Source organism: Micromonospora sp. NPDC005215, from assembly GCF_040607915.1.
GTDB lineage: Bacteria > Actinomycetota > Actinomycetes > Mycobacteriales > Micromonosporaceae > Micromonospora.
In genome coordinates this window covers 56669-112570 of record NZ_JBEXHQ010000014.1, presented here as the reverse complement: position 1 = coordinate 112570, position 55902 = coordinate 56669, and the positions used below count along the sequence as shown (strand labels likewise).

Sequence of the window (55902 nt, the reverse complement as noted above, 5' to 3'; positions counted from 1 at the left end):
GCAGATCGAGGTCGCCTTCGACATCGACGCCAACGGCATCGTCAACGTGCACGCCAAGGACCTGGGCACCGGCAAGGAACAGAAGATGACGATCACCGGCGGCTCCTCGCTGCCGAAGGACGACATCGAGCGGATGCGCCGGGACGCCGAGGAGCACGCCGAGGAGGACAAGCGCCGCCGCGACGACGCCGAGACCCGCAACGTGGCCGAGGCGCTTCAGTGGCAGACCGAGAAGTTCCTCGCCGAGAGCGGCGACAAGCTGCCCAGTGAGAACCGGGAGCAGCTCAACGAGGCGCTCGGCGAGCTGCGCGGCGCCCTCGGCGGTCAGGACATCGAGAAGATCAAGTCCGCGCACGAGCGACTCGCGCAGGTCTCTCAGCAGGCCGGTTCGCTGCTCTACTCGCAGCAGGCCGAGCAGGGTCAGCAGCCAGGTGGCGAGGCCGGCCCGGGTGCGACCGGCGCACAGCCTGGCCCGCAGTCCGGCGGCGCCGACGACGTGGTCGACGCGGAAATCGTGGACGAGGACGGCAAGAAGTGACCGTCGGCCTCCGACACGTGTCCACGGCGAAGGGGATGAGGTAGCCGCATGACGCAGAAGCCACGAGCCGCCGACCCGGGCGACACCGGGTCGACGCCGGGTGGCTCCGCGCCCACGGAGCCGACCACCGGCGACGGGGAGCGGGTCGTCATCCGCAACAAGCGCAAGCTCGTCGACACGGCGGAGCCGGAGGGCACCGCCGCTGACGCGGAGACCGGTGTGCCGGCCGAGGGCCTGGTCGAGGACGCCGAGGTCGTGGTCGACGAGGTCGAGGTCGAGGTCAACTCCACCGACGGTCCGGAGCCGTCCGGTCCGCCGGTGGTGGACGCCCCGGCACAGCCGGTGGACGGCACCGGCACGGGCACCTCGCTCGGTGCCGAGCTGGAGGCGCTCCGGGCCGAGTTGGACGAGCGGACCCGGGACGTGCAGCGGGTGTCGGCGGAGTACGCCAACTACCGCAAGCGGGTCGACCGCGACCGCAACCTGGTGCAGGAGCAGGCGACCGGCTCGGTGCTGGCCGCGCTGCTGCCGATCCTCGACGACCTGGACCGGGCTCGGGAACACGGCGACCTGGTCGGACCGTTCGGCACGGTGGCGGAACAACTCACCACCGCGCTGGGCAAGTTCGGCCTGAACGCCTTCGGCGAGCAGGGCGACCCGTTCGACCCGACCCGCCACGAGGCGGTCGCGCACCAGACCTCGGCCGAGGTCACCGAGCCGACCTGCGTACAGGTCATGCGGCGCGGCTACCAGCTCGGTGAGCGGCTGCTGCGCCCCGCGCTGGTCGCGGTCGCGGACCCGGAATAGTGCGAAGCAGTGACCGGGCCGTCTCGCCCACCGCCACGCGGTGGGCGAGGCGGCCGGGCCGCGACGGTCGGAAGGGGGTGGACAGGTGAGTTCCAAGGACTGGATCGAGAAGGACTTCTACGCCGTGCTCGGCGTGGACAAGGCCGCCTCCGCCGATGACATCAAGAAGGCGTACCGCAAGGTGGCCCGGGAGTCGCACCCGGACCACAACCCGGGTGACGCCAAGGCGGAGGAGCGGTTCAAGGCCGCGTCCGAGGCGTACAACGTGCTGTCCGACGCCGGCCGCCGTCGCGAGTACGACGAGATGCGCTCGCTGTTCGGCTCGGGCGCGTTCCGGCGCAACGCCCGCGGCGCGGGTCAGCCGGGCGGCATGCCGTTCGACGTCTCCGACATGTTCGGCGGCGGCGGAGGCGGCGACCGCCGCTTCGGAGGCACCGGCTTCCAGGATCTGTTCAGCTCGATCTTCACCGGCGGTCAGGGTGGTGGGCAGGCGGCACCACGCGGTCCGGGCCGTGGCCGGGACGTGGAGACCGAGGTGGCACTGGACTTCGGCGACGCGGTGCGCGGGGTGACGCTGCCCCTGACGCTGCGCGCGCCGGGCGTCTGCGAGACCTGCCAGGGCAACGGGGCCAAGCCCGGCACCCAGCCGCAGACCTGCCTGGTCTGCCACGGTGCCGGCGTGACCACCCGCAACCAGGGGTCGTTCAGCTTCTCCGAGCCGTGCCGCAACTGCCAGGGCGTCGGCACTGTGGTCGAGGAGAAGTGCCCCGAGTGCCACGGCAGCGGCGGTGTCACAAAGACACGCACCATGAACGTGCGCTTCCCGGCCGGCGTGGCCGACGGTCAGCGCATCCGGCTGACCGGGCGCGGTGAGCCGGGCGAGCGCGGCGGCCCGGCTGGTGACCTGTTCGTGCACGTCAAGGTTCGGCCGGACGAGTTGTTTGGGCGTACCGGTGACGACCTGACGCTGAGCGTGCCGATCACCTTCGCGGAGGCCGTGCTCGGCACGGACCTGCGGGTGCCCACGCTCGACGGCGCGGTGACCCTGCGGGTCCCGCCGGGGACGCCCAGCGGGCGGGTGCTGCGCGCTCGGGGCAAGGGTGTGGTTCGCCGCGACGGGCAGGCCGGCGACCTGCTTGTCACCTTGGACGTGGTGGTGCCGGCCCGGTTGTCCGACGAAGCGCGCACAGCGCTGGAGGCGTTCGCCGAGCAGAGCCCGCCAGCCGCCCGCGAACATCTCGAGGCGCGGGTGCGTCGGGTCAGTTAGTCCGGTGGAAGGGACGCGGAGGTGAGCGGGATGTCGGGCGAGTTCCTCGGTTCGGGTGACAGTGCCTACGAGGCCAAGGTGCTGATGATCTCGGTTGCGGCTCGGATGGCGGGGATGCATCCACAGACCCTGCGCCAGTACGACCGACTGGGGCTGGTGCAGCCTGGTCGGGCCGCTGGCGGCGGGCGTCGGTACAGCGTCCGCGACGTGGTGCTGCTGCGCGAGGTGCAGCGGCTCAGCCAGGACGACGGAATTAACCTGGCCGGCGTCAAGCGGATCATCGGGCTGGAGCGGCTGCTGGAGCAGGCGCAGCAGCGGGTGGCCCGACTGGAGGCGGAGCTGGACGCCGCGTATCGACGGGTGGCCGAGCTGGAATCACTCGCCCGTTTTCCGGGACGGGACCTGGTGCCGACCAATCGGACATCCACCGCCCTGGTGGTCTGGCGACCCCGCCGTAATCCCGATCGTTGACCTGCCGCTCACCCCGCGCTGTCTTCTCGGCCCGGACCGCACCGGATTCCCCGGCGCGGTCCGGGCCGCTTCGGTTAGCCTGTTGATACGGGTCCAATCGGCTTATTTCGGACCTGTCCGCGTGACGAGGGGGAGCGATGGCGGAGCCGGCGAAGAAGGTGGCCCAACAGACCGAGGACCGGTTGGAAGACCTGGCCGAAACCGTCCGCAAGAAGTTCGACAAGGTGACCGACGGGACCTACCGGGACCGGGTCGTCGGGGGTCGGTTAGCCGAACAGGGCGACCACGGCGGCGACAAGAGCCGAGCCGAAACCGAACGCGAGCAGGACTGACCGGTGACCGACGTGCGGGCCGGGACCCACGGGGGGTCCCGGCCCGTTCGTTGTCACGAGTGCGGGCCGGGACACGGTGCCGCCAGGCGGGGGTCCCGGCCCGTTCGCCGTTACCGAGTGCGGGCCGGAAGGCGGTGCCGCCAGGGCGGGGGTCCCGGCCCGTTCGTTGTCCGGTTCAGCTGAGGCGGCGGTTCTCGCGGACCAGGCCGCCCTCGCACCAGTCCCGGTAGACGAAGAGATCCGGGCGGGCCAGCAGCACTCGTCCGTTGTGCGCCCAGATCTTCATCAGCTCGTCGCCGTCGCGCTCGGCCTGCTCGACGAGCTTACGGAAGCGGCGCTTGGGGTGGGCGCGGAAGTTCGTCCGGATGCCGTCGGCCGCGTAGATGTAGAGGCAGTGCAGGGCGAAACGCCGGGCCGGGCAGGTCGAGTCCATCGCCAACTCGAAGAGTGTCAGCACCAGCCGGTCGCCGGACACCAACAGGTCCCAGTCGGGTGGCATCGAAGCCAACGGCACCGAATCGGGCTTGTACGCCCAAGCTCGCAACTCCGCCGGACTCGGATCGACGGGGTTCGCGAAGCCGTGGAAGGTCGACTCCTGCACGCTCACCGGCCAACCTTCCGCTCTCGCCCGCGTGTGGCAACGCTGCCTACGGACCCTGGCTGCTGGGGCGAAACGGTAACCCGCCGTCGGGTGCTGCGGTAGTACCCGGGGGGAGCAATTCCGCAACCGTTGGCATGGGCGGGTTCACGGCATGGCCGCGTCTTCCCGTCGACCCTCGGGCGCGGCGGCTTTCTTCCGACTCCGACAGGACATCCGACCTCGCCGACGCCGCCGATGATGCTCCTATGACAATCCACGTTCGACGGTTCCAGCGCGGCGCCGAGGCCGATTTCGTCACGGGGCTGGAATGGCTTTTCGCCCCTCCCGGTCGCCGTCCCGCAGATTGGGACCGCGACCGCGCCGTCGAGCGCACCGCGCAGATACTCGCCCACGAAAACGTCGCGCTCTTCGAAGCTCGATCGCAGGAGAACCAGTTGGTCGGCGTGGCCAGCGTCTACGTGGACATCCTCTCGGTGCGCTTCGGCCGTCGGGCTTCGATCGAAGATCTCGCCGTGCACCCCGAGTGGCGCTCCCGGGGGGTCGGCTCCAGCCTGCTGGCGGCTGCCAGGGAGTGGGCGCACGAACGGGGTGCCGACTACGTCTTCCTGGAGTCCGGCCTCGCCCGAACCGAGGCGCACCGCTTCTACCTCCGCGAGGGTGCGACCCACGCGGCCGCGGCGTTCAGGTGGAGCTCAGGGCAGTGAGTCGACGACGGGGGTCGTCTCCCGCCGCTGGGCCGCCGCGCGGTTACGCAGCCACCGCTTGAACCACGGGAAGTCCGGCAGCCGGGCGAGGATCGGCCCGGTCACCACTGTGATCAGGACGTACGTCGCGGCCAGCGCCGCCAACTGCGGCTCGACGCTCCCGGCAGCCACCGCGAGCCCGGCGATGACGATGGAGAACTCACCGCGAGGTACGAGTGCCAGGCCGGCCCGCCATCGACCGGGTTCCGCGATGCCGACCCGGCGGGCCGCGAGGTAGCCGGTGAGCGTCTTCGTCGCCATCGTGACCACTGCCAACGCGAGCGCCGGCAGCAGCACCGGTGGGATGTCCCGTGGGTCGGTGACCAGGCCGAAGAAGACGAAGAACACCGCGGCGAACAGGTCCCGCAGCGGGGAGAGCAACTCGGTCGCGTGGTGCGCCACCGGACCGGAGAGCGCGATGCCGACCAGGAACGCGCCGACCGCCGCCGACACCTGGAGCTTCGCCGCGATACCGGCGACGAGGAGGGTCAGACCGAGTACGCCGAGCAGCAGCGCCTCCGGATCCTTCGCCGACAGGGCGGACGAGATGAGGTGGCCGTACCTGATGGCGACCACCAGCACGAGCAGCACCGTGCCCACCGCGACGGTGAGCGCGATGCTGCCGCCGAGCAGACCGGCACCCTGCAGCACGGCGGTGACCAGCGGCAGGTAGAGCGCCATCGCCAGGTCCTCGATCACCAGGACCGAGAGGATCACCGGCGTTTCCCGGTTACCGAGTCGTCCCAGGTCGGCGAGCACCTTGGCGATCACCCCGGAGGAGGAGACCCAGGTGATGCCGCCGAGCACCAGGGCGGCAACCCAGTCCCAGCCGAGCAGCAGGGCGAACGCCGCACCGGGCAGTGCGTTGAGGAGGCCGTCGATCAGCCCGGCCGGGGCCGCCGAGCGGAGGTTGCCCACCAGCTCGTTGGCCGAGTATTCCAGGCCGAGCATCACCAGCAGCAGGATGACGCCGATCTCGGCGCCAACGGCGAAGAACTCCTCGCTGGCGGCGAGCGGAAGCAACCCGCCGTGCCCGAACGCGAGCCCGGCCAGCAGGTAGAGGGGGATCGGTGAGAGGCCTACGCGGCGGCTGAGTCGGCCCAGGACACCGAGCAGCAGCAGCAGCGCGCCGACTTCGACGAGCAGTGTGGTGGAGTCGTGCATCCGCCTCAGCCGTCCGGGTCACTGTCGGCGAGGATGGCGGACACGCCGTCGAGACCCCTGCGGGTCCCAACGACGACCACCACATCGCCGGCCGCGAAGCGGAAGGAGGGGAGTGGCGAGACGATCACTTCGCCTTCGCGCAGCACCGCCACGATGGAGGCGCTGGTGCGGGTACGCGCCTTGGTGTCGCCGAGCTTCCGGTTGACGTACGGCGAGCCGGCCGTGATGGCGATCTGCTCGGTGAGCAGACCGGCGGCCTGCTCGCGCAGCCCGGAGAGCTGGCCGAGCATCAGCGACGCGCCGAGGATGTCGGCCAGAGCCTCAGCCTCGTCGTCGGTCAACGGGATGTCCGCCTGGCAGGAGTCGGGATCGTCCGGGTCGTAGAGGACGAGATCACGGCGGCCATTGCGGTGGGAGACGACGCCGAGGCGCCGTCCGGACTCCGTCACCAGATCGTGACGTACCCCGATCCCGGGTAGGGCGGTCTGCTCGACACGTACTCGCACACGCCAAGGCTACCGCTTGGTTAACAAAGCGCAGATCTCGGACGGCTCGCACCCATGGACCGGCCGTACCACCTTGATCGACTCGGTTTCCCTGAAGTTGGGGTATCCGAGGTGGTAGGACACCCCGACTTCACGGAGACCGAGTCGATCTCTAGGGCTTCTCCGCCACGAATACGCCGACACCTTCCAAGGTCTCGGTCAGACCGGTCGCACGGAGAATCATCATGGCCTTGCCGACCACGGTGTCCGACACGCTGTACTCGTTGCAGAGTTGCGACCGGCTCGGCAGTTTCGTGCCGGGTGGCCACTCGCCTGATTCGATCTTGTCCCGCAGCTCGTCTGCGAGCACCTGGTACTGCTGCTTGGGCATACACACTCCCCGGATGGCACGCCCATTCGATCACGCGACCACGTGCAACCTCAAGCAGTTGCAGGTCGGTCATTGACCCACAACCGCTACCGATTGTAGGTTCCATGTGAACGCTTCCGGATGGCACTGGGGCGCTCAGCAGGCCGGGGCGAGCCTCCCCCGTGGTTCGTCCCGGTCCTGTTACCAGCAACCGCACCCGCGAGGAGAGGACTACCCCTGATGCCTCACCTGGTGCAGTGGCGATGACCGGGCGGTACGTCATCCACCTGCCGATCTCCGCGCCGGATCTGGCGCGCGCCAAGATGTTGGGCCGTACCGCCGGTCGGTCGTTGGCCTTCCTGGCCCGGATCGACCTCGGCGGGATCACCGTGTCCACCGAGGACAACCAGGGCGTACGGCACTGGGTGTTCTGTGACCGTCGGCTGGACGGTGGCCGTCGCTGTGTGCTGCGCGCCGATCACGAGACGCCCTGTGCCGCCCGCCTGCCCCGGCCAATCGGACAATAAGGTCGTGGTCGAGGCTGATCGACTCGGTTTCCATGAAGTCGGGGTGTCCCCGAGCTGGGACACCCCGACTTGCAGGAAGCCGAGTGGATCAAACGAGTCAGCGGAGGCTGGCGAAGAACTCGCGAATGTCGGCGACCAGGACGTCGGTGGCCTGGTGGGCGGCGTAGTGACCGCCGACGTCACCGCGACCCTCGACGTCCGTCTGGTAGGCCGTCCACCGGACGATGTTCGCGTGGTCCCGCTCGGCAAAGCGACGGATGGACTGGAAGTCGCCCGGGAACATGGCCAGCGCGGTCGGTGCGGTGGTCGGCTCGGCTGGTGGCTGTCCGGCGTGGGCGTCCTCCCAGTAGAACCGGATCGCCGAGGCAGCCGTGCCGGTGAACCAGTAGAGGGCCACGTTGGCCAGGATGAAGTCGGTGTCCAGGCTCTCGTCGAGGAGCTGGGCGTTCCAGGCGAGCAGCCCGACCGGAGAGTCGGCAAGCGCGTACGCCAGGGTCTGCGGCTGCTGGCTGTGCACCTGGTTGAAGGAGAACTTGTTCTCGTAGAACCACTGGAGGTGCGCAAGCGCCGCCTGATCCGCCTCGGACAGGCCGGCGAACTCGGCCGGGTCGCCGGAGGGGAAGGAGAAGAGTTGGGTGACGTGCACGCCGAGGACGTGTTCCCGGTCGATTCGGCCCAGCTCCGGCGCGACCATCGAGCCGGCGTCGTTGCCGACCGCGCCGTAGCTGTCGTACCCCAGGCGGTTCATCAGCTCGGCCCAGGCACGGGCGGTGCGGAAGCGGTTCCAGCCGGCGCTGCGGGTGGGTCCGGAGAACCCGAAGCCGGGTAGCGACGGGATGACCAGGTGGAAGGCCGGTGCGGCCGGGTCGTTGGGCTCGGTGAGCGGGGCGATCACGTCCAGGTATTCCAGTACCGAGCCGGGCCAGCCGTGGGTGAGCACCAGGGCGGTGGCGTCCGGCCGGGACGACCGGACGTGCAGGAAGTGGATCTGCTCGCCGTCGATCTCGGTGACGAACTGCGGGTGGGCGTTCAGTCGGGCCTCGACGGCCCGCCAGTCGAACCCGTCGCGCCACCGTTGGGCGAGAGCCCGCACCCGATCGGTGCTCATCCCGTAGGCGTCGCCAGTGCCGGGCAGCTCGGCGGGCCAGTTCGTGCGGCCGAGCCGGGCGGCCAGGTCGTCGAGGTCGGTCTGCGGGACCTCGACGTGGAACGGGCGGATCGCGGTGCCGGTCATCTCGGGACTCCTTTGGAACGGAATGTTTCGTTCTGCAATCAGAGTAGCAGACCGGAATGATCCGTTCCACTGGTATGCTGAGGTCATGTCGACGCCCCCCGGAAAGACGGCCCCCGGCAAGACGCTGGCCGGCCGTCGCGCCCAGGCCGCCCGCAACGACGAGGTCATCCTCGAAGCCGCGCGCGCGGTCTTCCTCGACGACCCCAAGGCGCCGATCGCCGCCGTCGCCGAACGCGCGGGCGTCGGCATCAGTGCGCTCTATCGGCGGTACGCGGGCAAGGAGGACCTGTTGCGTCAGCTCTGCCACGACGGGTTGCGCCGGTACGTCACCGAGGCCGAGTCGGCCCTCGCCGAGCCGGACGACTGGGCCGCGTTCACGGGGTTTCTGGCTCGGGTGGTCGACGCCGACGTGCACTCGCTCACCGTCCATCTGGCCGGCACCTTCACCCCGACCGAGGAGATGGGCAGGGACGCGATGCGCGCCAACGAGCTGGCCACCGCCCTGTTCGAGCGGGCCCGCGCCAGCGGTCGGCTGCGCCCCGACGCGGTCGTACCGGATCTGGGGTTGCTGCTGGAGTCGTGCGCGGCGGTGCGCGTACCCGATGCGGAGCGGACCGGGCAGTTGCGCCGCCGCCAGCTCGCGGTGCTGCTGGCGGGCCTCTCGACGGGGTCGGACGCGGACCCGCTGCCCGGCCCGCCCCCGGCGGCCGGGGAGTTCGACTGGCGGTGGCGTCCCCGGGAGTGATGGGTGTCACAGCGCTAAGGTTGAGCGGAATACGCTCAACTCTGGTTGTGTCCTTCTCAGTGGACAACGCCGATCCGGGGGAGCCCATGAACACCGAAAGACTCACCACCAAGAGCCGCGAGACCATCACGGGCGCTGTCGCGCTGGCCAACCAGCGTGGTCACGCCACCGTGGAGCCCTGGCACCTGCTGCTGTCACTCCTGGACACCGATGGCTCGACCGCCACCGGTCTGTTGCGCGCCGTCGGGTCCGACCCCGCCGAGCTGCGCCGGGCCGCCCAGCGTGCGGTCGACGCCCTGCCGGCCGCCCGCGGTTCGAGCATCGCCGAGCCGACGTTGGCTCGGGAGTTCGTCAACGCCATCGGCGCCGCCGAGCAGATCGCCCGGCCGTTGGGCGACGAGTACACCTCCACCGAGCACCTGCTCGCCGGCCTGGCCCGGGTGGGCGGCGCGGTGTCCGGTGCGCTGAAGACGGCCGGCGCCACCGAGGAGGCCCTGGTCGCGGCCTTCCCGACCGTCCGGGGTGGCGACCGTCGGGTCACCACCGCCGACCCGGAGCAGACCTACCAGGCCCTGACCAAGTACGGCGTCGACCTCACCGCGAGCGCCCGGGACGGCAAGATCGACCCGGTGATCGGCCGGGACGCCGAGATCCGCCGGGTCATCCAGGTGCTCTCCCGGCGGACGAAGAACAACCCGGTGCTGATCGGCGAGCCCGGCGTCGGCAAGACCGCGATCGTCGAAGGCCTCGCCCAGCGGATCGTCACCGGTGACGTGCCCGAGTCGCTGCGCGACAAGAAGCTGATCTCGCTGGACCTCGGCGCCATGGTCGCCGGCGCGCAGTACCGGGGCCAGTTCGAGGAACGACTGAAGTCCGTCCTGGAGGAGATCAAGAACTCAAACGGCCAGGTCATCACCTTCCTCGACGAGCTGCACACCGTCGTCGGCGCCGGCAAGGGCGAGGGCTCGATGGACGCCGGCAACATGCTCAAGCCGATGCTGGCCCGCGGTGAGCTGCGGATGGTGGGCGCCACCACGCTCGACGAGTACCGCGAGCACATCGAGAAGGACCCGGCGCTGGAGCGTCGTTTCCAGCCGGTGCTGGTCGGCGAGCCGACGATCGAGGACACCATCGGCATCCTGCGCGGGCTCAAGGAGCGCTACGAGGTGCACCACGGCGTACGGATCACCGACGCCGCACTGGTCGCCGCCGCCACCCTGTCGGACCGCTACATCACCGACCGGTTCCTGCCGGACAAGGCGATCGACCTGGTCGACGAGTCCGCGTCCCGACTCCGGATGGAGATCGACTCCCGGCCGGTAGAGGTGGACGAGATCGAGCGGGCGGTCCGTCGGCTGGAAATCGAGGAGATGGCGCTGGCCAAGGAGCCGGACGCGGCCTCCGCCGAGCGGTTGGAACGGCTGCGCAAGGAGTTGGCCGACAAGCGCGAGCAGCTCACCGTGCTCTCCGAGCGCTGGCAGACGGAGAAGAGCCACATCACCAAGCTCTCCACCGCCAAGGAGGAGCTGGAACGCCTCGGCGGCGAGGCCGAGCGGGCCGAGCGCGACGGTGAGCTGGAGCGCGCCGCCGAGCTGCGCTACGGCCGGATCCCCGCCCTCAAGGTCGAGCTGAAGCAGGCCGAGGAGGAGCTGGCCCAGCTCCAGGCCGATGGCGCGATGCTCAAGGAGGAGGTCGGCGCGGACGACATCGCCGCGGTGGTCGCCGCCTGGACCGGCATCCCCGCCGGCCGGCTGCTGGAAGGCGAGACGGCCAAGCTGCTGCGAATGGAGGAGTCGCTGGGCGGCCGGGTGGTCGGCCAGGCCGAGGCGGTCGGCGCGGTCTCCGACGCGGTACGCCGTGCCCGGGCCGGTATCGCCGACCCGGATCGCCCGACCGGCAGCTTCCTCTTCCTCGGCCCCACCGGTGTCGGCAAGACGGAGCTGGCGAAGGCCCTCGCCGAGTTCCTCTTCGACGACGAGCGGGCGATGGTCCGCATCGACATGAGCGAGTACGGCGAGAAGCACTCGGTCGCCCGCCTGGTGGGTGCCCCACCCGGTTACGTGGGCTACACCGAGGGCGGCCAGCTCACCGAGGCGGTGCGCCGCCGGCCGTACTCGGTGATCCTGCTCGACGAGGTGGAGAAGGCCCACCCGGACGTCTTCGACGTGCTGCTTCAGGTGCTCGACGACGGCCGGCTCACCGACGGCCAGGGCCGCACTGTGGACTTCCGGAACGCGATCCTGATCCTCACGTCCAACCTCGGGTCGTCGGTCATCGGTGACCTGACGCTCGCCGACGAGCAGCGCCGGGAGGGTGTGCTGGCCGTGGTCCGGTCGCACTTCAAGCCGGAGTTCCTCAACCGGCTGGACGACATCGTGGTCTTCGCCTCGCTGCGCGGGGACGATCTGCGGACCATCGTCGACATCCAGCTGAACCGAATGCGGCGGCGCCTGGCCGACCGCAGGCTCGGCCTGGAGATCACCGATGCCGCTCGGGGTTGGCTGGCCGAGCACGGCTACGACCCGATCTACGGAGCCCGCCCGCTACGTCGCCTGGTCCAGACCGCAATCGGAGACCAGCTGGCAAAGGCGCTCCTGTCCGGCCAGATCCGCGACGGCCAAACAGTAAAAGTCGACCAGTCCCCCCAAACCAACACCCTCTCGGTAACCCCCGCCTGAACGCGGTGATCAAGAGGTTTGCGTCACTGGGCTGTCTTCCCATGACGCAAACCTCTTGATCAACAGGGTGGAATGGGGGTGGGCGGGGAAGAGGTGGGAGCATGTTTGGTATCGGCAAGAAGTGGGAGCGGGAACTTGGTGCGGCCGTTGACGAGTTGATCGCGGCGGACACGCTTGCCTTTGGCGGGGTCGGCTTCGCTGGCCAGCTGTTGCCGGTGACGGAGGCGTACGAGCGGGTCTCGGCTGCCGTCGACGACCACCCCGAGGAGGTCCGCCGGCAGCTCGACCGGGTGCTGGCCGACGGCACACCCGCCGGGCGGGCGTACGCGGCCACGCTGTTGGAGCGGGTCGACCCGGCGGCGGCCCGAGCGGCCTGGACCTCGCTGCGGGACGACCCGAGCGAGTTCACCACCTTCGTGGGCTGTGTGCTGGACCGCGAAACCCTCGGCGACTACGCCAGTCGGCGGCTCGCCCCATCTTGATCCATCTGCGGACACTGACAGAACCACCGCCCATCCGGCCGTCCACAGTGCGATCGTGCACAACAGGCGACGCCACGGCTGCCGTCGGTAGCTGAGCTGTCGGTCACGGTACGGGTCCCACCGATGCCGAAGGTTGTTACCGTCTGCGCCGAGATCCCTGGGGAGATGGTCGGGTGGGCAGATCAGTGACGTACCTGGTGGTGGCGCTTGTCGTACTCGCGGCGGTCGTCATCGTGATCGTCGTGCGGGCCCGGCGGCCGGTGCCGGCCCGCCCCGGCGGGCGATCGTCGGACGCCCGACCGGCAGAGCCGCCGCGAGGCGACCCGCTTCGCCTGGGCCTGGGCGACCGCGTGCGGATCCGCAATCGGGAGTACGCGGTAAGCGGCACCATCCGCCTCGTCGAGGGGGACTGGAGCTGGGTGCAGCACCTGCTCGACGACGACACCGGCACCCGCTACCGGCTCTCCGTGGAGGACGGCCCCGAACTGGAGCTGGTGCTCTGGACGGCTGAGCCGGGCGCGAGCGTGACCCCGGGTGCCCCGACCATCGACCTCGGCCGGCGGCGCTACACCTGGGCCGAGACGGGGCAGGCGCGCTACACCGCCACCGAGGAGACCGGGCTGCCGTCGGCAGGGACGATGCGCTATCACGACTACCAGTCCGGCGGCGGGGCACGGCTCTCCTTCGAGGCGTACGGCGAAGAGGGTTGGCGGGTGGCCCGCGGTAATCTGCTCGACCCCGCTGACCTGACGATCCTTCCCAAACCCGCGGAGCGCTGAGCCGAAGCCGGGTGCGCGTGCCGGCTTGTTACGGCATGCCGAAGTGGCCGGTTGCCGATACGGTGTGGGCGCGATTTGAGGGAAGGAGAATCATGGTCGATTCCCAGAGCTTGCCGGCCCGTCAGCGGCCATCCATTGTATCGATCTCCAGCTATCTGCTCTTCCTGTTCCTGGCCTGCCAGGTGCTCACCCTGATCGTCACGCTCAGCACCATCGGTGCGACGCGCGACGCCCTTCGTGACGCGTACGAGGGCAGCACCGTCGACGGTGCCGAACAGGTCGGCGACGTCTTCCTCGCCATCGGTATCGGGAGCAGCATCCTGCTGTTGCTGCTCGCGATCGTGCTGGCCGTGCTTGCCCTGTTCAACAACCAGGGCCGCAACGGCGCCCGGATCACCACCTGGATCGTCGGCGGCATCATGGTCTGCTGCGTGGGCGGCGGTCTGCTCAGCAATGCGGCCGGCGGTTTCACCGGCAGCGGTGGCGCTGGCGGCGATGGGCCGAGCGCCGAGGAGGTCCAGCGCCGGTTGGAGGAGGCGCTGCCCTCCTGGGCCGCCCCGGTCAGCCTGCTGCTCAATGTGATCAGCCTGATCGCGCTGGTCGCGGCGCTGATTCTGCTGGCGCTGCCGAAGGCGAACCCGTTCTTCCGCAAGGCCACCGCGGCCTGGGAGCCGCCGGCCCCGGGGGCCAGCTACCCGGGTGCCCCGCAGGCGCCGGGCTACCCGCAGTCGTCCGGTGAGCCGGGCTACCCGCAGTCGTCCGGTGAGCCCAGCTACCCGTCGAGTGCGGAGCCGAGCTACCCGCCGCCCGCGAACCGGCCGGACGACACGCCGCCCGCGAACCGGCCGGACGACACGCCGCCGGTGAACCGGCCGGACGACACGCCGCCCGCGGACCGCCCCGGGTCCACCCCACCGTCGACGAGTTGACGGCCCGGTAAGCACGACGCCGACGATCCCTCCGAGTAGGTTGCAACCCGACGCCTACCGGAGGGATTCGTCGTGTCGCACCCCGAATCGGCATCGGCCCGCCGGCCTGCCGTCGTCCTGTCGGCCGCAACCGTGCTGTGGGTGATGGCGTTGGCCTCGCTCGTCTACACAGTGGTCGACCTGATGGTGCTGGGCGGGACTGTCGACGCGTTCCGCTCCGCCGCCCGGGACACCTCGGCCAGCCCGGAGCAGATCGACGACGTGGTGACCCTGCTCCGCGCGTCCGCCGTGCTGTCGGCGGTGGTGGCGGCGCTCTCGGCGCCGGTGCTCGCCGGCCTGGCCCTCGGGCTGCTGGCGGCTCGCAACGGCGTCCGGGTGGCCACCTGGGTGGTCTGTGGGCTCGGCGTGTTCGGCGGCTGTTGCAGCGTCGCGGTGCTCATCGGTGAACGGGCCGCGCCACTGCAACTGGGCGCCGACGACCAGGCTCTCGCCGAGTTGCTGGGCCTGATCGGCGACGCGTACCCGTCCTGGTGGATCCCGCTCAACGCCGGGCTTTCCGTCGGGCAGGGGCTCGGTTACCTTGTAGTAGCTGCGCTGCTGGCCCTGCCGGCGGCGAACGCCTGGTTCGGTCGCCGCCGCTCGATCGCGCCGACGCCACCATCCGTGCCGCCCGCGTTCACGTCCGCCCCGCACCAACCGCCGTCGGCGCCGCCCGCGCCCCCGTACCCGCCCAGGTGAGGACCTCCCCGTGCCGCTCGACCCCACCACTGCCGAGCGTCGAGCCCTGATCACCGGGGCCACCGCCGGCATCGGCGCGGCGTTCGCCCGGCGGCTGGCCGCCGACGGTTGGCACCTGGTGCTCGTCGCCCGCGACGCGGCCCGGTTGGCCGAGCTGGCCGGCGAGTTGGGTTCCGCCCACGGCCGCGAAATGGAGACGATCCCGGCGGATCTGTCCACCGACGACGGGTGCGCCATCGTGGAGCGACGACTCGCCGACAACGGCCCCGTGCACCTGTTGGTCAACAATGCCGGGATCAGCTTGAACAAACCGTTCCTGCGTTCCACCGCGGAGGACGAGGCGCGCCTGTTGCGGCTCAACGTGCACGCGGTCATGCGGCTGACCCTGGCGGCGTTGCGACCGATGACCGAACGCCGAAATGGGGCAGTGATAAATGTCTCTTCGGTTGCTGGGTTCGGTACGGCGATGCCCGGTTCGACGTACTCGGCCAGCAAGGCGTGGGTCACCAACTTCAGCGAGTCCATTGGTCTGTCCGCCCGGCCGTTCGGGGTCCGGGTGATGGCCCTCTGCCCCGGCTACACGCGCACCGAGTTCCACGAGCGGGCCGGCATCAACATGTCCAAGACGCCCGAGTGGCTGTGGCTGCGGGCCGAGGATGTGGTTGACGAAGCCCTGCGTGACCTGGGCAAAGGCAAGATGGTCAGTGTCCCGGCATGGAAGTACAAGGTGGTCGTCGCCGGCATGCGGCATGCGCCGCGTCGACTGCTCCAGGCGGTCGCCCGCGACACTCGCGGCCGGATCGGCCGCGACGAGCGCTGAGCCTCGACAGGCCCGCCGGCCCCCGGCGGTCAATGCGGAGACGTTGGCGCGCCGCTGTCAGCACAGTCGCTGAGCGTAGTCGAACATCGCCAACCATCGGTCCCTCGCCGGGCTGGTCAGGGTGGACCCCACACACGCCGTTCAGACTTGCGCAGTAACCTCTATCGCCATGGGGGACCACGACGACCTGCGTAAATTCATTACCGACCTGGCCGTGGTCCACGGGCGGGTCGTGCTCTCCTCGGGGCGTGAGGCAGACTGGTACGTGGATCTGCGGCGCGTCACGCTCCATCACCAGGCCGCTCCTCTGGTTGGCCGGGTGTTGCTCGACCTCACCGCCGACTGGGATTACGCCGCTGTCGGCGGCCTCACTTTGGGCGCGGATCCCGTCGCGCTCTCGATGCTGCACGCCGCCGCTCCGACCGGCCGTGCCCTGGACGCCTTTGTGGTGCGCAAGGCGGGCAAGGCACACGGTCTGCAACGGCGGATCGAGGGACCGGAGGTGGCCGGCCGCCGCGTGTTGGCGGTGGAGGATACGTCCACGACGGGCGGAAGTGTGTTGACCGCTGTCGAGGCGCTTCGCGAGGCCGGGGCGGAAGTCGTGGGCGTGGCGGTTATTGTTGATCGAGGCGCCGGCGACGCGGTGCGAGCCGCCGGATTGCCTTACCGGGCGGCCTATACGTTGGCTGACCTCGGCCTTGTGGCGTAAAAGACTGCCGATTCGGATCTGCTGATATGCAGGCGGATCGATGCTGCTGGTGGAAGGATGGAATACGTGGGAACTGCGTTGGCCGAAATGACTATGCCTCAGATCTCGCCGCTTAACGGCGAGCCGATCGAACGTGCCGATGCCGAGCGTCTCGCCGGGGTCCTCAAGGCCCTTGCGGATCCTGCTCGGCTGCGGCTGCTCAGCCTGATCCAGTCGGCCCCAGAGGGCGAGGCGTGCGTCTGTGACCTGACGGCGCCGCTCGGCCTCTCTCAGCCGACGGTCAGTCATCACCTGCGTATCCTCACCGAGGCGGGCTTGCTGCAGCGGGAGAAGCGCGGTGTCTGGGCGTACTACAGCCTGGTCCCGAGTGCGATCGCGACGATCGCCGACCTGCTGACCCCGCCGCGTAAGCGGGCCACCAAGAAGGCCCGCTGACGTAGGCACTGCACGCCGTCCCGCGCCGGGACGGCGTCCGGTGGCGAGCCAGGGGTGGCGCCATCGGTGGATAACACCTGCTCGTCCCCGGCCGCACCGCCGGAGGCCGGGTCCGACATGCCGACGGCCGACCCCCGCACCAGGGGGCCGGCCGTCGTCGTCGTACCTGGGCTCAGTGGTCCTGGCCGTGCTCCGGGCGGTGCCGGCCGTGCTGGTGCCGGTCGTGGTCGAACGCCTCGCGGGCCGCCTCCACCGCGCCGGCCGCGCTGGCCGCCGCGACCACCGCGACCGCCTCGCCGCGCCTACGAGCACGCCGGTCGCGGAGGAACTCGAAGAAGATCGGCAACACCGAGATCAGGATGATCAGGGCCACCACCGGCAGGATGTAGCGGTCGATCTTGTCGCCGATGGCGTCGTAGATCTGCTCGGCGAGCAGGTAGCCGATCAGCAGGATGCCGTCCACCCAGAGCACCGCGCCGACGATGTTCCAAAGCAGGAACTTCCGGGCCGGCATGCCGAGCGCGCCCGCGACCGGGTTGAGGAACGTCCGGACGATCGGAATGAAGCGCGCCAGCACCACGGCCTTCGCCGGGCCAAACTTCTGGAAGTAGTACTCGGCCTTCTCCACGTACTCCTTCTTGAAGAGCCGGGAGTTCGGTCGCTCGAACATCGGCCGGCCATACCGGGCGCCGAGCCAGTGCCCCACCTGCGCACCGACGATCGCGCAGATCGGTCCGCCGATCAGCAGGCCGGCAAGGGAAAGCCGGGTGCCGTCGCCGAAGATCGCGTCCGCCACCGGGGACGCGGCCACGCCAGCGAGGAACAGCAGCGAGTCGCCCGGGAAGAAGAAGCCCACCAGCAGGCCAGTTTCGGCAAAGAGGATCACCCACACGCCGATCAGCCCGAAGGTCTGCAACAGATCCTTGGGATCGAGCGGGTTCAGGGCGACGCTCTCCACGAGAGCGCGGGTCTTCTCAGCTGTGTCCACGGCCACAAAGGGTACCGAAGCCCAGGGTCCCGGCCACGCCGGACCGGTCGCGTACCACCCGCCCGCGTAGTGGAGTCCGGTCAGCTCTGCTGGTGAACGAGCGGACCGCACCCAGCCACTACCTGGAGGCGGACCCGAAGCTCGCCCCGGAGTTCCTGACCGCGCTGCGCGAGGATCGGCTCGGCGACTGGGTGGCCCGTCACCCTAAGCTGGTGGACGGCGCCCGCTGAACGCTCAGCGGTAGTCGTCCTCGTCTCCGGTGACCACCCGGGCCTGCTCCATCGCGTCCCAGTCGTCCACCTCGAGGCCGCGCTGCGGCGCATCGTCGCCGTCGACGGGGCCGGCCGCGGTGGCCTGCTCGACGGCGTCCGCCGGCTCCGCCTCGGGGTTGCGTTCGTCCGGGGCGAGGTGGTCGCCGGGGGCGAAGTCCTCATCGGGCTGACCCATCATCCCTCCCGGGGCTCGGGGCACGGTTCCCACCCACCGTACGGGCTGACCCCGCACCGCGCCCGGAAGCGGAGTAGGCGGAATCAGCCCTCGACGACGCGGCCCGATGCCAGGATGGTGCGGTGGGCTTTCTCATCCGACTGGCGATCACCGCTGTCGCTCTGTGGATAACCACGCTGATCGTGCCCGGGGTCGACGTGCACGGTCGCTCGGGTGGCAACACCGTTCTCACCCTGATCGTGGTGGCGCTGATCTTCGGCGTGATCAACGCGGTGCTCAAACCGATCATCCGCGTGGTCGGCTGCGTGTTCTACCTGCTGACCCTGGGCCTGTTCGCACTGGTGGTCAACGCGTTGCTGTTCCTGCTCACCGACCGGGTCGCCCGCGGGTTCGACCTGCCGTTCCAGGTGGACGGTTTCTGGGCGGCGTTCTGGGGAGCCATCGTGATGACAGTGGTCACCTGGCTGATCAGCGTCATCGTGCCGGACAACCTGGACCGCCGGTGAACGGCTGGCACCCGGGTCGGTTGTTCCGGCACACCTCACCTACGGGATACTGCCGGGCGGAGGACAGCGCGGTCCGGCGCACAAATGAACAACAGCGGCCAGCACGGCCGAGAGTGGTAAGTAAGGAGCGCATCACATGCCCATCGCTTCCCCCGAGGCCTACGCGGAGATGCTGGACCGCGCCAAGGCTGGCCGGTACGCGTACCCCGCGATCAACGTGACCTCCTCGCAGACGCTGAACGCGGCGCTCAAGGGCTTTGCCGACGCGGAGAGCGACGGCATCATCCAGGTCTCCACCGGTGGTGCCGAATACCTTTCCGGCCCCTCGATCAAGGACATGGTCACCGGCGCCGTGGCGTTCGCCGCGTACGCGCACGAGGTCGCCAAGAAGTACTCGGTCAACGTCGCCCTGCACACCGACCACTGCCCGAAGGACAAGCTGGACAAGTTCGTCCGTCCGCTGATGGGCATCTCGCAGGAGCGGGTGAAGCGCGGCGAGGAGCCGCTGTACCAGTCGCACATGTGGGACGGCTCGGCCGTGCCGGTCGCCGAGAACCTCCAGATCGCCGCCCAGCTCCTCGACGAGGCCGCCAAGGCCAAGATCGTCCTGGAGATCGAGGTCGGCGTGGTCGGTGGCGAGGAGGACGGCGTCGAGAACGCCATCAACGACAAGCTCTACACCACCACCGATGACGGCCTGGCCATGGTCGAGGCGCTCGGCCTCGGCGAGAAGGGCCGCTACATGGCGGCGCTGACCTTCGGCAACGTGCACGGCGTCTACAAGCCGGGCAACGTCAAGCTGCGTCCGGAGATCCTCAAGCAGATCCAGGACGCCGTCGGCGCCAAGTACGGCCAGGACAAGCCGCTCAGCCTGGTCTTCCACGGCGGCTCGGGCTCCCTGCTGAGCGAGATCCGCGAGGCTCTCGACTACGGCGTGGTGAAGATGAACATCGACACCGACACCCAGTACGCCTTCACCCGGCCCGTCGCGGACCACATGCTCCGCAACTACGACGGCGTGCTGAAGATCGACGGCGAGGTCGGCAACAAGAAGCTGTACGACCCGCGCGCCTGGGGCAAGGCCGCCGAGGCCGGCCTGGCCGCCCGGGTCGTCGAGGCGTGCGAGCACCTGCGCTCCACCGGCACCACGATGACCAAGTAACGACGCACCACCAGCGGCCGGCTTTCCCTCGCGGGGAGCCGGCCGTCGTCGTTCAGGCGGTGAGCAGGCGGACGGCCTCGCGTACGTCGTCGGTGAGATGGATCGTCGACGACAGGTCACCGAACGGCGACGCGGCAAGCAGCGGACGCAGCAACGCCTCCACCGGCAGCTCGGATGTCCAGTAGCCGCGGTCCAGGAAGATGTACGCCCCGCTGGCGCCGTCGGTGCCGTAGTAGGTCTTGGTGGCCGCCTGGAACACCTCCTGCACCGTGCCCGCCCGCCCCGGCGCGAAGACGATGCCGCCCCGGGCGAGCCGCAGGATGGTGTCCTCCCGGATCGCGTTGGAGAAGTACTTGGCGATCCGCCCGGCGAACAGGTTCGCCGGCTCGTGCCCGTAAAGCCAGGTCGGAATGGCCAGGCCACCGGCCCGCGCCCAGGCGAGGTCGTCACCACGTTGCCGGGGCACGCCCGCGTAGCGCTGCCGCACCGTCAACGCCGTGGCCGTGTACCGGTGGTGGTCGGTGAAGTCGGGCGCGCCGGCCAACAGGTCGATCGCCTCGGTCAACTCGGCCGCCGGCCGGTCCGCCAGGTAGGCGCCGAGATTCGCCGCCTCCATCACCCCCGGACCGCCGCCGGTCACCACCAGCCGGTCGGCCCGCGCCAGCTCCCAACCCAGCACGGCAGCCATCCGGTACGGCGGACTGCCACGCCGCACCGCGTGCCCACCCATGATGCCCACCACCGACTGCGGCCCGTGTCGGGCCAGCCAGACCCGGGTGGCGTCGGTCAGCGCATTGTCCACGCCGTGGTCGTGCAGCCGCTGACCCAGCGCCTCCTTGACGTCGGGCAACGCGCCGCCGTGCGCCCGGTAGTGGTCGTACACCCGGGTGTCGTACATCCCGGTGAACCCGCCCTCGGCGAACCCGGCCGCCAACTCCTCCGGGGTGTAGAGGTGCGACGGCTGGGTCGGGTACGGCAGCCCCGAGAACGGCGGCACCACGTTCGCGCCGCGCCGGACCAGGTCGGCCCCGACGTCCCGGGAGGCGAACCGGCATCCCACGAAGAGCGTGCCGGCGACCTCGATGCCGGTGAGGTCGGGCACCGGCGCCAGATCGAGGCGGAGGCCCTGCACGGTCAGCCCGGTCAGTCGGCCGGTGGCCAACTGCCTGTCGAACTCGTCGCGGGTCTGGATCTCGTCGGCGTGCAGGTGCGGCTCGAGGATGTCCGCGGGAGGTGGGGTCGGCACCCGGCCATCCTGCCCGTCCGCCGGGGGCGGCCAAACCTCGGGCCTGGGGTGCAACCGACAGGAGCCCGGTGACCGTGGCCACCGGGCTCCTGCGTAACCGGTTCCTGGGGAGGCTCCGGACCATTAGTTGTAGTGGAAAACACTTGGCAGCGGCATAGGCCGCAGGCGTGACCAACTCCTCAGCCGTTCAGCGGAACGCGTCGGCCGACCCGCTCGCGTGTCGCCCTTCCCAGCGGGTTGAATGGGGCGATGCAGAACCTTTTGCCAGAGCCACCGGCCACCCGCCTGCCCGCGAACGACGAGGCCGACGCCGCCCTGGCTGCCGCCGAGGAGGCCGGCACCGATGAGGCGTTCGCCAGCGTGGCGGCCCGCTTCCCCACCTTCAGCCCGGCCTGGGCGGAGCTTGCCGCCCGGTCGTTCGCGCAGGACCAGGTGGTGACGGCGTACGCCTACGCGCGCACCGGCTACCACCGGGGCCTCGACCAGCTGCGCCGCAGCGGGTGGAAGGGGCACGGCCCGGTGCCGTGGTCACACGAGCCCAACCGGGGCTTCCTCCGCTGCCTCTACGTGCTGTCCCGAGCCGCGGACGAGATCGGCGAGGCCGACGAGGCGGCCCGTTGCGCCCAGTTCCTGCGTGACTGCGACCCGGAAGCGGCGGACGCGCTGGCGAGCAACTGATCCCGATCCGACGGCCGGCCCGACATCGGGCCGGCCGTCGTTGGCTTACAGCCCTTCGGCGACCGCGGCGGCGATCTTCAGCCAGGCGTCCCGGGTGGCCGCGGAGAGTCCGCCGTACCGGATCGGCTCACCCGTGTCGATGAGCCGCTCGTACGGGGCCAGCAGCACCGCCCGGGTGCGGGCCGCGAAGTGCTCCTGGATGGCCGGCAGGTCGATCTCCTTGCGCGACGGTGGCATCGACACCACCGTCACGGCCTGGCGGACCAGCCGCTGCCGGCCGCTCTGCTCCAGGTGGTCGAGCATCCGGGCGGCGGTCTCCGCGGAGTCGTTACGGGCCGACATGGTGACCACCAACTGGTCGGTGGCGTCCATCGAGGCCTGCCAGTTCTGCGCCCGGACGTTGTTGCCGGTGTCCACGAAGATCAGCTTGTAGAAGCGGCTGACCACCTCACGGATCTCGGCGAACGCGGCCGCGGTCAGCATCTCGCCGCCGGTAGCCGACTCGTCCGAGGCCAGCACGTCGAACATGCCCTCGCCCTGCGAGCGGACGTACTGCGACAGGTCACCGACCCGCCCGTGGGCGCCCTGGAACTGCCCGAGATCCCGCAGCATGTCCCGCACGGTGCGGGAGTGGAAATCCTGCTGGGCACGCATCCCCAGGGTGCCCTGGGTCTCGTTGTTGTCCCAGGCCAGTACGTAACCACCGCGCTTCTGGCCGAACGTCATGGCGAGCAGCAGGATGGCCACCGTCTTGCCGGCGCCGCCCTTCGGGTTGACCACTGTCACCTGCCGCAGCCCGCCGAAGTTGCGGCGCACCATCTCGATGTCCCGCTTGAGTTCCTGCTCGTGCCGCCCCGGAGACAGCCGCAGCAGCCCCATCCTGTTGACCACCGCGCGGACACCCATTGTCGCCACCGGGTCGGCGGGCCGGACCTGCCGGCGCCGGGTGAAGTCCTCGGCGGTCGGTACCGCGGTCTCCTCCGGCGTCCAGCTCGCGTCCGGGTACGCGGTCGCATCCGGGTACCCGGCGGCGGGCACCCGGGTCACCCCCTCGGCTTCCTGATAGGGCTGCCCGGGCTGGACGCCGGGCGCGCCCTGCTGCCACGGCGGTGGGTACCAACCCGGGGACGGCGGAAACGGCCCGGGCGGTGTGGTCGCCGGCCCGGCCTGCGGGGGAGCCTGCTGCGGCAGGTTGCCGAACTGCGTCAGGTCTGGCGGCGGCGGGATGTGCCCAGGACCGGCCTGACCGGGGATCACCGGGGTGAACGACTGTCCCGGGTACGCCGGACCGCTACCGGAGTGCGGCGGCTGCGGTCCCGGCGTCGCGGGAGGCGGTGGCGTCGCGGCGGCGGCCTCGTCGTGGGCCGGTGCGGGCGCTCCGGCGGGGCGTTGCGGCGGATAGGCCCACGGCGACTCGGTGGGTCGTCCCACCCCGCCGACAGATCCGTCCCCTCCGGTGCCGTCGACCTGCGACGCCGGCCCTGTCGCTGGGGGGCCGGCTGCCGCGGGTCCGGCCGGTGCCGAGTCTGCCGAGGCCGGGCTTACGCCGTTCGGGCGGTCGGAGGGCGTGCGCGCTGCGGTGGGGCGGTCGGTGGGCGTCGAGGCCGCGGTGGGGTGATCCAGGGTGAACGGCAGGTCCAGGTCGACACCACCCGGGGGGATCGGCGAGGCCGCGCCGGTGGCGGGGGTGCCACTGCCGGCCGGGCCGCCGTTGCTCCCGGGAGCGCTGGTTGCCGGGGTGCCGGTTGCCGCCGCTGGCGTGCCCGGTGCCGCTGGCGTGCTCGGGGTGAGCGGCGTGCCCGGTGCCGGTGGCGTGCTCCGGGTGAGCGGCGTGCCCGGTGCCGCTGGCGTGCCCGAAGTCAGCGGCGTCCCCGGTGCCGGCCCGGCCGCTGGTGCCGCCGGGTCAGCCGGTGGCCAACTCGGCTGTGCTGGCGCCCAGCCGGACGCGGCGGCGGACGAGTTGCCGACGCCCCAGCCGCCGGGCGCCGGGACGGCACCGGAGAGCGACGGGTAGTCGGACGGCGAAGGCGGCGGTTGGGCCGGGGCCCCGGGTTGCCCGGGAACCGGCGGCCGGCTGATCGGCGGCGCGGCCACCGGCGGCGTCACCGGCCCCGGCGCGGCCGACGACGGCGCACCCCGCTGTTGGGCGACCGCCGCCCACGGCGGCACCGCGTTACCCGTGCCGCGGTCGGCCGGATCCGGTGGCCAGAGTGGTTCGATGTCCCGCTCTGGCACCGGCTGCTGGCCGTGCACCTGCGCCCGGTCGGCGTTCTCGTCCATTACGGCCCCTCCCAGTCCTCCTGCGAGGATAGGCCCATCCGCCCGGACGGGGCCGTCGGCGCAACCGGGCCGCCGCTCGGCGCAGCCCAGGATCAGATCGACCAGACCGCCCAGGCGCCCGGCTCGATCCACCAGGAACGCTTCCGGGTCAGCTCACCCTCGACACCATCGTCGAGGTATGGGACCTTCCCCTCCCGGGGCAGCACCGAAACGGCCCGCCCTCGGGCCCGCCGCACCTCCAGGCGTACCCGCTTGCGGCCCAGCGCCGAGCGGACGAGCACCGGCACGGCCACCGCGACCTCGATCTGGCCGTCGGCCGGGTCCGGCGCGGTCAGCAGCACCACGTCGTCGAGCGTCGCGTACCCGCCGGCGTTGCCGACCACGCAGGCCAGCAGCGGTTCGTCACCGTTGGTGAGGATGGTGTCGTCCACCTCCACCCGGGCGCGCCAGTGCAGCGGCTGGCCGGCCTCGTCGGCGGCGCCGAGCAGCGCGCCGTCCAGGGTCACCGATCCGCCGTCGTTGCGCAGCAGGTCGAGTCGCCGTGCCGTGCCATCCACCACCGCCGCGGCCACCGCCGCCGGGTCACGCGGCAGCCCGAGCTGCGCCGCCAGGTCCCGGTGGGTGCCGCCCCGGGCCGGATCGAGCGGGAGTACGGCCACCGGCGGCAGGTCGGGCAGTGTGCGGTTGCCGGGCAGATCCGCCGGTCGCCTGCTCGGCGCTGGCGCGTACCGCCGGACCAGTCGGCGCAGCACGGCGCGCAACTGCCCGTCGCTCGCCGTGGCGACGACCAGCCGGGTCTTGCCGTCCAGGTCGGGCCAGGTGAGGCCGTCCGGGCGGGCGGGACCGTCGAGCCGGGCCAACACCGCGTCGATCTCCGCGTCGGAGCGGGCGGTGACCATCTCCACCCGGGCACCCCGGGCGATCAGCGCGTCGGAGCAGGCCAGCACCGGCACCCGGGGCCGCTCGGTGGCGCACCGCTCGGTGTCGCCGCTGGTCTGGGCCTGGGAAGCCTGGCCGCTGTCGGTCTGGGTCGTCGGGTCGGTTGCGGCCTCGGTCGCACCGCCGCAGCAGGCCCCGCCGCTGCCACAGCCCCCGGGAGCGTCCCGCTCCGAACCGAGGGTGAGCAGCACCACGTCGTACACGGAAGGAGCCTCCTGCCTCTCGACGCGACCCCTGCCGGCCACGCCGTCACTACTTGTTAACCTGACACCCCGGGCTCGCCAACCGGTCGCCACCTGGCACCCGAGCCTTCTGGAGGCGGAAAAGATGCCAGCGATCGTGCTCATCGGCGCTCAGTGGGGCGACGAGGGCAAGGGCAAGGTTACCGACCTGCTGGGTGAGCGGGTCGACTACGTCGTGCGCTACTCCGGTGGCAACAATGCCGGCCACACGGTGATCACCCCTGACGGCCAGAAGTACGCGCTGCACCTGATGCCGTCCGGCGCGCTCTCGCCGAACGCGATGATCGTCATCGGCAACGGTGTGGTGGTCGACCCGAAGGTGCTGCTCGCCGAGATCGACGGCCTGGCCGAGCGCGGCGTCGACGTGTCCCGACTACGGATCTCCGGTGACGCGCACCTGATCATGCCGCACCACCGGGCACTGGACCGGGTGATCGAGCGCTATCTCGGCTCGTCGCGGATCGGCACGACCGGCCGGGGCATCGGCCCGGCGTACGGCGACAAGGTCGCTCGGATCGGCATCCGGCTGCAGGACCTGCTCGACCCGGGCATCCTGCGGAAGAAGCTGGAGCTCGCACTGCGCGAGAAGAACCAGATCCTGTTCAAGGTCTACAACCGCAAGGCGATCGACCTTGAGGCGACGGTCGAGGAGTACCTGGCGTACGCCGAGCGGCTCAAGCCGTACATCGCGGAGACCCGGGCAATGCTCTGGGACGCCCTGGACCGGGGCGACACGGTGCTGCTGGAGGGCGCGCAGGCCACCATGCTCGACATGGACCACGGCACGTACCCCTTCGTGACCTCGTCCAACCCGACCGCCGGTGGTGCCTGCGTGGGTGCCGGCATCCCGCCGACCGCGATCAACAAGGTGATCGCGGTGAGCAAGGCGTACACCACCCGGGTCGGCGCGGGACCGTTCCCGACCGAGCTGTTCGACGCCAACGGCGATCACCTGCGCAAGATCGGTGCGGAGTACGGCACCACCACCGGGCGGGAGCGTCGTTGTGGCTGGTTCGACGCGGTCGTCGCCCGGTACGCCTGCCGCCTCAACGGCGTGACCGACCTGGTCATCACCAAACTGGACGTGCTCACCGGCCTGCCCAAGGTGCCGCTCTGCGTCGGCTACGAGATCAACGGCGTCCGGGTCGACGACATGCCGATGAGCCAGACGGACTTCCACCACGCCACGCCCGTCTACGAGGAACTCGACGGCTGGTGGGAGGACATCACCAAGGCACGAACCGCCGAAGACCTACCGGAGAACGCCCGCCGGTACATCGCTCGGGTAGAGGAACTCTGCAACACCAGGGTGAGCGTCGTGGGCGTAGGCCCCGGCCGCGAGGAGAACGTGGTCCTCCACCCCCTCCTCCCCTGACCCCCACCCCACCCTCCCTCCCTCCCTGCCCCCACCCACCAAGCCCTGGTTGATCAAGAGGTTTGCGTCAAAATTCCGCCCGTGGCTGACGCGAACCTCTTGATCACCGGGGGGTGGGGTGCGGGTTGTGCACAGGGGGGGCCGGGGTTATGCACAGGGGCGGCGGTGGGGCGGGTGGGGCGGGCAGGGTGTGCGTGTGGGACCGCATCAGCTTCTTCGCGATATCGCCGCCCGGCAGGACGGCATGGTCACCTTCAGGCAGGCGTTGCGGGCCGGTCTGAGCAAGGACCAGGTCCGGCAGTTGCACCGGTCCGGCAGGTGGCAACGGCTGCTGCGCGGCTGCTTTGTGCCGGATGCGGAGCTGAGCGAGTCGACCCGACGGCGGGCGCGGATTCGCGCTGCGGTCGTGAGCCTCGGGCCAGGCAGCTTCGCTGTTCTGGACACTGCGCTGGAGTTGCATGGCATCGCAGGCCTTCGCGGGACCGCACAGGTCCACGTTTCGGTGCCGATTGATCGACCCCGGCCACAGCGCGCTCTGGCACCGTGGCTGACTGTGCATCAGATGACCGTTGGCCTGGACGACGTCGCCGAAGTTGCTGGTGTGCGCGCGACCTCTCCGCTCCGCACCGTCGCCGACGTCCTTCTTCGTGTCGATCGTTACCCGGCCGTCTCGGTCCTCGACTCGGCGCTCAACCAGGGCCGCATCAATCCCGCACAACTGGCGGTGATCCCGAGGCTCATCAGGGGACGACGGGGTGCGGTCGCGGCGCGCGCCTGCCTGGCCGAGGCGGACGGGCGGGCGCAGTCGCCGTTGGAGACTCGTAGCCGGCTGCGGTGTGTGGACGGCCGGGTGCCACCGGACACGCTCCAGTTGCAGGTCCGCGACGACGACGGATACCTGCTCGGCATCGGTGACCTGGGCTGGCGTGGTCCACGGGTGATCGCTGAAGCCGACGGCCGAGACGCACACGGCACGGCGGAGGCTGTCTTCGCTGACCGTCGTCGGCAGAACCGCCTGGTCAACGCGGGCTGGACCGTCCTCCGCTTCACCTGGCAGGACACCCTCCACCCCAATTACATCCCCCACACCGTCCGCGAGGCGATCGCAGCGGCACACCGCAGGTGATCAAGAGGTTTGCGTCAGATACGCGCCGATCGATGACACAAACCTCTTGATCGACGCCGGGCCGGCGAGGGCGGGCCGGCGACGGCGGGCCGGCGAGGGCGGGCCGGGGCGGGGTGAGGGAGTGGGGGCCGGGGGGTGAGTGGGGGCGGGGTGAGTGGGGGTGGGGACAGTAGGATCTGGGTTGTGCGGGTTCTCTTGGTGGGTGGTGGCGGGCGGGAGCATGCGCTCGCTCTCGGGTTGGCTGCGGATCCGGCTGTTTCGGCGCTGATTGCCGCGCCTGGCAACCCGGGGATCGGCTCGGTCGCCGAGCTGCGGACCGTGACTCCGACGGATCCGGCCGCGGTCGCGGCGTTGGCCGTGGAGACCTCCGCCGACCTGGTGGTGATCGGCCCGGAGGCGCCGCTGGTCGCCGGGGTCGCCGACGCGCTACGCGCCAAGGGGATCGCCGTGTTCGGCCCCTCCGGTGCGGCCGCTCAGCTGGAGGGTTCCAAGGCGTTCGCCAAGGACGTGATGACCGCCGCCGGCGTGCCGACCGCCCGGGCGTACGTCTGCACGGACGAGGAGAGCACCGCTCGGGCGCTGGACGAGTTCGGTGCCCCGTACGTGGTGAAGGACGACGGTCTCGCCGCCGGCAAGGGTGTGGTGGTGACCGACGACCGGTCCGCCGCGCTGGCGCACGCCGCCGAGTGTGGACGGGTCGTGATCGAGGAGTTCCTCGACGGCCCGGAGGTCAGCCTCTTCGTGGTGACCGACGGAGAGGCGGCGTTGCCGCTGCTGCCGGCGCAGGACTTCAAGCGGCTCGGCGACGGCGACACCGGGCCGAACACCGGCGGCATGGGAGCGTACGCACCGCTGGCCTGGACCACGTCCGGCCTGGTCGACGACGTCATGCGCGACGTGGTCCACCCCACCCTGGCCGAGATGCGCCGCCGGGGCACTCCGTTCGCCGGCCTGCTCTACGTCGGGCTCGCGATCACCGCCGCCGGTCCGCGGGTGATCGAGTTCAACGCGCGCTTCGGTGACCCGGAGACGCAGGTGGTGCTCGCGCTCCTGGAGACTCCGCTGGGCGGGCTGCTGCACGCGGCGGCCACCGGCACGCTGGCCGAGCATCCGCCGCTGCGCTGGCGGGACGGCAGCGCTGTCACCGTGGTGCTCGCCGCCCCGGGCTACCCGGCCGCACCGCGAACCGGCGACGTCATCACCGGCGCGGACCGACCGGGCATCATCCACGCGGGCACCGCCCGCCGGGCCAGTGACGGCGCGTTGCTCTCCGCTGGCGGCCGGGTCCTCTGCGGTACGGCCACCGGCTCCGACCTGGCCGCCGCGCGGGACGCCGCGTACGCGCTCGTGGACGGGGTGGAGTTGGCCGGCTCGCAGCACCGCACCGACATCGCCGCCGCCGCGCTCGACGGCCGGATCACGATCCCCCGCTGAACGGGGCACCCTGCCGGTTCGTCCGGGCCGCGTGACGATCCGGGCTTCCGGCCGACCACGGGCCAATCCATCTGTGACGCTGGATGGCCCGCGCTGGTGGCAACTGGCACAATCACGCAGTGGCTGAGGAAGCTTATCTGCAGATGGTTCAGTCCGTGATCACACGGCTGTCGACGCAGTCGACGGCAGTGAAGACCTGGTGCGTGACGGTGACCGCCGCGCTGCTCGGGTTCGGGGCGAAGGCCGACACTATCGTCGTGGTGCTCATCGCGTTCTACGTCATTGTCGCATTCGCGATACTCGACGCCTATTACCTCTGCCTGGAACGCGCATACCGCGCCCTCTACCGTGACGCTGTCAGTCAGGCGACAGCCAGCTGGATTTTGACCATTGATGGTCCCCGAATTGTCGATGTGGCTCGCGCCCTCCGCAGTCCGTCGGTCGCGCTGATCTATGGATCGTCCTTCCTGGCAATTCTCAGCGTCGGTGCCTACCTCGCTTTCGCCGGATGAGCCGAACCTGGCCGCCGACCGGCTGAACCTTCTCGCTCCTGCTGTGCGGCCTCGCTACTGTTGTCCACGCCCATCCCTGAATGTGCGACGGAAACGGGGTGCCAGCCATGGAACAACCGCCGGCCAGTCCGCATAATTTCGGCATCGAGCTGCGTCGGCGCCGACTGGCGTCGGAACACTCGCTGAGCGATCTCGCCCGAGGGATCAATTACACCAAGGGATACCTCTCCAGGCTCGAGTCCGGGCACAAGCGGCCGAGCCTCGAGGTGGCTCGACTCTGCGATGCGTTCCTCGCCGCCGACGGCGCCCTGCTCCAGCTCGTCTCGCCGCGCCGCGCACCCGAGGCAGGCGACGAGCCCGGACTGGATCGGAGGGACGAAGGATTGACCATCCACACACGCCCGGACGGCTCCGGCGAGTTCCAGGCGATCAGCCGTCGTGCGTTGTTCGCCTCCGGAACCGTGGCGATGATGTCCTGGACGGCCGGGCCCGCACCCGCCGCCAGGCCGCCCATCGAGTTCGTCGAGGGTGGCCTGGCCCCCTACCGGCGACAGTTGGTGAATCTTCGGGCGCTAGGTCAGACCAGCTCGCCGGGGGAGGTGTTTCCGCAGGTCGCCGCAGTGGCGAGTGCGCTTCGGGGACGCGGCGAGCGAGCGTCCGGGTCCGACCGGGCGCAGGCGTTCTTCCTGGCTGCTCGCTTCGCGGAGTATGCCGGCTGGATGGCCCAGGAGAACGGCGACGACTCGACCTCGACCTGGTGGACGAGGCTGGCGGTCGACCTCGCCGAGGCCGGCGAGGACTCCGACATGACGGCGTACGCGCTGGTGCGTGCCGCCGAGATCGCTCTCTACCGACAGGACTCGGTCGGTGTGCTCGCCTCCGGCCACGCGGCGTTGGCCCGGGCTGCGGGTACGCGGGTACGTGCCTTCGCGTGGCAGCGCATCGCGCAGGGGCACGCCCTTGCCGGTGATGAGACCGCCTGCCTGCGCGCGCTCGACCAGGCCGAGGAACTGGTCGACGCCATAACGGGTGAGACTGTCGGGGGGTTGCCGTTGGGCTCCAGCAGCGTCCGGAGTCCCCTGCCGTTCGTTCGAGGCTGGTGCCTGCTCGACCTGGGTAAGCCGGCCAAGGCTGCCGAGACGCTCATCCCCGAGTTCGAGGCGGTTCCGTCGGAGGCGTTCCGGGTGCGGGCTCGGTATGGCGCTCGACTGGCGTTGGCGTTGGCCAGCGTGCGACAGCTGGATCACGCCTGTGCGGTGGCCGACCGGACCATCGCTGCGGCCCATCTGGTCGATTCGGCAACTGTCCGGGTCGACCTGCGCCTGTTGAAGAGGACTCTGGGCCGCTGGCGCGACGCTCCAGAGGTCCGCCGGGTGAACCAGGGCCTGACCCTTGTTCTGCAATCCGGGGGAAACTGATCCACCCGGCGTGGTCCTTGGTGTCCCGTTGTCCAACCAAACGGGTGAGGAAAACACCATTGCCTTCTCTTGGTGCTCGATGCGACTCTGAATTCCATCGACGACATCCGCTTGGGTGAAGAGCTGTGCCTGCCTCCCATTTCCCTTCAGGCGTTGCCTCCTGGCGACAGTGGCACCGCATGCGTCGCGCAAGACACCTCGCGATCTGCAGCCGAAAGGTGGACTGAATGACTGGCGTATTCATCAATTACCGAACCGGCGACGGACAGGGCATGGCCGCGTTGCTCCATGAACGACTGCGCGGCGAGTTCGGTGAGCAGAAGGTTTTCCTCGATTCCACCGGGCTGCCGCCGGGACAGCTGTTTGCGCCCGAGCTGAAGCGTCGCCTTCAGGAGAGCACCGTGCTGATCGTCGTCCTGGGCAAGGAGTGGCTCGACATCAGGGATGACGACGGGAATCGGCGGATCGACAACCGGGACGACTACGTGCGATACGAGATCCGGAAGTCGATCAAGTGGAAGAAGGCAGTGCTGCCCGTGTTGCTGGACGGTGCGTCGATGCCACCGGCCGCGCAGCTTCCTCCGGACATCGTCAAGCTGCCGGTCTTCCAGTACCGGCACCTGCGGTCGCGCGAGGCGGACATCGACCTCGCCGAGATCGTCAGGATCCTCCGCGAGCACATCCCACTCCGCGAACCGTCGAGCCCGGGAGGAGGCACGACGAACACTGCGCACGCCCCCCAGGGCGCCGCCGCCGCCGGTGACGGTGCCACGGCCACCTACAACCACCATGGCTCTCGCCGCTAGGCAGGCGATCACCCCATCCTCTGGGAGGACGAGTGAACGACAGTCCTGAGCCCTCCGGGTCGGCCGGCAGCGGCGACGAGGCAGGCACCACCACTGAGCAGCCGACCGCACAACTCGACCCGTCGAGCGCGACCGAGGGTCCGCGCATACCCGCCCCCCGCCTTCCCGAACCGCAGTCCGGGCCTGCCCCGCGCGCCTCCCGTGACGACGACCGTCCTGATGCCCAGGCCGGGCGTTCCAAGGACGCTGAGCCCGGTCGGCGCGCGGACGAGCAGGTGGCGGAGAAGGCCCGGGGAGGCTTCGACGCCGAGTCGACCGAGGGCAAGAAACCGAGCGCGCCGGGTGCCGCGGACGACGGCGATCGTGCCGACTATGACCCCGACGAGCAGAAGCAGCGCGAGCGGTTCCAGCAGAACCAGAGCCGGGCGGGCCGCGGCGCGGCGGCTTCCGGGGCTGATGCCCGCGCCTTCTACTACGACCAGCGGGTCTACCACGTCTCCCATGGTGGCCGGAAGTTCACGGTCCAGTATGGCTTCTTCGGCGCCCAGTACGTCGCCGCGCAGGTAGACACCTACGTACCGGTGCCGAACTTCAGCAAGATGAAGGACACCCTCGAGGCCCGGCATCTGGAGCGACTCTGCGGCGACGTCGGCAGTGGCCGCCGGACCACCGCTGTCAATCTTCTCTACGAGGTCGGCTGCCTGCCGGATCGGATTGGCACCGTCGAGGTCGACGACGACCTGATCTTCTCGGTGCTGGCCGAGGACTGCGTGATGGAGGCCGGCGACGGCCTCATCATCGACCGGGGTGGCCGCACGATGCGGGACGGAGCGGTCGACGCCCTGCGACGGCAGGCTCGGGACGCAGGCGCCTTCATCGTCATCCTGGACGACGAAGACAGCGCGATGGCCGAGGCCACGTTCGCGCACGGCCATGCCGACTACCAGCAGGTACTGGAGCGCCATCTCCGGACAAGAGCAGGCGTGGGCAGGCTCGCCGGGCAGACGGAGGGGTCGACGCCACCTGATCCGGTCCGTTTCGCGGCTGTCGCCCAGCACGCCGCGGTGGCCCGCCGGATCCGACTGGCCACCTCGGTCTTCTACGTCGTACGGCTCGCTGAGTTCCTGGAGGGCTACCTCGACGAGGTCCCGGACGGTGACGCGGTCGGCGATCTGGAGCAGGCGCTTACCGAGTGGGACAACCAGTCCCGCAAGCTCGCCAAGAAGATCCTGGCCGCCACCCAGGACACCGACGAGACGCAGCCGGCCCCGCACCGCCAGGCGTTTCGGATCGCGTACGCGGTCTTTGCCGGTCATCCGCTGTCCAACGTCTTTCTCGCCGGCGAACTGCTCAGCCAACAGATCATGCCGCTCTACGAGACCCGGGAAACCCCACCGGACCGGCTCATCTTCGACGGGAACGTGGACAACCTGATCCACCCGTCGATGGTGGCGTCGGCACGTGACGACAGTCAGCGGGCCGGCCCTCGTTGCGCCGAGCTGACCGATGACACGCTGATCACCGCGATCCTCGACGTCGCCTGGCACGACTACGACACGCTGCGCGGACCGCTGATGACCTGGTTGACGGTGCTCGCCGGGAACCGGTCGTGGCAGGTCCGGCTGCGCGCCGCGCAGATCGCCGGCATCCTCGCCGGGTTCGACTTCGAGCAGGTCTACCGCTCGCTGATCGTGGTCTGGGCGCGGTGGCAGGCGAGGTACCGGCGCTCCGCGGCGCTCGCGATGGACATGGCGTACGTCGACGGGCACCTCACCCGACGCGTCCGCCAACGGGTGCAGGACTGGACACGCAGTCCGGATCCGCTGCTGCAGGACACCGCGGCCCGGGTCTACGGGATGCGGCTGGGTGAGGACGACGTGCCCAGGGCCCTCCGGGAGTTGGCCCGGATGGGTCGCCAACCCGAGTTGACGGCCAGCAGTTCGGTAGCGGCCGCGATGAGCGAACTCTTTCTCCATGGTGCCGCCGGCCAGGTCATGGACGAGCTGGCGACCTGGATCGCCTCCTCGAACGAGCACCTGCCGCAGCACGCGGTACGGAGCCTGGTGATTCTCGCCCAGCAGCCCAGCAGCATGGATCGGCGGGGCTGGCTGGCGTTACCGGAGTTGGCCGAGCATCGACGGCGTTGGCAGCGGGCGTTGGTCACCCTCTGGCGGAACGCTCTCACCAACGCGGAGACCTCCCGTCGCGCCTGGAATCCGATGCGCAAGTGGCTGCTCGCCGCCGACCACGACGACGACCTCCGTGCCCTGGTCGAGGCGTTGGCGATGGAGATCTTCGCCGATCCTCTCGACAGCCGAGCCCGTTTCAACCTCCGGCTCTGGCGCAACCGTCACCCGGACGCGGTGCTCATCGCCGCGTTGCTGCACCACCTCACCCCGGACCCGATGCAGGGAGCAACCGATGGCGAACACTGACGGCTTCTTCGGCCGCATCTGGAAGAAGATCACGGGCGGCGGCGTCCGTACGGAATCGGTCGAGCCCAGGCCCGGTGAGATCTACGAGCCACCGGGGAGCGACGCGCCGATCGTGGTGCCGGCGCAGGGCGACGTGTACGACTTCCACGTCCTCGTGCAGTTGCGGTGGGACAGCCCGTCCCGGCACTTCGACCTGGACGAGATCGAGGACGAGTCGGCCGCCTACCAGGACATCGCGCGGCAGCGGACGACGCAGGCCGTGTGGCGTCAGGCCCGGTCGCTCGACCCGCTGGATCCGGCGGGGGCGGAGACCCTGCTCAACGAGATGCTCGCCGCCGGATTCTGCTGGCCGAGGACGAACCCCGACCTGCGCTGCCGCCCATGGGTCCGCGTGATGATCGATCCTCGGCTTCGGGAGCAGAAGGCGCCGCTCGAGCTGCGGCGTATCGAGCAGCAGGTGGGCATGGCGCGTGACGAGGTTGTCAGGGAACGCACCGAGAGGTGGCTGCACGCGTTTCAGGAGCTGGAGCAGTTCCGCCACCTCGGCAAGGATGAGCGGCAGTTCCTGGTTCCGTTCGCGGCGAGCCTTGTCGATGCCGACCTGGCGAGGGTGACCGCTGCCCTCGCCAGCGAGCGACGGTCCCGGTACGACGAACTTGTCGGCGTGCTCGCCCAGGCGGTACGCGACCACGAGCGCGTCGGCCTTTTCGAGTTCGCGAACGCGTACGACAAGGCGCTCCGGGCGTTCTGCCGACAGGTGGGCGTCGACCTGGGCAAGTGGCACCTCGCCGACTTCGGTGAACCTGTCGAGTCGGCCGAGCCGGAGCCGGCGGGAACGGCCCGATGACCGTGGTGCGGTGGAGAGTGGGGCTGTGCGCCGTGCTGCTGCTCGGTGCCCTGCCGGTCCTGGCCGCTTGCTGGCCGATGATCGATGAAGGTGACAAGTGCGGTTGGCTGGCGGAGTCGCCGCAGCCAGGGGCCGGGCGACTTGCCGTTCTGGTTGACGTCTCGACGTCCACCCGGTCCGCGTCCGGCGTGGGATCCCCAGACTATTCGGCAGCCCTGCGCGGCGAGATCGAGAAGGCGGTCGGGGATCAACGGACGGTTGTTATCTCCCCGTTCAGTGGCTCGTCCGGCAACCTGAGTCTGAGCACGCGGACGACCAATTGGGAGAAGCAGGCGAAGAACTCGCAGAACCGGAAGGGTAAGCGGGGGGAGGCCATCGGTTGCCTGGTCGATGATGTCGGCCAGGCACAGCGGACGTCTCCCACTCCGCACGGCACCGACGTCCTGCGGGCGGTCGTCCAGGCCGCAACCTGGTTGCGTGCCGACCCGGCTGCGACTTCTCGAGAGTTGGTGGTGGCGACCGACGGCCTCGCCACGCACGGCTGCGCCGACCTCACCCGCTCGAAGTTTCGGGGAAAGCCGGAGATCGACGCGATCGTCGCGGAGTGCCTGAAGGGTGAACTCGACGCCAAGGACCTGGAAGGCATTACCGTCACCATGATCGGTATCGGTCATCCCGCCGCCGACCAACCAATGCCCAGCACCACGCAGACCCGCTGGCTGACGGACCTGTGGGCCGCGCTCCACAAGGGTGCGGGTGCGAGCGGTGCGCCGGATGGGGGCGCGGTGCCGGACACCGGCACGACCGACCCCCGGACCGAGCCGGACGAGGGCAGCCAGGACCCGCCGGTGCGGTTTGGTACGGACGCGGTGGCCTTCTCGCTGCCCGGGGCACTCTTCGACACGGGCGGGTGGACGTTGCACCCCGAGGCTGCTGCGATTTTGACCCGGATCGCGGTGCAGATCAGGTCCAGGCCCTACACCCGGGTGGTGGTCGAGGGTTACGCCGATCCGCGGGTCGGCGGGATGGACAACGAGACCCTGTCCAAGAACCGGGCGCGGACGGTCGCGGACGCTCTCGTGGCTGACGGGGTGAGATCGCCGCTCACCCGGGGGTTGGGGGCGACCACCACCTGTTTCGACGGCACCACGGTTGCGCCGACCGACACCTCCGACGCGGGTCTGCAGTGCCTACGTCGCGTGGACATCACCGCCAGCTGAACCACTCTGTGAGGGGGAGCCCCATGACGCAGGGCAGCATTCACACAAACGGCCACAAGCCGAGATGGGCCGCACCCGCGTCCTGTGCTGGCGCGCCCGCCGACCCGATCGGGCTCGGCCCGACCCGCTACGTCGAGGAAGAGAATCCGGACGACCTGGAAGCGGCTGCGCTCCTGCGGGCGTTCACCGCCGGCAACGCCTCGCTGCGCCGATCCCAGGAACCGGTAAACGTGCGGAGCGCGGAGGTGGTCACCCGCTATCACACGGCGCGGACCCGCATCGATCAGGTCGACCGCTTCCGGGCCCGGGGTGGCGTGGTGGAGGCACTGGACGAAAATGACAGGGTGGTGCGGCGGCACGCCAAGGATGGCCCCGAGGACCGTCGCCGGCGCGCCATGCATCCGGGTCTGCTCTGGGTCGTGCTCGGTGCCTCTGCCGTCTTCGACGCCTCGTTCATCGGCAGCCTCGTGCAGATGATCTTCGACGCGGACTGGAGGGATCCACTCTTCTACTTCGCCTACCTTCCGGGCATCGGGCTGGCGGTCTGCCTCTACGTGGCGGGCACCGAACTGGCCACGCACCTGCTGCGACGCCGTGAACGGCTCAGCCGGCGGCGCAGGCTGCTGCCGCTCACCCCCGCCGTTGTACTGCGGCGGCTCTTCTGGGACTGGCGACCGGAGCCGCTGGAACGCCAGGAGGATGATCTGCCGTGGCCGCGGCTGCCGGGTCCTGTCCTCTTCGGCTCGCTGATCCTCGGCCTGCTCAGCATCGCGGCGCTGGCCCGGGCCCTGTCCGCGGCCCGGGAGGCCCCTTGGCTGATGGACTACGTGCCGACCTTCGTGGCTCTGATCGTCCTGCTGAGCATCGGCGCCGTCGCGGTGAAGGTGCAGTCGTACAACCCGTATGCGGACAGCAGTAAGCGTGCCGGGCGCCAGCTCGACGACGCGGAGAGACAGGCTGGCACGCTGATCCAGGAAGCACGTGCCGCGGTGGCCGAGCACGGAAAGGCTTGGGACGCGCTACAGTCCGCGATCTCGACGGCCAGGGCGACGGCGCGTGAGGTCGTCGAGGAGGCCTGCGCCGTCATGCTGGAGACCCGCTCCCGCCGTACGAAGCGGGACGAAACCAGGATCGCCCTACCACTCGTCTGGCTTGCCTGGCCGGCGGAGAACGGGTCCGTGCCCCGAAGCGACACCCAACTGCCCGGCCTCGACCTCACCCTCCTCGACTACGCGACGGAAGCCGCTGACCGGTACCGGCCGGAGGGCCTGGCCCGCAGTCTGGAGGCGGCCAACGACAGGCTGAACAGTCAGTTCGAGGCACCCCACACGATCGACGACGACCAGGTGTCGGGCCACGGACGGTAGCGGCGACGCGGGTTTTGAGCCCCTATCCGTAGTAGCGGCGCAATTCTCGGGCGAGCACCTTGCCGGTGGCGTTGCGGGGGAGGTATTTGACGAAGACCACATCGCGGGGGACGGAGAAGCGGGCCAGATAGTGCCTGACGTACTCGCGTACCGCCTCGGGGTCGAGCGTCTCGCCCGGGTGCAGGGCGAGGAACGCGGACAGCCGCTGGCCGTACTCGGCGTCAGGTACGCCGATCACCGCCGCCTCGCGGACCTGAGGCAGTTGGGCGAGCAGATCCTCCACCTCGGACGGGAAGACGTTCTCGCCACCGGAGACGATCATGTCGTCGGCCCGGCCGTCGACGAAGAGCAGGCCGTCCGGGTTGAGCCGGCCGAGGTCGCCGGTGTCGAGCAGGCCGTCGCGGGTCTCCCGGTTGGCCCCGGAGGTGTAACCCTCGAAGAGCATCTCGTTGCCGACGAAGATCCGCCCCACCTGACCGTTCGGCACCGGTTGGCCGTCGTCACCGAGCATCTCCAGCCGGGTGCCGTGCGGTGGCCGGCCAGCCGTCGTGGGCGCCTGACGCAGGTCCTGTGGAGCGGCGATGGAGGCCCAGGAGACCTCGGTGGAGCCGTAGAGGTTGTACAGGACGTCGCCGTAGACATCCATGAACGTCGAGGCGAGCCCGCCGGGCAGGGCAGAACCGCTGACCGCGACGACAGTGAGCGGGGGGCGGGGGTCCGGCGCGGGCACCTCCAGGAGTCGCTGCACCATCACCGGTACGGCGAACAGCGCGTCACACCGGTGCGCCGTGAGAGCGGCGAGCGTGGCTACCGGGTCGAAGCGCCGGTGCAGCACGATGGTGGCCCGCAACGCCAGGCAGACCTGGAGGGCGGCAAACCCCCAGGTGTGGAAGATCGGTGCCGCGATCATCACCCGGTCCCGGGCGTGCAGTGGGATGCGGTCGATGATGGACACCAACGGGCCGAAGCCGCTCGGCGTGGGTCGGCGGGCACCCTTGGGTGTGCCGGTGGTGCCGGAGGTGAGCACGATGATCCGGCCGTCCCGCTCCGGCGGGTGCAGGTCGCCAGGCAGCGCCCCGGCGACCAGCTCCTCGCGGGCCCGTTCGTCGAGGCGTGGCAGCTCGGCGGGAAGGCCGAGGACCCGTTCGGCGAACTCGTCGTCGTGCACCAGCAGCCGCAGCCGCTGCTCCTCGGCGACGGTGCCCAGTTGGGCGGCGGAGAGCCCGGTGTTGACCAGCACGGCGTCGACGCCGAGCAGGGTGGCCGCGACGATCGTCTCGATCAGCCCGTGGTGGTTGCGGCAGAGGACGCCGATCCGGTCGCCGGCCTGGACGCCGAGCCCCGCGCGCATCGAGCGGGCCATCCGTTCGGCCCGGTCGAGCAGATCGTGGTACGTCAGCTCGACGCCGTTCTCGTCGATGAGCGCCGGCCGGCCGGGGTCCCGGGCGGCTGCCTGGCGCAACTCGCCGGCCAGGCTCCATCCCCACGTTCGTAACGCGTTGAGCTGCGAGGCGACCCGGATGGGGCTGCCGGGGGTGAGCAGTCCGCGACGGGTCAGCGTGGCAACGATGAACGGCAGGTCCATGCCGCAGACCTCCTCGGGGTGGTGCGCGGACAGGGCAGCGGATCTCCCCGTCCATCAGGGCGTCTTCCTTGATCATGCACTGGGCGCGGCGGAAGGCCCAGTTCGCGTCCGCGTGGAGTGACGAACACGGCACAGATCGTGGAATCCGCCGGCCGCGCGAGATCAGCCGGGCCGGGGCGCGCCGGCCGCGCGAAATCAGCCGGGCCGGGGCGCGCCGGGCCGCACGAGATCATGCCGGGCCGGGGCGCGCCGGACCGGGCGGGACCAGCCGGGCGCGCCGCGACCCGTCGATGCGGTCGGTCAGCGGATCTGCATCCCGGAGATCGCCCGGGAGATGACAAGTCGCTGGATCTCGGAGGTGCCCTCGAAGATGGTGTAGATCTTGGCGTCGCGGTACCAGCGCTCGACCGGGTGGTCGCGCAGGAAACCCGCACCGCCGAGTAGCTGCACCGCCTTCTCGGTGACCGACACCGCCACCTCGCCGGCCTTGAGCTTGGACATCGACCCCTCGCCCGCCGTGAACGGGCGGTTGTTGCGGCCCATCCACGACGCACGCCAGACCAGCAGCCGCGCCGCGTCGATCTCCATCCGCATGTCGGCCAGCGCGAACGCGACAGCCTGGTTCTCGATGATCGGCCGTCCGAACTGGACGCGGTCCTTCGCGTAGTCCAGGGCGTACTCGTAGGCGGCCCGCGCCACGCCGAGCGCCTGCGCACCGACAGTGGGTCGGGACAGTTCGAAGGTGCGCATCGCGGCCTGCCCGGTGGCCCGCTGACCGGCGCGGGCCCGGTCGAGGCGTGCCAGCAGGGCGTCTCGTCCGCCGAGCAGGCAGCGGCCCGGCACTCGTACCCCGTCGAGGAAGACGTCGGCGGTGTGGGACGCGCGCAGGCCGAGTTTGCGCAGCTTGCGGGTGGCGGCCAGACCGGGGGTGCTCGGGGGTACGACGAACGCCGCCTGGCCCCGGGAGCCGAGGGTGGGGTCGACCGAGGCGACGACCACGTGCACGCCGGCGATTCCGCCGTTCGTGGCGTACGCCTTCTGCCCGTTGAGCACCCACTCGTCGGTGGCCTCGTCGTAGACGGCCCGGGTGCGCATCGCGCCGACGTCGGAGCCGGCCTCCGGCTCGCTGCTGCAGAACGCGGCGACGGCTGGCGAGTCGACGTCGCCGAAGCACTGTGGCACCCACTCGACCAGTTGGTCCGGGGTGCCGGCACCGTAGATGGCGGCGACGGCGAGCGAGGTGCCGAAGATGGAGAGACCGATCCCGGCGTCACCCCAGAAGAGTTCCTCGCTGGCGATCGGCAGGGAGAGCCCGGTCGGGTCGGCCCAGCAGGTGGCGAGGAACTCGAAGCCGTAGAGGCCGACCTTGGCGGCTTCCTGGATCACCGGCCACGGGGTTTCCTCGCGCTCGTCCCACTCGGCGGCGGCCGGGCGCACGACCTCGGCGGCGAAGCCGTGCACCCAGTCGCGTAGATCCCGCTGTTCCTCGTTCAGATCGAGCGAGAACTCAGCCATGTCAGGCCTTGGGGATGTCGAACAGGTTGGCGATGTTGGCGGCGAGACCGAGGTCGCCCTTCGCCTTCAGCTTGCCGGTCATGAACATCATCACCGGGTTGGCGCCACCGGAGACGATCTTCAAGAACTCGACCGGGCCCATGGTCAGGCTCAGCTTCGGGTCGTGCTGCGGGGTCTCGTTCACCACGCACTTGCCGTCGGCGATGGCCACCTCGTAGGTGTCGTTGCCACCATCCGAGCGGCCGGTGATGATCCAGTGGATGACCGCGTTGGTGGAGCCGGCCCGGTCCGCGCGGAACAGCGACGGCATCCGGCCGAACACCTCGCCCAGGATCTTGCCGCGCAGGTCACCGGACATCACCTGGGCGATCTTGTCGTCCGGGGTGGACTTGACCAGCTGGGCGAACTCCTTGGGGCCGACGTTGGCGAAGGTGGCCGGGTCGAAGTCAGTCATTCAGGTGCGCCTTCCGGAAGATTTGGCTACTCGTGCGTAACCCTACGCACGAGTAGGTATGCTCGCAAGGTGTCCACGCCGCCCGCCTTCAAGCGCCTGCCACGCGCCGTTCGTGAGCAACAGATGCTTGACGCGGCCGTCAAGGTCTTCTCCCGGCGCGGCTTCCACGCCGCCAGCATGGACGAGATCGCCGAGGATGCCGGCATCTCCAAGCCCATGGTGTACGCGTACCTGGGCACCAAGGAGGAACTCTTCGTTGCCTGCCTGCACCGGGAGGGCACCCGGATGATGCAGGCCATCGCCGGCGCCGCCGCCCCCGACCTGCCGGCAGACGTTCGACTCTGGCGAGGGCTGAAGGCGTTCTTCGGCTTCGTGGGCGCGCACCGCGACGGCTGGGCGGTGCTCTACCGGCAGGCTCGGGGCGAGCAGCCGTTCGCCGGCGAACTGGCCACCATGCGGGCCCGGTTGGTCGAGGTCGTCGCCGGGATGCTCGACCACGCCCTGCGCGCCGAGGGCCGGGAGATCACCGCCGTCGACCTGGAGGTCGTCGCGTACGCCCTGGTCGGCGCGACCGAGTCGCTTGCCGACTGGCTCGCGGACCACCCGGAGGCCGACCCGGAGAAGACCGCCACGCGGATGATGAACGTGGCCTGGCTGGGCGCCGGCCAACTCCTGCACGGCGTCGTCTGGCGCCCAGCCGCCGACTGACTGCCCCCCGAGGCCAGCGCACCGGCATGCTGCGCGAGATCCGGTCAGTGGCGGGAGGCGGCGCGGCGGCGTGCCCGGCGGCGCAGCCAACGGATCCCCTCCAACCCGAACGTGACGATCACCGACAGCCCCACGCCGACCAGCACGCCCTTCACCGGGTCACGTTCGAAGGCCAGCCCGCCGAAGTAGCCGAGCAGTCCGCAGTACACCGCCCAGGTGAGCGCCCCGATGCTGTCGTACAGCAGGAACGCCCGGCGGGGATAGCGCACCGCGCCCATGGTCAGCGTGACGGCGGTCCGGCCGCCCGGGACGTACCGGCTGGTGGTCAGGATGATTCCGCCGCGTCGGTCGACGGCGCGGCGGGCCCACTCGGAGCTGGCCCGCCGACGGCTGCCGTCGGGCAGGCGGGACAGCCGGCCGGCGCCCCCGCCCTGCCCGATCGCGTACGAGATGTGGTCGCCGACCAGCGCGCCGATGGCGGCGCTCGCGATCACCAGGGTCAGGCTGGGATGCCCGCCGTCCGCCGCGAGCACCCCGGCGGTGATCACGGCGGCCTCGCCCGGAACCGCGGGGAAGAACGCGTCGACCGCGGTGAGCCCGAAGATCACCAGGTACACCCATGGTGACGTGACCGTCCCACGCAGGAGGTCGAGCAGGGCGTCCATTCCCCCATGCTCGGCGGCTCGGCGGCGGTCGGTGGCGCTTCGCCGACATTGCCGACTGGTCAGCCAAGCGCCGCCTCAGCGCCTCTTGTCCAGAGCATCGCGTCGGTCATCGCCGTTGGCCGGTGGGTAATGGGCGCCGTTGAAGGTGACTCGCAGCGTGTACACCGAGGTTCCGGCGGTGACGAACAGTTGGTTGCGTTTCGGACCGCCGAACGTGAGGTTGGCCGCCGGTTCGGGTAGCGGCAACTTGCCGATGAGGGTGCCGTCGGGGTCGAAGCAGTGCAGACCGTCCCAGGCCGCCGCCCACACCCGCCCAGCGTCATCGAGACGGATGCCGTCGAAGCGGCCGAAGTCGCACTCGGCGAAGATTTTCCCGCCGCCGAGGGTGCCGTCGGCTGTGACGTCGAAGACGCGGATGTGACTGGGATCCTGCCGCGTGTCCACGATGTAGAGCTGCTGTTCGTCGGCCGAGAACGCCAGGCCGTTGGGGCGGCAGAAGTCGTCTGCCACAACGCGCACGTCGCCCGTGGCAGGGTCCAGGCGGAACACGTAACAGGCACCGCCGAACTCGCTGTCGCCCCTGTTGCCCTCGTAGTCGCTGTGGATGCCGTAACTCGGGTCGGTGAACCAGATCGTGCCGTCGGCGCGGACGACCACGTCGTTGGGGCTGTTGAACCGCTTGCCGCGGAAGCGGTCGGCGAGCACCGTGATCGTGCCGTCGTGCTCGGTGCGGGTGACTCGCCGGTTGCCCTGCTCGCACGTGACAAGCCGACCCTGGCGGTCCACGGTGTTGCCATTGGCGTAGCCCGAGACGTGGCGGTAGACGCCGACGGCACCGGTGGTCTCATCCCAACGCAGCAGCCGGTCGTTCGGGATGTCGCTCCACAACAGGTAGCGGCCGGCCGGAAAATACGCTGGTCCCTCAGTCTTGCGTGCGCCGCTGTGCAGTCGTTCGACGACGAAGTCGCCGTCGCAGCCACGGAACCGCTCGTCCAGCAGGCGGAACTCAGCGGGAACAGAATCGGCCATCGCCGCGCCTCCCATGCACCGAAGCAATGTTCGGCAAGAGCATATAAGTTCCGTACTTGGTATGGTCAACAGGCCAGTTGACCAAATCTCATTCAAGAGGGATGCCTTCGGTGGTAGATGACATCGACCGTGCGTTGCTGACGCACCTGCAGCGCGACGCCACCCAGTCCTACGTGACGCTGGCCAAGGCGGTGGGCCTGTCCGCCGGGTCGGCCCATGACCGGGTACGCAAGCTGCGCGAACGCGGCGTGATCCGCCGGACCACCGTCGACGTCGATCCGCCTCTCGTGGGCCGTGGCGTGTCGGCCTTCGTGATGGTCAGCGCCGACTCCTGGATGGGCGACGCCCCCACAGCCGATGCGCTTGCGGCCATACCCGAGATCCAGGAAGCGCACATCATCGCCGGCGCGGCGTCACTGCTGGTGAAGATCCGCGCCGCGACCACCGAAGACCTGCAGGCGGCGCTGCGCCGCATCTTCGGCATCGACGGGGTCACCGGTACCCAGGCCATGGTCGTGCTGGAGACGTTCTTCGAACGTCCGGTGAGCGTGCTTGACCAGCCCGGCGAACCGCACCCGGCGGATGCCGACGCGCCACTACGTTAGGACGGCAGGAGTCAGACTGAGCGGACCAGGGCCGGTGGGGCGAGCAGCGGGCCGTGCGGGGTCTTGTCGTCGGCGGTGGGGCCGTGCGAGGTCAGCACCACCGGGGTGCCCAGCTCCGTGCGTACCGCCTCCGCCCAGTCGGACGGCGGGTCGTCGTAGAGCGGGCGGGAGCGCAGCAGGCGGGCGGTGAGCGCGGCCTGCCGGTCCAGGTCACCGGGTGGGCCCGGGGTGAGCCGGTCGGTGGTGTCGTAGCGGCGGCAGATCCGGAGTTCGGGCCCGGCCAGGTCGAGGTGGGTCAGGGCCAGGGCGTCGACCCCGCCGGCCGCCGCGAGGGCGTACCGGTGGGCGACCGCGTCGAAGTGGCCGAACCGGAACCGGCCCTGCCACGGGTTCGTCGGGTTGTGCGGGTCCGCCAGCGACAGGGTCGGGTCCTCCGTCACCAGCGGCCCGGCCCCGTGCCGGGTGGTGACCACGCGGAGCACCCCGACGCGGGTCACGTCGCCGGACTGGCCCGCCTCGGCGAGCAGGCTGTCGGCGTTGGCGAACGTGGTGGTGCTCCACGTGGTGTAGGGATGGAAGCCGTGCCACTCGTCGAGCAGCACTCCCTGGGCGCCCTCGAAGACGCAGGTCCCGGCGCGCAACGCCCCGGCCAGCGAGGTCCCGTCGACGATCGCGACCCGCCCGGCGAACCCGCTGAACGCGGGCAGGCAGTCCTCGACCGGCGGCGCGCCCAGCGGGCCCAGCTCGGCGGTCAGCCGATCCCGCAGGGCGGTCAGCCGGCGGTGCAGCAACGCCGGACGGCGGCAGTCGCCGACCCGGGGCGCGTCGTCCGGGTGGGCGAGACCGTACGCGACGGCCTCGCCCACCCCGAGCCCGCAGGAGCCGTGCCGGTCGGCTCCCCGGGCGATCTCCCGGGCCTGGTTGGCGGCCCGGTGGTACGGGGTGGCGAGCAGCGCGTCCCCGTCGACGGTCAGCCGGTCCAGCGCGTCGGTCACCCCGACCGTGGCGAGATGGTCGGCCTCGGCAGCCAGCGCCAGCGGGTCCACCACCACGTGTCGCGACAGGTGGGTACGGACCCCGGGGTGGAACGTGCCGGCGCCGAACTGCGCGAACGTGTGGTGCCGCCCGTCGCGCAGCACGACGTTGTGCGCCGCCTGCGCGCCCCCGTTGAAGCGGATCACCGTGTGCACCGGCCGGGTGGCGCAGAGCCAGTCCACCACGGTGCCCTTGCCGGCGTCGCCGTAGCCGAGGTCGACCACCGCCACGTGCCTCACAGTCGGGTCACCCCACCGGTGGTGTCGGTGGAGGCGGGCAGCGTCGACACCTCGGCCCGCCGTCCCCGGCCGAGGCGGGCCAGGGCCTTCGACACGGTGCCGGTGGCGCTGGAACCGGCGTGGTCCAGGTGGCGCAGGCCCTCGTCCAGGTCGATGGCCTGCTCGCCGAGGCCGATGGTGAGCGCGATGGTCTCGCAGACCGCGTCGAGGTCGTCGAGCACGACGGCGTTCTGCCCGAGCAGGTCCCGCCAGAAGTCGAGCACCTTCGCGTTGCCGGTGTAGTGGCTGCCGGCGGAGAGCAGGTAGTAGGTGTCCCAGCGGCGGGTCACCTCGTCGACGACCTGCCGCAGCGGCACGTCCTCGGTCAGGTCGTCGCCGATCAGGCGGGCCACCTCGCGGGCCTTCACCCTCTGGTACGCCAGCTCGTCGCCGATGATGAACAGGTAGCCGCGCCGGCCGCGCTTCTCCCAGTTGTCGGTGGCGGTGCGCCGGGCCATGAAGTACATGGCCAGCTCGTACGACTCGCTCATCTGCCCGCCGCCACCGCCCTCCAGCACGATCCGGCCGAGGTCGTCGTCCATCCGGTTGTCCGACTCGAACTGGCCGACCTGCAACGGAACCCGGTCGCAGGTCGCGTCGCCGATCGCACCGAACATGATCTGCGGGTCGCTGGCGTACCCCTGCCGTTGCAGCAGCCCGAGCAGCTGCGGCAGCTTGGTCTGCAGGAGGCGCGGCACGTTGCGCATCGAGCCGGTCACGTCGAAGAGCACCGCGACGGGGGTCGACCGGGGGTGCTCGTCGGAGTCGCGGCTCTCGCGCATCGCGTCGCGGGGGTCGAGCGCGGTGTGCACGCTGCGCGCCCCGCTGTCGCTGTAGGAGAACGCGCTGCGGCCGGTGGAGCGCCGGTAGCGGTCGGCGGCGTCGTACACGTCGGTGGACCAGATTCCACTGCCCATGACAGCTCCCTAGGGGGTGAGGGTGAAGGGGCGGAAGGTGCGTGGCCCGTAGAGCCGATCCAGCACCTTGTCGAGTTCGCGCAGCAGACGCCAGGCGTCGTCGGGCCGGGCGTCCAGGGACCGCTGCCGGCAACCCCGCGCGAAGGCGTGCAGCTCGCGGGGCGCCCGCGACCCCATCAGCCAGCTCATGCAGCGGCTGGCCAGCGCGATGTCGGTGCCCGGCCCGCACTGCCGCTTGCCGGGGACCTCCTCCGGATACCAGTCCTCCTGGCCCGGCACCAGCGCCGGGATCGTGCCGCCGACGGGGGCGGAGAAGCACCAGTCGACAAGCACCACGCCGTGGCCGTCCGGCTCGATCAGCACGTGTCGGGGAAGGACCGCGCCGTGCACCACGCCGGCCCGGTGGGCCAGGCCGAGCACCACCAGCAGTCGCCGCCACATCCAGGCCACGTCCCGGCCGTCCAACCCGTCGGGGTACGCGTGCCGTACCTCGTCGAGGTCGTGCAGCCCGGGTGCGGTGGCGAGCACGTTGATCCGCCGTTCGGCGCCGGTCCACGCGTCGCGGTGCGGGAACTCGTCGACCAGCCGGGGCACGTACGGCAGGTAGCGCGGGTCGCCACGCTCGGCGATGGTGCGCAGGGCGTGCGCCTCGCGGGCCATCAGGTCGTTGTCGGTGGGCCGGCGGGGGAGCTTGAGCAGCCGATCGTCGCCGACGTCGTAGAGGTCCGCGAGGTCACCCGAGTGGGCCGGGGTGCCGAGTCGGTAGGCGCCGAGGACGGTGACCTGCCGGGCCCGCCAGCGGGTGGTGACGTGGATGAACGCGTCGAGGGCTTCGGCGCGTACCGCCGGGTCGGCCGGCAGGCGGTCGGGGTGCAGGGCGGCGACCAGCGCGCGGTAACGCCGGGCCGGCTGGTCCGTGCCGAACAGGTCGGCGTCGGTGCGGGCCGCCGTGACCAGGTCGATGGCCGCCCCGGTCCTCATCGCACCGTCTCCTCGCGGGCGGGGCGCAGCAGCGCCGGGTGCAGCAGGCGGGCGTCGCCGGCCCGGTAGAGCCGGGCGCGGGGGCCACCCCGGGTGCCACCGCGCTCGGTGCTGGCGCCGGTGCTCTCCACGAAGCCGGGGACCGAGAGCACCTTGCGGTGGAAGTTGCCGGCGTGCAGCGGGTGACCCCAGACCGTCTCGTAGACGGTGCGCAGCTCGCTGATCGTGAACTCGGCGTCGAGGAAGCGCGTGGCGAGTGGGGCGTATTCCAGCTTGGACCGGGCCCGCTCCAGCCCGTCGTCGATGATCCGGCCGTGGTCGAAGGCGAGCTGCCGGCTGGTCAACGCGGTGACCGGCAGCCAGATCGCCGCGTCGGCGTCGGTGCCGGCGGCCGGGTCCGGCAGGTCGGGGGCGAACGCGAGGTGGGCGATCGAGACGACGCGCATCCGCGGGTCGCGGTCGGGGGCGCCATAGCTGCCCAACTGCTCCAGGTGTACGCGGCGCAGCCGTTCGCCGCCGAGCCCGGTCTCCTCGGCCAGCTCCCGTCGAGCGCCGGCGATCAGGTCCTCGTCGGGCTGGACGAAGCCGCCGGGCAGCGCCCAGTGCCCCGCGAAGGGTGGCTGCCCGCGCTGGATCAGCAGCAGGTGCAGTGCGCCGTCCCGGATGGTCAGCGCCACCACGTCGACGGTCACCGCGACCGACGGGTAGGCCCGGGGGTCGTACGCGGCCAGGAACTGCTGCTCGTTCATCGCGTCTCTCTCAGCTTGAGAACATCTCTCTCTGAGAACAACCTAACGCACGAGGGCATCCCTGCCAAGCCCGGAAACCGTCAGCGCACGAAACCCGCCAGGTGCGGACGCCCGCGCGAGTCGTGCAGGGCGAACCCACCGTCCGGCAGCAGGGCGAAGTTCACAGTGCTCGGCAGCGACACGGGCGCCTTGAAGGCGACCTCGACGGTGTAGGCGTCCGGCAGCCGGTTCTCCAACGCGGCCAGACAGCGCGCCTTGCTCCACATGCCGTGCGCGATCGGTCGACGGAAGCCGAACAGTCGCGCACCGAGCAGTGAGGTGTGGATCGGGTTGTGATCCCCGGAGACCCGCGCGTACGTCGTGCCGACGCGGGGTTCCACCCGCCACCGGGCCGTGGCGGTCGGTGCGGCGGGGCGTGCGCTCCGGTCGCGCCGCTCACCGCCGCCGGGCGTGCGCTCCCGACCGAGGTACGTCGAGACGCCGCGCCAGACCTCCACACCGTCGACCGAGCCGACCAGCACCACGTCCACCTGCCGCCCCCGGTCGTGCGGGCGCAGGTTCTCCGCGTAGGTGGTGAAGTCGAGAGTCTCGTCGGCGCCGATCGGGCGGTGCACGGTGATCCGGTTGCCGACGTGGACCACACCGGTCAGCGGGATGGGAAACTCCGGCTCGGTCATCAGCCGCAGGGCCAGCGGAAAGCCCATGACGTGCGGAAACGTCGCGGGCAGCCGGTCGGTGAGCCGGAAACCGCAGATCCGGTCGTAGTCGGCCAGGTGCGCCCGGTCCACCCGCACCCCGCCCACTGCCAACTCGGCCGCCGGCAGGCCAGACCCCCGCCGCCCGCCGCCGAGACCCGGCAGCGCGCCGAGCACCGCCCGCCGGTGGAGCGCCCCGGACGCCGGCATCCGAGCCAGTTCGACCCGGGTACGCGCGCCGGACTCCGGCTGGAGTGCCCTGGCCCGCGTCTCCGCCGACAGTGTCTCCGTCGGGCCGTCGATCAACTCATGCAGGGAAAGGTCGTCGTCCGGCTCCCTCCGCGTGCCCATCACGCCCCCAGCAGGCTCTGGCCGCAGACCCGCACCACGTTGCCGCTTACCGCACCGCTGGCCGGCCAGGCCAGCCAACCGATCGTCTCGGCCACGTCCACCGGCAAGCCGCCCTGGGCCAGGCTGTTCATCCGTCGGCCCGCCTCGCGGACCACCAGCGGGATGCGCGCGGTCAGCCGGGTCTCGATGAAGCCCGGGGCCACCGCGTTGACGCTGATCCCCCGCTCGCGCAGGGCCGGGGCGAGCGAGTCGACCAGGCCGATCACCCCGGCCTTGCTTGTCGCGTAGTTGGTCTGCCCCCGGTTGCCGGCGATCCCGGCGATCGACGAGACAGCGACGATCCGCCCGCCGGCCGGGATCAGCTCCCGCTCCAGCAGCACATCGTTGATCCGCTCCTGGCTGGAGAGGTTGACGTCGATGACCTGGTCCCACCGGTCGGCGTCCATCCGGCCGAGCGTCTTGTCCCGGGTGATGCCGGCGTTGTGCACCACCACGTCGACCCGGCCGTGCCTGTTGGCCAGGTGGTCGGCGAGCCGGGTCGGCGCGTCCGGCGCGGTCAGGTCGAGCTGCACCGCCGTACCGCCGATGTCGTTCGCCACCGCGGCGAGGGCGTCCCCGGCGGCCGGGATGTCCAGCGCCACGACCTGCGCGCCGTCGCGGGCGAGCACCTTCGCCAGCGCCGCACCGATGCCCCGGGCGGCACCGGTGACCAGCACGACCTGGCCGTCCAGCGGGCGGTCCCAGTCGGCAGGTGCGCTCGCCGCGCCGACGCCGACCCGGATGACCTGGCCCGAGACGTACGCGGACCGGCCGGACAGGAGGAAGCGGAGGGTCGATTCGAGGCTGGTGAGCGTGCCCGTGGTGTCGCTGTCGCGGGTCACCTGGACGAGTTGGGCGGTGGTGCCCCGGCCGAACTCCTTGCCGATGCTGCGCACCAGCCCGTCCAGGGCGCGCTGGGCGGTCGCCTCGCGGGTCGTCGCGCACTCCCGCGGCGGGGTGCCGAGCACGATCACCCGGCCGCTGGGCAGCACCGCCCGAGCCCGCGGGTGGAAGAAGTCGTAGAGCTGGCGCAGGTCGGTCGAGTCGGTGATCCCGGTGGCGTCGTACACCAGTGCTCCGAACCGGTCCTGCGCCGTGGCGCTGCCGGTGTCCCGCAGCTCGACCCCGGCGGTGGTCAGGATCTTGGCGAGCGGCTCGGCGAGCCGGCCGCCGGTGGCCGCGCCGAGCACTGCCGGTCCGGGCAGCAGCGGGTCGCCGGGGTGGTGCCGACGCAGTCGGGGCGGGTCGGGCAGCCCGAGGCGCTTGACCAGCGCGCGGCCGGCGGCCGATTGGACGAAGCTCGCGTACCTGTCGGTCATGGGCGTAGCCTACTGGCGAGTAGGTTCGAGCAACACATCTCGGAGGAGGCGGATCGTGCAGAGCATCCGGCGGGTCGCGGTCATCGGGGGCAATCGCATCCCCTTCGCCCGTTCCAACTCCCGCTACGCGGACGCGTCCAACCCGGACCTGCTCGGCGCCGCGTTGGACGGTCTGATCGCCCGGTACGGGCTGGCCGGTCAGCGGGTCGGCGAGGTGGTGATCGGGGCGGTCCTCAAACACTCCCGTGACTTCAACCTCGCCCGCGAGGTGGTGCTCGGCTCCCGGCTCGACCCGCACACCCCGGCGTACGACATCCAGCAGGCCTGCGGCACCGGCCTGGAGGCGGTGATCCTGGTCGCCAACAAGATCGCCCTCGGTCAGCTCGACGTGGGCATCGCCGGCGGTGTCGACACCGCCTCCGACGCGCCGCTGGCGGTCAACGAGGAGATGCGGCGCACCCTGCTCAAGCTCAACTCCGCCCGCACGCTGGGCGAACGGCTCAAGATCGCGGCGAAGCTGCGCCCGTCGCAGCCGTTCAAGCCGGAGATCCCGCGGATCGCCGAACCACGTACCGGCCTGTCCATGGGCGACCACGCCGCCCGCACCGCCCTGCACTGGCAGATCGACAGGCGATCCCAGGACGAGCTGGCGCTGCGCTCACACCAACGGCTGGCCGCCGCGTACGACCGGAACTTCTTCGATGACCTGATGACGCCGTACCTGGGGCTGACCCGCGACCAGAACCTCCGCGCCGACACCAGCCTGGAGAAGCTCGGCTCGCTCAAGCCGGCCTTCGGCACCCGCGGCCCGGACGCCGAGCACGCCACCATGACCGCCGGCAACTCGTCACCGCTCACCGACGGCGCGTCCACGGTGCTGCTGGCCAGCGAGGAGTGGGCGGCAGCGCACAACTTGCCGGTGCTGGCCTGGTTCAGCTGGTCGGAGACGGCGGCGGTCGACTTCGTGCACGGCGACGAGGGGCTGCTGATGGCACCCGCCTACGCGGTGCCCCGGATGCTGGCCCGCGCCGGACTGACATTGCAGGATTTCGACTACTACGAGATCCACGAGGCGTTCGCATCGCAGGTGCTGGCCACCCTCGCCGCCTGGGAGTCGCCGGAGTTCTGCAAGGACCGCCTCGGCCTGGACGCGCCACTGGGCGCGATCGACACCGACCGGCTCAACGTGAACGGCTCGTCGCTGGCCGCCGGGCACCCGTTCGCCGCCACCGGTGGGCGGATCGTGGCGACCCTGGCCAAGATGCTGGCCGAGAAGGGCAGTGGGCGCGGGCTGATCTCGATCTGCGCGGCCGGTGGCCAGGGCGTGACCGCGATCCTGGAGCGCTGAGCCTGACCCGCTGCCGACGGACTAGAGCCCGTTCACGATGGGTCTGCGTCGTTGTCTCGTCAAGATCACTACTGCTAGGTTCTGCGCGACCTTGCTGCAATGGCTCGGCCTGCCAAGTATCTGGAGTTCACAATGGAGCTTCGCCGCGCTCGTCCCCACCTTTTCTGGACCACCTTCTTCCTTTTGTGCGGCCTAATCACCATGTGGGCATCCCAGAACGGCTGGGAGCTACGGATCCTAATTGTGCCGGTGGGCTCCGGACCGCTGTTCCTCTTCGGACTCGTCTCGTTCCTCGGAGCGCTCGCCCTCGTTGCCAGCGCGTTCCGACCGACGCCCATCGTCATCGACGAGACCGGGCTCCGGCTGCACGTGGGGGGCATCAACCGTTCCGTACCGTGGGCGTCGATCGACGCGGTGCTCCTCGAGCCGCCAACCAGCACGGCGCAGGGCGCAGGCGTTCCGCGACTCGTTCTGGTGCCGGCGACCGGCGTCGACGTCGGCGTCCCGGCGGAATACACGACCAAGGTCGATGGTCGGCCGTCCATAATCTTGGTGGGGCTGGATTCCCTGCGGGCGTCTCAGGATGAGGTCGTGCGGGCGTTCGAGAGGTACGCCGAAGGACGGTTCATCAACGACCCCTCGGCGCCCACGAAGGCGGCGCACGACCTCTGATTCAGTCAGTGACACAGGGTGCGGAGCGCGGACGCGCCGGATGCCGGCGCTGTGCCGGACACCCGAGGAACCGGGCACTCCTGTCCGCGGCCGGCGCAGGTCCAGGTTGGCCGGATGGGCACGTGCGGCTTAGGGATCTCGCGCTCCGCCGGCCGCACGGCGGGTTGTACTCGCAGGGCAGCCAGATGCCGTTGCTGTGCCGTTCGCGTCGGCCCACCTCGATCACCCGCAGGACCACCTGGCCTGGACGAGTAAGTCCTCACTCAGGACGGGGCTGCGGGCGCAGCGAAGGGCGCTCGCCATCCGCTGTGGCTGGCCCATGTGATGTGCTGTTGAGCGGTATACCTCTGAGGTATGAATATGACTCTGAGGTATACCGCTCACTACCGCATCCGCCCCCACGGAGGTGACCGACGGTCACCGCCGGCCGCCGGCTGCGCTCACAGCCCGAGCCCTCGACGGCGCAACTGATCAAGCAGTTCTCGGCGGCGAACGCGACCATCCACCGGGCCCGAGTGGTTCGCTCGGTGCATGGGCAGCCAGCCGAACCGCCCGGGCGGCTCGTCAACCGGGCCCGCCCTGGGTGCCGAGTAGCAGGTGCGGGACAATGAGGTACGTGACGACGATCCCCAACGTGCTGGCCAACCGGTACGCCTCGCCCGAACTGGTCGCCCTCTGGTCTCCGGAGGAAAAGGTCCGGATGGAGCGGCGGCTCTGGCTCGCCGTGCTCCGCGCCCAACGTGACCTGGGCGTGTCGGTGCCGGACGGCGTGGTCGAGGCGTACGAGCGGGTGCTCGACCAGGTCGACCTCGCCTCGATCGCCGAACGGGAGCGGGTCACCCGGCACGACGTGAAGGCCCGGATCGAGGAGTTCAGCGCGCTCGCCGGGCACGAGCACGTGCACAAGGGGATGACCTCGCGGGACCTCACCGAGAACGTCGAGCAGCTTCAGGTGCGCGCCTCGCTGGAGCTGATCCGGGATCGGGTGGTGGCCGCCCTCGCCCGGTTGGCCTGGTTGGCCCACGAGCACTCCGAGGTGGTCATGACCGGCCGTTCGCACAACGTGGCGGCGCAGGCCACCACGTTGGGCAAGCGCTTCGCGTCGGCGGCGGAGGAGCTGCTCATCGCGTACGAGCGGCTGGAAGAGTTGATCGCCCGCTACCCGCTGCGGGGGATCAAGGGACCGGTCGGCACGGCGGCCGACCAGTTGGACCTCTTCGACGGCGACGCGGACAAGGTGGCCGAGTTGGAGCGGCGGGTGGCCGAGCATCTCGGCTTCTCCCGGGTGCTGGACAGTGTCGGGCAGGTCTACCCGCGCTCGCTGGACTTCGACGTGCTGGCCGCGCTGGCGCAGACCGCCGCGGCGCCGTCGTCGCTGGCCACCACGATCCGGCTGATGGTCGGCCAGGAGTTGGCCACCGAGGGCTTCAAGCCGGGCCAGGTCGGCTCCAGCGCGATGCCGCACAAGATGAACACCCGCTCGTCGGAGCGGGTGAACGGCTTCGCGGTGATCATCCGCGGTTACCTGTCGATGGTCGGCGAGCTGGCCGGTGACCAGTGGAACGAGGGGGACGTGTCCTGCTCGGTGGTCCGCCGGGTGGCCCTGCCGGACGCGTTCTTCGCCGCCGACGGGTTGTTCCAGACCTTCCTCACCGTGCTCGACGAGTTCGGCGCCTACCCGGCGGTGATCAACCGGGAGTTGGAGCGGTTCCTGCCGTTCCTGGCCACCACGAAGATCCTGGTGGCGGCGGTCCGGCGGGGCGTCGGCCGGGAGGTCGCGCACGAGGTGATCAAGGAGCACGCGGTAGCGGTGGCCCTGGCGATGCGCGAGAAGGGCTCGCCGGAGAACGACCTGTTCGACCGGTTGGCGGCCGACGGCCGACTCGGCCTGACCCGCGCCGACATCGACACCCTGGTCGCCGACCGCGCCGCCTTCGTCGGCGCCGCCGCCGCCCAGGTGGAGGCGATAACCCGCCGAATCACCAAGGTGGTCGAAACCCACCCAAACGCCGCAACCTACAGCCCTCCCCCCATCCTCTAACCCACCCCCACCCCCACCCCCCAGCCCGGTTGATCAAGAGGTTGGCGTCATTTTTGATCTCCTGATTGACGCAAACCTCTTGATCAACCGGATGATGGGTGGGGCCTGGTGGGTGGGGTGGGGCCGGTTGAGGGGGGTCAGTCGCCGGTTGCGGTTTCGGCGGCGGTTCGGAGGTTGGGGGCGCTGGCCGGTTCGGCGATGCCACTCGGCGACTCCGTGAAGCCCGCGACCTCCGCGGTCTCCGCGGCGACCGCCGGCTGGTCGGCCGGCATGACCTCGGGCACCTTGGGTACGGCCACCACTGCCGTCCCGTACGCGCAGATCTCCATCCACATCTCGCCGCAGTCGCGGCTGTCGAAGCGCATGCCGATCACCGCGTTCGCGCCGAGCCGCAGGGCCTCCTCGCCGAGCCGGGACACCGAGTCGGTGCGCCAACGGGTCAGATTGTCCGGGGCCATCGGGTCGTACGCGCCGCCGCGTAGGTTCTTGACCCCCTCGCGGTACGGATTGCGTGTCCTGGCCATCGAGGACACGACCTCACCGAGAATCTGGCGGATCTCATAGCCGGGCAGTTGCTCTGTCGTCACGACCAGCACGGTTCCGATGCTGTCAGGAGTGGCCCAACCCGATCGGGTGCATTGTTCACCTGATCGGATGCTGCAAAACGACGCGGCGCGGACGGCCGACACGGAGCCGACCATCCGCGCCGCCCGGGGCGTTAACCGTCAGACACCGGCCACCGAGGTGATCCAGGCCCGGTTGTACGCAACGCTGCCGTAGTTCTGGATGCTGTAGCCGTCGGCGGTGGAGGCGACGCCGACCTGCTGGCCGTTGTAGAACTGGGGGCCACCCGAGTCGCCCCGCCAGGCGTTACCGCTGATCTCGGTGCTGCGGATCGCCTGCCCGCCGTACGCGTCGGTGACGCTGTTGCTTGTCACCCGCACGGTGGCGGTCTTCAGCTGGCTGGACGCGGAGCAGCCGCTGTAGCAGGTCATGCCCCACCCGTAGATCGAGTTGGTCGAGTTGATGGGTGG

Annotated in this window: 58 protein-coding genes and 1 pseudogene (2 of these 59 only partly in view); 36 read left to right on the top strand and 23 right to left on the bottom strand. The window is 70.5% G+C overall.

Annotated features, from left to right (window positions below):
- The 5 genes from dnaK to ABZU25_RS13815 form a co-directional block, all read left to right on the top strand.
- A protein-coding gene (gene dnaK / locus ABZU25_RS13835; protein ID WP_355029670.1) for a molecular chaperone DnaK crosses the window boundary here: on the top strand, positions 1–538 show its end. It extends 1325 nt beyond the left edge of the window; only the last 538 of its 1863 coding nucleotides appear in the window; its start codon lies off the left edge, out of view; its stop codon occupies positions 536–538.
- A 48-nt stretch (positions 539–586) separates the two neighbouring features.
- Positions 587–1345, top strand: a complete 759-nt coding sequence (gene grpE, locus ABZU25_RS13830; RefSeq protein ID WP_355029669.1) for a nucleotide exchange factor GrpE — start codon at positions 587–589, stop codon at positions 1343–1345.
- Positions 1346–1430: 85 nt separating this feature from the next.
- On the top strand, positions 1431–2612 hold the full coding sequence (dnaJ, locus tag ABZU25_RS13825) for a molecular chaperone DnaJ (RefSeq protein WP_355029668.1): 1182 nt from the start codon (positions 1431–1433) through the stop codon (positions 2610–2612).
- A gap of 30 nt (positions 2613–2642) precedes the next feature.
- Positions 2643–3083, top strand: coding sequence for a helix-turn-helix transcriptional regulator (locus ABZU25_RS13820; RefSeq protein ID WP_355029667.1), 441 nt, complete (start codon positions 2643–2645; stop codon positions 3081–3083).
- Between the two features lie 137 nt (positions 3084–3220).
- Positions 3221–3415: a hypothetical protein gene (locus ABZU25_RS13815; RefSeq protein ID WP_355029666.1), complete on the top strand. Its 195-nt coding sequence runs from the start codon at positions 3221–3223 to the stop codon at positions 3413–3415.
- 175 nt (positions 3416–3590) lie between these two features.
- On the opposite strand, the gene ABZU25_RS13810 is transcribed toward ABZU25_RS13815, so the two are convergent.
- A complete protein-coding gene (locus ABZU25_RS13810) occupies positions 3591–4022 on the bottom strand; it encodes a hypothetical protein (RefSeq protein ID WP_355029665.1) in 432 nt (143 codons plus the stop codon).
- Positions 4023–4261: 239 nt separating this feature from the next.
- On the opposite strand from ABZU25_RS13810, the gene ABZU25_RS13805 reads away from it, so the two are divergent.
- Positions 4262–4720 (top strand): GNAT family N-acetyltransferase, encoded by a 459-nt coding sequence (locus tag ABZU25_RS13805; protein ID WP_355029664.1) that lies wholly within the window; start codon positions 4262–4264, stop codon positions 4718–4720.
- On the opposite strand, the gene ABZU25_RS13800 is transcribed toward ABZU25_RS13805, so the two are convergent.
- The 3 genes from ABZU25_RS13800 to ABZU25_RS13790 form a co-directional block, all read right to left on the bottom strand.
- Entirely contained in the window at positions 4709–5923 is a 1215-nt protein-coding gene (locus tag ABZU25_RS13800; RefSeq protein WP_355029663.1) for a cation:proton antiporter, read from the bottom strand. The two genes, ABZU25_RS13805 and ABZU25_RS13800, sit on opposite strands and share 12 nt — an antisense overlap.
- A 5-nt stretch (positions 5924–5928) precedes the next feature.
- Complete coding sequence (locus ABZU25_RS13795; RefSeq protein ID WP_110562850.1) at positions 5929–6429, bottom strand: TrkA C-terminal domain-containing protein; 501 nt, start codon at positions 6427–6429, stop codon at positions 5929–5931.
- Between the two features lie 151 nt (positions 6430–6580).
- Complete coding sequence (locus ABZU25_RS13790; RefSeq protein ID WP_355029662.1) at positions 6581–6799, bottom strand: winged helix-turn-helix domain-containing protein; 219 nt, start codon at positions 6797–6799, stop codon at positions 6581–6583.
- Between the two features lie 242 nt (positions 6800–7041).
- On the opposite strand from ABZU25_RS13790, the gene ABZU25_RS13785 reads away from it, so the two are divergent.
- Positions 7042–7305, top strand: a complete 264-nt coding sequence (locus tag ABZU25_RS13785; RefSeq protein WP_355029661.1) for a hypothetical protein — start codon at positions 7042–7044, stop codon at positions 7303–7305.
- A 97-nt stretch (positions 7306–7402) separates the two neighbouring features.
- On the opposite strand, the gene ABZU25_RS13780 is transcribed toward ABZU25_RS13785, so the two are convergent.
- Positions 7403–8539: an epoxide hydrolase gene (locus tag ABZU25_RS13780; protein WP_355029660.1), complete on the bottom strand. Its 1137-nt coding sequence runs from the start codon at positions 8537–8539 to the stop codon at positions 7403–7405.
- An 85-nt stretch (positions 8540–8624) separates the two neighbouring features.
- Here ABZU25_RS13780 and ABZU25_RS13775 point away from each other — a divergent pair, with 85 nt between their 5' ends.
- The 9 genes from ABZU25_RS13775 (at position 8625) to ABZU25_RS13735 (ending at position 16854) form a co-directional block, all read left to right on the top strand.
- Complete coding sequence (locus ABZU25_RS13775; protein ID WP_355029659.1) at positions 8625–9284, top strand: helix-turn-helix domain-containing protein; 660 nt, start codon at positions 8625–8627, stop codon at positions 9282–9284.
- A gap of 86 nt (positions 9285–9370) precedes the next feature.
- Entirely contained in the window at positions 9371–11962 is a 2592-nt protein-coding gene (gene clpB / locus ABZU25_RS13770; RefSeq protein ID WP_355029658.1) for an ATP-dependent chaperone ClpB, read from the top strand.
- A gap of 101 nt (positions 11963–12063) precedes the next feature.
- Complete coding sequence (locus ABZU25_RS13765; protein WP_355029657.1) at positions 12064–12444, top strand: hypothetical protein; 381 nt, start codon at positions 12064–12066, stop codon at positions 12442–12444.
- 173 nt (positions 12445–12617) lie between these two features.
- Positions 12618–13223 carry a DUF4178 domain-containing protein gene (locus ABZU25_RS13760; RefSeq protein WP_355029656.1) on the top strand — a complete coding sequence of 202 codons (606 nt, stop codon included), beginning with the start codon at positions 12618–12620 and terminating at the stop codon, positions 13221–13223.
- A gap of 92 nt (positions 13224–13315) precedes the next feature.
- Positions 13316–14152 carry a hypothetical protein gene (locus ABZU25_RS13755; protein ID WP_355029655.1) on the top strand — a complete coding sequence of 279 codons (837 nt, stop codon included), beginning with the start codon at positions 13316–13318 and terminating at the stop codon, positions 14150–14152.
- A 72-nt stretch (positions 14153–14224) separates the two neighbouring features.
- Complete coding sequence (locus tag ABZU25_RS13750; protein ID WP_355029654.1) at positions 14225–14890, top strand: hypothetical protein; 666 nt, start codon at positions 14225–14227, stop codon at positions 14888–14890.
- A 10-nt stretch (positions 14891–14900) separates the two neighbouring features.
- A complete protein-coding gene (locus ABZU25_RS13745) occupies positions 14901–15710 on the top strand; it encodes an SDR family oxidoreductase (RefSeq protein WP_355029653.1) in 810 nt (269 codons plus the stop codon).
- A gap of 169 nt (positions 15711–15879) precedes the next feature.
- Positions 15880–16419 carry an orotate phosphoribosyltransferase gene (locus ABZU25_RS13740; RefSeq protein WP_355029652.1) on the top strand — a complete coding sequence of 180 codons (540 nt, stop codon included), beginning with the start codon at positions 15880–15882 and terminating at the stop codon, positions 16417–16419.
- A gap of 57 nt (positions 16420–16476) precedes the next feature.
- Entirely contained in the window at positions 16477–16854 is a 378-nt protein-coding gene (locus tag ABZU25_RS13735; RefSeq protein WP_030332125.1) for a metalloregulator ArsR/SmtB family transcription factor, read from the top strand.
- Between the two features lie 172 nt (positions 16855–17026).
- Here ABZU25_RS13735 and ABZU25_RS13730 read toward each other — a convergent pair whose 3' ends face one another.
- On the bottom strand, positions 17027–17848 hold the full coding sequence (locus ABZU25_RS13730; protein ID WP_355029651.1) for a DedA family protein: 822 nt from the start codon (positions 17846–17848) through the stop codon (positions 17027–17029).
- 86 nt (positions 17849–17934) lie between these two features.
- On the opposite strand from ABZU25_RS13730, the gene ABZU25_RS13725 reads away from it, so the two are divergent.
- Entirely contained in the window at positions 17935–18072 is a 138-nt protein-coding gene (locus tag ABZU25_RS13725; RefSeq protein WP_355029650.1) for a hypothetical protein, read from the top strand.
- 4 nt (positions 18073–18076) lie between these two features.
- On the opposite strand, the gene ABZU25_RS13720 is transcribed toward ABZU25_RS13725, so the two are convergent.
- Positions 18077–18289, bottom strand: a complete 213-nt coding sequence (locus ABZU25_RS13720; RefSeq protein WP_355029649.1) for a hypothetical protein — start codon at positions 18287–18289, stop codon at positions 18077–18079.
- A gap of 122 nt (positions 18290–18411) precedes the next feature.
- On the opposite strand from ABZU25_RS13720, the gene ABZU25_RS13715 reads away from it, so the two are divergent.
- Together ABZU25_RS13715 and fbaA are read left to right on the top strand one after the other, a co-directional pair.
- Entirely contained in the window at positions 18412–18795 is a 384-nt protein-coding gene (locus ABZU25_RS13715; protein WP_355029648.1) for a phage holin family protein, read from the top strand.
- A 136-nt stretch (positions 18796–18931) separates the two neighbouring features.
- Positions 18932–19957: a class II fructose-bisphosphate aldolase gene (fbaA, locus tag ABZU25_RS13710; protein ID WP_355029647.1), complete on the top strand. Its 1026-nt coding sequence runs from the start codon at positions 18932–18934 to the stop codon at positions 19955–19957.
- Positions 19958–20009: 52 nt separating this feature from the next.
- Here the strand turns inward: fbaA and ABZU25_RS13705 are convergent, their stop codons facing one another.
- Positions 20010–21203 carry a hypothetical protein gene (locus tag ABZU25_RS13705; RefSeq protein ID WP_355029646.1) on the bottom strand — a complete coding sequence of 398 codons (1194 nt, stop codon included), beginning with the start codon at positions 21201–21203 and terminating at the stop codon, positions 20010–20012.
- 249 nt (positions 21204–21452) lie between these two features.
- On the opposite strand from ABZU25_RS13705, the gene ABZU25_RS13700 reads away from it, so the two are divergent.
- Positions 21453–21881: a DUF3151 domain-containing protein gene (locus ABZU25_RS13700; protein WP_355029645.1), complete on the top strand. Its 429-nt coding sequence runs from the start codon at positions 21453–21455 to the stop codon at positions 21879–21881.
- 45 nt (positions 21882–21926) lie between these two features.
- On the opposite strand, the gene ABZU25_RS13695 is transcribed toward ABZU25_RS13700, so the two are convergent.
- Together ABZU25_RS13695 and ABZU25_RS13690 are read right to left on the bottom strand one after the other, a co-directional pair.
- A complete protein-coding gene (locus tag ABZU25_RS13695) occupies positions 21927–24161 on the bottom strand; it encodes a chromosome partitioning protein (RefSeq protein WP_355029644.1) in 2235 nt (744 codons plus the stop codon).
- 92 nt (positions 24162–24253) lie between these two features.
- Entirely contained in the window at positions 24254–25303 is a 1050-nt protein-coding gene (locus ABZU25_RS13690) for a hypothetical protein (RefSeq protein ID WP_355029643.1), read from the bottom strand.
- Positions 25304–25427: 124 nt separating this feature from the next.
- On the opposite strand from ABZU25_RS13690, the gene ABZU25_RS13685 reads away from it, so the two are divergent.
- From ABZU25_RS13685 to ABZU25_RS13635, 11 genes and pseudogenes are all read left to right on the top strand, one after another.
- Positions 25428–26717 carry an adenylosuccinate synthase gene (locus tag ABZU25_RS13685; protein ID WP_355029642.1) on the top strand — a complete coding sequence of 430 codons (1290 nt, stop codon included), beginning with the start codon at positions 25428–25430 and terminating at the stop codon, positions 26715–26717.
- Positions 26718–26835: 118 nt separating this feature from the next.
- A pseudogene (locus tag ABZU25_RS13680) lies at positions 26836–27051 on the top strand (type IV toxin-antitoxin system AbiEi family antitoxin domain-containing protein); the annotation flags it as partial.
- A 228-nt stretch (positions 27052–27279) separates the two neighbouring features.
- A complete protein-coding gene (locus tag ABZU25_RS13675; protein WP_355029698.1) occupies positions 27280–27843 on the top strand; it encodes a DUF559 domain-containing protein in 564 nt (187 codons plus the stop codon).
- 183 nt (positions 27844–28026) lie between these two features.
- Positions 28027–29277 (top strand): phosphoribosylamine--glycine ligase, encoded by a 1251-nt coding sequence (gene purD, locus ABZU25_RS13670; protein WP_355029641.1) that lies wholly within the window; start codon positions 28027–28029, stop codon positions 29275–29277.
- Between the two features lie 119 nt (positions 29278–29396).
- On the top strand, positions 29397–29789 hold the full coding sequence (locus ABZU25_RS13665) for a hypothetical protein (RefSeq protein WP_355029640.1): 393 nt from the start codon (positions 29397–29399) through the stop codon (positions 29787–29789).
- 107 nt (positions 29790–29896) lie between these two features.
- Positions 29897–31207: a helix-turn-helix transcriptional regulator gene (locus tag ABZU25_RS13660; RefSeq protein WP_355029639.1), complete on the top strand. Its 1311-nt coding sequence runs from the start codon at positions 29897–29899 to the stop codon at positions 31205–31207.
- A gap of 227 nt (positions 31208–31434) precedes the next feature.
- Complete coding sequence (locus tag ABZU25_RS13655) at positions 31435–32013, top strand: toll/interleukin-1 receptor domain-containing protein (RefSeq protein ID WP_355029638.1); 579 nt, start codon at positions 31435–31437, stop codon at positions 32011–32013.
- 32 nt (positions 32014–32045) lie between these two features.
- On the top strand, positions 32046–34448 hold the full coding sequence (locus ABZU25_RS13650) for a hypothetical protein (RefSeq protein WP_355029637.1): 2403 nt from the start codon (positions 32046–32048) through the stop codon (positions 34446–34448).
- Positions 34435–35295 (top strand): hypothetical protein, encoded by an 861-nt coding sequence (locus ABZU25_RS13645; protein ID WP_355029636.1) that lies wholly within the window; start codon positions 34435–34437, stop codon positions 35293–35295. The genes ABZU25_RS13650 and ABZU25_RS13645 overlap by 14 nt, the downstream gene beginning before the upstream one ends.
- Positions 35292–36515: an OmpA family protein gene (locus tag ABZU25_RS13640; protein ID WP_355029635.1), complete on the top strand. Its 1224-nt coding sequence runs from the start codon at positions 35292–35294 to the stop codon at positions 36513–36515. The genes ABZU25_RS13645 and ABZU25_RS13640 overlap by 4 nt, the downstream gene beginning before the upstream one ends.
- Positions 36516–36538: 23 nt before the next feature.
- Positions 36539–37882 carry a hypothetical protein gene (locus ABZU25_RS13635; protein ID WP_355029634.1) on the top strand — a complete coding sequence of 448 codons (1344 nt, stop codon included), beginning with the start codon at positions 36539–36541 and terminating at the stop codon, positions 37880–37882.
- Between the two features lie 22 nt (positions 37883–37904).
- Here ABZU25_RS13635 and ABZU25_RS13630 read toward each other — a convergent pair whose 3' ends face one another.
- The 3 genes from ABZU25_RS13630 to ABZU25_RS13620 form a co-directional block, all read right to left on the bottom strand.
- The gene (locus ABZU25_RS13630; protein WP_355029633.1) at positions 37905–39467 is read right to left on the bottom strand and encodes an AMP-binding protein; all 1563 of its coding nucleotides are present in this window, start codon (positions 39465–39467) and stop codon (positions 37905–37907) included.
- A 300-nt stretch (positions 39468–39767) separates the two neighbouring features.
- The gene (locus ABZU25_RS13625; protein WP_355029632.1) at positions 39768–40982 is read right to left on the bottom strand and encodes an acyl-CoA dehydrogenase family protein; all 1215 of its coding nucleotides are present in this window, start codon (positions 40980–40982) and stop codon (positions 39768–39770) included.
- 1 nt (position 40983) lies between these two features.
- The gene (locus tag ABZU25_RS13620; RefSeq protein WP_355029631.1) at positions 40984–41436 is read right to left on the bottom strand and encodes an SCP2 sterol-binding domain-containing protein; all 453 of its coding nucleotides are present in this window, start codon (positions 41434–41436) and stop codon (positions 40984–40986) included.
- A gap of 69 nt (positions 41437–41505) precedes the next feature.
- Here ABZU25_RS13620 and ABZU25_RS13615 point away from each other — a divergent pair, with 69 nt between their 5' ends.
- Complete coding sequence (locus ABZU25_RS13615) at positions 41506–42144, top strand: TetR/AcrR family transcriptional regulator (RefSeq protein ID WP_355029630.1); 639 nt, start codon at positions 41506–41508, stop codon at positions 42142–42144.
- A gap of 44 nt (positions 42145–42188) precedes the next feature.
- Here the strand turns inward: ABZU25_RS13615 and ABZU25_RS13610 are convergent, their stop codons facing one another.
- Complete coding sequence (locus ABZU25_RS13610) at positions 42189–42809, bottom strand: DedA family protein (protein ID WP_355029629.1); 621 nt, start codon at positions 42807–42809, stop codon at positions 42189–42191.
- Between the two features lie 75 nt (positions 42810–42884).
- On the bottom strand, positions 42885–43838 hold the full coding sequence (locus tag ABZU25_RS13605) for an SMP-30/gluconolactonase/LRE family protein (protein ID WP_355029696.1): 954 nt from the start codon (positions 43836–43838) through the stop codon (positions 42885–42887).
- A gap of 110 nt (positions 43839–43948) precedes the next feature.
- On the opposite strand from ABZU25_RS13605, the gene ABZU25_RS13600 reads away from it, so the two are divergent.
- The gene (locus ABZU25_RS13600; RefSeq protein WP_355029695.1) at positions 43949–44443 is read left to right on the top strand and encodes an Lrp/AsnC family transcriptional regulator; all 495 of its coding nucleotides are present in this window, start codon (positions 43949–43951) and stop codon (positions 44441–44443) included.
- Between the two features lie 11 nt (positions 44444–44454).
- Here ABZU25_RS13600 and ABZU25_RS13595 read toward each other — a convergent pair whose 3' ends face one another.
- The 6 genes from ABZU25_RS13595 to ABZU25_RS13570 all read right to left on the bottom strand — a co-directional run bounded on the left by ABZU25_RS13595 (position 44455) and on the right by ABZU25_RS13570 (position 50807).
- Positions 44455–45717 carry an adenylosuccinate synthetase gene (locus tag ABZU25_RS13595; RefSeq protein WP_355029628.1) on the bottom strand — a complete coding sequence of 421 codons (1263 nt, stop codon included), beginning with the start codon at positions 45715–45717 and terminating at the stop codon, positions 44455–44457.
- Positions 45714–46673 (bottom strand): hypothetical protein, encoded by a 960-nt coding sequence (locus ABZU25_RS13590; protein WP_355029627.1) that lies wholly within the window; start codon positions 46671–46673, stop codon positions 45714–45716. The genes ABZU25_RS13595 and ABZU25_RS13590 overlap by 4 nt, the downstream gene beginning before the upstream one ends.
- Positions 46674–46682: 9 nt before the next feature.
- Positions 46683–47654 (bottom strand): serine/threonine protein kinase, encoded by a 972-nt coding sequence (locus ABZU25_RS13585; RefSeq protein ID WP_355029626.1) that lies wholly within the window; start codon positions 47652–47654, stop codon positions 46683–46685.
- Complete coding sequence (locus ABZU25_RS13580; RefSeq protein WP_355029625.1) at positions 47651–48403, bottom strand: NUDIX domain-containing protein; 753 nt, start codon at positions 48401–48403, stop codon at positions 47651–47653. The genes ABZU25_RS13585 and ABZU25_RS13580 overlap by 4 nt, the downstream gene beginning before the upstream one ends.
- Before the next feature lie 80 nt (positions 48404–48483).
- Positions 48484–49308, bottom strand: a complete 825-nt coding sequence (locus ABZU25_RS13575) for a MaoC/PaaZ C-terminal domain-containing protein (RefSeq protein WP_355029694.1) — start codon at positions 49306–49308, stop codon at positions 48484–48486.
- Between the two features lie 140 nt (positions 49309–49448).
- Positions 49449–50807, bottom strand: a complete 1359-nt coding sequence (locus ABZU25_RS13570; protein WP_355029624.1) for a 3-oxoacyl-ACP reductase — start codon at positions 50805–50807, stop codon at positions 49449–49451.
- Positions 50808–50862: 55 nt separating this feature from the next.
- Here ABZU25_RS13570 and ABZU25_RS13565 point away from each other — a divergent pair, with 55 nt between their 5' ends.
- The 3 genes from ABZU25_RS13565 (at position 50863) to purB (ending at position 54868) form a co-directional block, all read left to right on the top strand.
- Positions 50863–52155 (top strand): acetyl-CoA C-acetyltransferase, encoded by a 1293-nt coding sequence (locus ABZU25_RS13565; protein ID WP_355029623.1) that lies wholly within the window; start codon positions 50863–50865, stop codon positions 52153–52155.
- Positions 52156–52254: 99 nt separating this feature from the next.
- Positions 52255–52827 carry a hypothetical protein gene (locus ABZU25_RS13560; RefSeq protein WP_355029622.1) on the top strand — a complete coding sequence of 191 codons (573 nt, stop codon included), beginning with the start codon at positions 52255–52257 and terminating at the stop codon, positions 52825–52827.
- A 616-nt stretch (positions 52828–53443) separates the two neighbouring features.
- A complete protein-coding gene (purB, locus tag ABZU25_RS13555) occupies positions 53444–54868 on the top strand; it encodes an adenylosuccinate lyase (protein WP_355029621.1) in 1425 nt (474 codons plus the stop codon).
- 137 nt (positions 54869–55005) lie between these two features.
- Here purB and ABZU25_RS13550 read toward each other — a convergent pair whose 3' ends face one another.
- Positions 55006–55464, bottom strand: coding sequence for a YbjQ family protein (locus ABZU25_RS13550; RefSeq protein WP_355029620.1), 459 nt, complete (start codon positions 55462–55464; stop codon positions 55006–55008).
- Between the two features lie 129 nt (positions 55465–55593).
- On the bottom strand, positions 55594–55902 hold the 3' end of the coding sequence (locus ABZU25_RS13545; protein WP_355029619.1) for a trypsin-like serine protease. It continues 375 nt past the right edge of the window; the window shows 309 of its 684 coding nt (coding positions 376–684); its start codon lies off the right edge, out of view; it ends in the stop codon at positions 55594–55596.

Excerpts from the sequence above, each read along its gene's own strand:
- grpE (WP_355029669.1), top strand. The coding sequence starts at position 587 with ATGACGCAGAAGCCACGAGCCGCCGACCCGGGCGACACCGGGTCGACG.
- ABZU25_RS13820 (WP_355029667.1), top strand. The coding sequence starts at position 2,643 with ATGTCGGGCGAGTTCCTCGGTTCGGGTGACAGTGCCTACGAGGCCAAG.
- ABZU25_RS13815 (WP_355029666.1), top strand. The coding sequence starts at position 3,221 with ATGGCGGAGCCGGCGAAGAAGGTGGCCCAACAGACCGAGGACCGGTTG.
- ABZU25_RS13805 (WP_355029664.1), top strand. The coding sequence starts at position 4,262 with ATGACAATCCACGTTCGACGGTTCCAGCGCGGCGCCGAGGCCGATTTC.
- ABZU25_RS13800 (WP_355029663.1), bottom strand. The coding sequence starts at position 5,923 with ATGCACGACTCCACCACACTGCTCGTCGAAGTCGGCGCGCTGCTGCTG.
- ABZU25_RS13790 (WP_355029662.1), bottom strand. The coding sequence starts at position 6,799 with ATGCCCAAGCAGCAGTACCAGGTGCTCGCAGACGAGCTGCGGGACAAG.
- ABZU25_RS13785 (WP_355029661.1), top strand. The coding sequence starts at position 7,042 with ATGACCGGGCGGTACGTCATCCACCTGCCGATCTCCGCGCCGGATCTG.
- ABZU25_RS13780 (WP_355029660.1), bottom strand. The coding sequence starts at position 8,539 with ATGACCGGCACCGCGATCCGCCCGTTCCACGTCGAGGTCCCGCAGACC.
- ABZU25_RS13775 (WP_355029659.1), top strand. The coding sequence starts at position 8,625 with ATGTCGACGCCCCCCGGAAAGACGGCCCCCGGCAAGACGCTGGCCGGC.
- clpB (WP_355029658.1), top strand. The coding sequence starts at position 9,371 with ATGAACACCGAAAGACTCACCACCAAGAGCCGCGAGACCATCACGGGC.
- ABZU25_RS13765 (WP_355029657.1), top strand. The coding sequence starts at position 12,064 with ATGTTTGGTATCGGCAAGAAGTGGGAGCGGGAACTTGGTGCGGCCGTT.
- ABZU25_RS13755 (WP_355029655.1), top strand. The coding sequence starts at position 13,316 with ATGGTCGATTCCCAGAGCTTGCCGGCCCGTCAGCGGCCATCCATTGTA.
- ABZU25_RS13740 (WP_355029652.1), top strand. The coding sequence starts at position 15,880 with ATGGGGGACCACGACGACCTGCGTAAATTCATTACCGACCTGGCCGTG.
- ABZU25_RS13735 (WP_030332125.1), top strand. The coding sequence starts at position 16,477 with ATGGAATACGTGGGAACTGCGTTGGCCGAAATGACTATGCCTCAGATC.
- ABZU25_RS13720 (WP_355029649.1), bottom strand. The coding sequence starts at position 18,289 with ATGGGTCAGCCCGATGAGGACTTCGCCCCCGGCGACCACCTCGCCCCG.
- fbaA (WP_355029647.1), top strand. The coding sequence starts at position 18,932 with ATGCCCATCGCTTCCCCCGAGGCCTACGCGGAGATGCTGGACCGCGCC.
- ABZU25_RS13700 (WP_355029645.1), top strand. The coding sequence starts at position 21,453 with ATGCAGAACCTTTTGCCAGAGCCACCGGCCACCCGCCTGCCCGCGAAC.
- ABZU25_RS13695 (WP_355029644.1), bottom strand. The coding sequence starts at position 24,161 with ATGGACGAGAACGCCGACCGGGCGCAGGTGCACGGCCAGCAGCCGGTG.
- ABZU25_RS13685 (WP_355029642.1), top strand. The coding sequence starts at position 25,428 with ATGCCAGCGATCGTGCTCATCGGCGCTCAGTGGGGCGACGAGGGCAAG.
- ABZU25_RS13675 (WP_355029698.1), top strand. The coding sequence starts at position 27,280 with ATGACCGTTGGCCTGGACGACGTCGCCGAAGTTGCTGGTGTGCGCGCG.
- ABZU25_RS13660 (WP_355029639.1), top strand. The coding sequence starts at position 29,897 with ATGGAACAACCGCCGGCCAGTCCGCATAATTTCGGCATCGAGCTGCGT.
- ABZU25_RS13655 (WP_355029638.1), top strand. The coding sequence starts at position 31,435 with ATGACTGGCGTATTCATCAATTACCGAACCGGCGACGGACAGGGCATG.
- ABZU25_RS13645 (WP_355029636.1), top strand. The coding sequence starts at position 34,435 with ATGGCGAACACTGACGGCTTCTTCGGCCGCATCTGGAAGAAGATCACG.
- ABZU25_RS13640 (WP_355029635.1), top strand. The coding sequence starts at position 35,292 with ATGACCGTGGTGCGGTGGAGAGTGGGGCTGTGCGCCGTGCTGCTGCTC.
- ABZU25_RS13635 (WP_355029634.1), top strand. The coding sequence starts at position 36,539 with ATGACGCAGGGCAGCATTCACACAAACGGCCACAAGCCGAGATGGGCC.
- ABZU25_RS13630 (WP_355029633.1), bottom strand. The coding sequence starts at position 39,467 with ATGGACCTGCCGTTCATCGTTGCCACGCTGACCCGTCGCGGACTGCTC.
- ABZU25_RS13625 (WP_355029632.1), bottom strand. The coding sequence starts at position 40,982 with ATGGCTGAGTTCTCGCTCGATCTGAACGAGGAACAGCGGGATCTACGC.
- ABZU25_RS13620 (WP_355029631.1), bottom strand. The coding sequence starts at position 41,436 with ATGACTGACTTCGACCCGGCCACCTTCGCCAACGTCGGCCCCAAGGAG.
- ABZU25_RS13610 (WP_355029629.1), bottom strand. The coding sequence starts at position 42,809 with ATGGACGCCCTGCTCGACCTCCTGCGTGGGACGGTCACGTCACCATGG.
- ABZU25_RS13605 (WP_355029696.1), bottom strand. The coding sequence starts at position 43,838 with ATGGCCGATTCTGTTCCCGCTGAGTTCCGCCTGCTGGACGAGCGGTTC.
- ABZU25_RS13590 (WP_355029627.1), bottom strand. The coding sequence starts at position 46,673 with ATGGGCAGTGGAATCTGGTCCACCGACGTGTACGACGCCGCCGACCGC.
- ABZU25_RS13585 (WP_355029626.1), bottom strand. The coding sequence starts at position 47,654 with ATGAGGACCGGGGCGGCCATCGACCTGGTCACGGCGGCCCGCACCGAC.
- ABZU25_RS13580 (WP_355029625.1), bottom strand. The coding sequence starts at position 48,403 with ATGAACGAGCAGCAGTTCCTGGCCGCGTACGACCCCCGGGCCTACCCG.
- ABZU25_RS13575 (WP_355029694.1), bottom strand. The coding sequence starts at position 49,308 with ATGCCGGCGTCCGGGGCGCTCCACCGGCGGGCGGTGCTCGGCGCGCTG.
- ABZU25_RS13570 (WP_355029624.1), bottom strand. The coding sequence starts at position 50,807 with ATGACCGACAGGTACGCGAGCTTCGTCCAATCGGCCGCCGGCCGCGCG.
- ABZU25_RS13560 (WP_355029622.1), top strand. The coding sequence starts at position 52,255 with ATGGCTCGGCCTGCCAAGTATCTGGAGTTCACAATGGAGCTTCGCCGC.